The 56,589-nt window shown below is 70.7% G+C and carries 48 protein-coding genes (2 of these 48 only partly in view); 18 read left to right on the top strand and 30 right to left on the bottom strand.

What is annotated here, in order from left to right:
- From ACQYVW_RS12180 to pyk, 3 genes are all read right to left on the bottom strand, one after another.
- Positions 1–874, bottom strand: the 5' portion of a protein-coding gene (locus ACQYVW_RS12180; protein ID WP_434947154.1) for an efflux RND transporter periplasmic adaptor subunit. It extends 233 nt beyond the left edge of the window; the window shows 874 of its 1,107 coding nt (coding positions 1–874); the start codon lies at positions 872–874; its stop codon lies off the left edge, out of view.
- A gap of 139 nt (positions 875–1,013) precedes the next feature.
- The gene (locus ACQYVW_RS12175) at positions 1,014–2,024 is read right to left on the bottom strand and encodes a class I fructose-bisphosphate aldolase (RefSeq protein ID WP_434947153.1); all 1,011 of its coding nucleotides are present in this window, start codon (positions 2,022–2,024) and stop codon (positions 1,014–1,016) included.
- A 146-nt stretch (positions 2,025–2,170) separates the two neighbouring features.
- Complete coding sequence (pyk, locus tag ACQYVW_RS12170; RefSeq protein ID WP_434933972.1) at positions 2,171–3,637, bottom strand: pyruvate kinase; 1,467 nt, start codon at positions 3,635–3,637, stop codon at positions 2,171–2,173.
- A gap of 87 nt (positions 3,638–3,724) precedes the next feature.
- Between pyk and ACQYVW_RS12165 the strand changes: the two genes are divergently transcribed.
- A complete protein-coding gene (locus ACQYVW_RS12165) occupies positions 3,725–4,312 on the top strand; it encodes a GNAT family N-acetyltransferase (protein ID WP_434947152.1) in 588 nt (195 codons plus the stop codon).
- 58 nt (positions 4,313–4,370) lie between these two features.
- Here ACQYVW_RS12165 and ACQYVW_RS12160 read toward each other — a convergent pair whose 3' ends face one another.
- From ACQYVW_RS12160 to gap, 7 genes are all read right to left on the bottom strand, one after another.
- The gene (locus tag ACQYVW_RS12160) at positions 4,371–6,656 is read right to left on the bottom strand and encodes a tetratricopeptide repeat protein (RefSeq protein WP_434947151.1); all 2,286 of its coding nucleotides are present in this window, start codon (positions 6,654–6,656) and stop codon (positions 4,371–4,373) included.
- On the bottom strand, positions 6,653–8,695 hold the full coding sequence (locus ACQYVW_RS12155; RefSeq protein ID WP_434947150.1) for a DUF3857 domain-containing protein: 2,043 nt from the start codon (positions 8,693–8,695) through the stop codon (positions 6,653–6,655). The genes ACQYVW_RS12160 and ACQYVW_RS12155 overlap by 4 nt, the downstream gene beginning before the upstream one ends.
- Before the next feature lie 183 nt (positions 8,696–8,878).
- A complete protein-coding gene (locus tag ACQYVW_RS12150) occupies positions 8,879–9,115 on the bottom strand; it encodes a DUF6289 family protein (protein WP_434947149.1) in 237 nt (78 codons plus the stop codon).
- Positions 9,116–9,242: 127 nt separating this feature from the next.
- Positions 9,243–10,415, bottom strand: a complete 1,173-nt coding sequence (locus ACQYVW_RS12145) for a phosphoglycerate kinase (protein WP_434947148.1) — start codon at positions 10,413–10,415, stop codon at positions 9,243–9,245.
- Between the two features lie 197 nt (positions 10,416–10,612).
- Positions 10,613–11,962 (bottom strand): DUF3999 domain-containing protein, encoded by a 1,350-nt coding sequence (locus tag ACQYVW_RS12140; protein ID WP_434947147.1) that lies wholly within the window; start codon positions 11,960–11,962, stop codon positions 10,613–10,615.
- Positions 11,959–14,784 carry a DUF2339 domain-containing protein gene (locus ACQYVW_RS12135; protein ID WP_434947146.1) on the bottom strand — a complete coding sequence of 942 codons (2,826 nt, stop codon included), beginning with the start codon at positions 14,782–14,784 and terminating at the stop codon, positions 11,959–11,961. Before ACQYVW_RS12135 ends, ACQYVW_RS12140 begins: the two co-directional genes overlap by 4 nt.
- Before the next feature lie 120 nt (positions 14,785–14,904).
- Positions 14,905–15,906: a type I glyceraldehyde-3-phosphate dehydrogenase gene (gap, locus tag ACQYVW_RS12130; protein WP_434947145.1), complete on the bottom strand. Its 1,002-nt coding sequence runs from the start codon at positions 15,904–15,906 to the stop codon at positions 14,905–14,907.
- Positions 15,907–16,077: 171 nt separating this feature from the next.
- On the opposite strand from gap, the gene ACQYVW_RS12125 reads away from it, so the two are divergent.
- Positions 16,078–16,716 carry an OmpW/AlkL family protein gene (locus ACQYVW_RS12125; protein ID WP_434933984.1) on the top strand — a complete coding sequence of 213 codons (639 nt, stop codon included), beginning with the start codon at positions 16,078–16,080 and terminating at the stop codon, positions 16,714–16,716.
- Positions 16,717–16,834: 118 nt separating this feature from the next.
- On the opposite strand, the gene rsfS is transcribed toward ACQYVW_RS12125, so the two are convergent.
- From rsfS to leuS, 5 genes are all read right to left on the bottom strand, one after another.
- Positions 16,835–17,245 (bottom strand): ribosome silencing factor, encoded by a 411-nt coding sequence (gene rsfS / locus ACQYVW_RS12120; protein WP_434933986.1) that lies wholly within the window; start codon positions 17,243–17,245, stop codon positions 16,835–16,837.
- 29 nt (positions 17,246–17,274) lie between these two features.
- Positions 17,275–17,934: a nicotinate-nucleotide adenylyltransferase gene (gene nadD, locus ACQYVW_RS12115; protein WP_434933987.1), complete on the bottom strand. Its 660-nt coding sequence runs from the start codon at positions 17,932–17,934 to the stop codon at positions 17,275–17,277.
- Positions 17,935–18,135: 201 nt separating this feature from the next.
- Positions 18,136–19,206, bottom strand: a complete 1,071-nt coding sequence (gene holA / locus ACQYVW_RS12110; RefSeq protein ID WP_434947144.1) for a DNA polymerase III subunit delta — start codon at positions 19,204–19,206, stop codon at positions 18,136–18,138.
- A gap of 13 nt (positions 19,207–19,219) precedes the next feature.
- Positions 19,220–19,735, bottom strand: a complete 516-nt coding sequence (locus tag ACQYVW_RS12105) for an LPS-assembly lipoprotein LptE (protein WP_434933989.1) — start codon at positions 19,733–19,735, stop codon at positions 19,220–19,222.
- A gap of 54 nt (positions 19,736–19,789) precedes the next feature.
- Positions 19,790–22,543 (bottom strand): leucine--tRNA ligase, encoded by a 2,754-nt coding sequence (leuS, locus tag ACQYVW_RS12100; RefSeq protein ID WP_434947143.1) that lies wholly within the window; start codon positions 22,541–22,543, stop codon positions 19,790–19,792.
- 185 nt (positions 22,544–22,728) lie between these two features.
- On the opposite strand from leuS, the gene ACQYVW_RS12095 reads away from it, so the two are divergent.
- Together ACQYVW_RS12095 and ACQYVW_RS12090 are read left to right on the top strand one after the other, a co-directional pair.
- Positions 22,729–24,033 (top strand): metal-dependent hydrolase family protein, encoded by a 1,305-nt coding sequence (locus ACQYVW_RS12095; protein ID WP_434933991.1) that lies wholly within the window; start codon positions 22,729–22,731, stop codon positions 24,031–24,033.
- Entirely contained in the window at positions 24,033–24,284 is a 252-nt protein-coding gene (locus ACQYVW_RS12090) for a SemiSWEET transporter (RefSeq protein WP_434947142.1), read from the top strand. The genes ACQYVW_RS12095 and ACQYVW_RS12090 overlap by 1 nt, the downstream gene beginning before the upstream one ends.
- A gap of 30 nt (positions 24,285–24,314) precedes the next feature.
- Here ACQYVW_RS12090 and ACQYVW_RS12085 read toward each other — a convergent pair whose 3' ends face one another.
- The 4 genes from ACQYVW_RS12085 to ACQYVW_RS12070 all read right to left on the bottom strand — a co-directional run bounded on the left by ACQYVW_RS12085 (position 24,315) and on the right by ACQYVW_RS12070 (position 27,112).
- A complete protein-coding gene (locus tag ACQYVW_RS12085; RefSeq protein ID WP_434947141.1) occupies positions 24,315–24,884 on the bottom strand; it encodes a DUF998 domain-containing protein in 570 nt (189 codons plus the stop codon).
- Positions 24,884–25,099, bottom strand: coding sequence for a helix-turn-helix transcriptional regulator (locus tag ACQYVW_RS12080; protein ID WP_434933994.1), 216 nt, complete (start codon positions 25,097–25,099; stop codon positions 24,884–24,886). The genes ACQYVW_RS12085 and ACQYVW_RS12080 overlap by 1 nt, the downstream gene beginning before the upstream one ends.
- 58 nt (positions 25,100–25,157) lie before the next feature.
- Positions 25,158–25,787, bottom strand: a complete 630-nt coding sequence (locus ACQYVW_RS12075) for a hypothetical protein (protein WP_434947140.1) — start codon at positions 25,785–25,787, stop codon at positions 25,158–25,160.
- A gap of 122 nt (positions 25,788–25,909) precedes the next feature.
- Positions 25,910–27,112, bottom strand: coding sequence for a winged helix-turn-helix domain-containing protein (locus tag ACQYVW_RS12070; protein ID WP_434947139.1), 1,203 nt, complete (start codon positions 27,110–27,112; stop codon positions 25,910–25,912).
- A gap of 99 nt (positions 27,113–27,211) precedes the next feature.
- On the opposite strand from ACQYVW_RS12070, the gene trxA reads away from it, so the two are divergent.
- From trxA to ACQYVW_RS12045, 5 genes are all read left to right on the top strand, one after another.
- Entirely contained in the window at positions 27,212–28,081 is an 870-nt protein-coding gene (gene trxA / locus ACQYVW_RS12065) for a thioredoxin (protein ID WP_434947138.1), read from the top strand.
- A gap of 76 nt (positions 28,082–28,157) precedes the next feature.
- Positions 28,158–28,634: a DUF4442 domain-containing protein gene (locus ACQYVW_RS12060; protein ID WP_434936996.1), complete on the top strand. Its 477-nt coding sequence runs from the start codon at positions 28,158–28,160 to the stop codon at positions 28,632–28,634.
- 102 nt (positions 28,635–28,736) lie between these two features.
- Complete coding sequence (locus tag ACQYVW_RS12055) at positions 28,737–30,773, top strand: bifunctional serine/threonine-protein kinase/formylglycine-generating enzyme family protein (RefSeq protein ID WP_434947137.1); 2,037 nt, start codon at positions 28,737–28,739, stop codon at positions 30,771–30,773.
- Between the two features lie 129 nt (positions 30,774–30,902).
- Positions 30,903–31,580, top strand: a complete 678-nt coding sequence (locus ACQYVW_RS12050) for a DUF502 domain-containing protein (RefSeq protein WP_434936815.1) — start codon at positions 30,903–30,905, stop codon at positions 31,578–31,580.
- 4 nt (positions 31,581–31,584) lie between these two features.
- Positions 31,585–32,358: a queuosine precursor transporter gene (locus ACQYVW_RS12045; RefSeq protein WP_434947136.1), complete on the top strand. Its 774-nt coding sequence runs from the start codon at positions 31,585–31,587 to the stop codon at positions 32,356–32,358.
- Here ACQYVW_RS12045 and ACQYVW_RS12040 read toward each other — a convergent pair whose 3' ends face one another.
- Positions 32,359–33,114 (bottom strand): LytR/AlgR family response regulator transcription factor, encoded by a 756-nt coding sequence (locus tag ACQYVW_RS12040; protein ID WP_434947135.1) that lies wholly within the window; start codon positions 33,112–33,114, stop codon positions 32,359–32,361.
- Positions 33,111–34,187, bottom strand: a complete 1,077-nt coding sequence (locus ACQYVW_RS12035; protein WP_434947134.1) for a sensor histidine kinase — start codon at positions 34,185–34,187, stop codon at positions 33,111–33,113. The genes ACQYVW_RS12040 and ACQYVW_RS12035 overlap by 4 nt, the downstream gene beginning before the upstream one ends.
- A 149-nt stretch (positions 34,188–34,336) precedes the next feature.
- Between ACQYVW_RS12035 and ACQYVW_RS12030 the strand changes: the two genes are divergently transcribed.
- The gene (locus ACQYVW_RS12030; protein WP_434947133.1) at positions 34,337–35,275 is read left to right on the top strand and encodes a hypothetical protein; all 939 of its coding nucleotides are present in this window, start codon (positions 34,337–34,339) and stop codon (positions 35,273–35,275) included.
- 72 nt (positions 35,276–35,347) lie between these two features.
- Here the strand turns inward: ACQYVW_RS12030 and ACQYVW_RS12025 are convergent, their stop codons facing one another.
- Complete coding sequence (locus tag ACQYVW_RS12025; RefSeq protein ID WP_434947132.1) at positions 35,348–36,727, bottom strand: DEAD/DEAH box helicase; 1,380 nt, start codon at positions 36,725–36,727, stop codon at positions 35,348–35,350.
- 436 nt (positions 36,728–37,163) lie between these two features.
- Here ACQYVW_RS12025 and ACQYVW_RS12020 point away from each other — a divergent pair, with 436 nt between their 5' ends.
- Both ACQYVW_RS12020 and ACQYVW_RS12015 read left to right on the top strand, forming a co-directional pair.
- Positions 37,164–37,532 (top strand): hypothetical protein, encoded by a 369-nt coding sequence (locus ACQYVW_RS12020; protein WP_434947131.1) that lies wholly within the window; start codon positions 37,164–37,166, stop codon positions 37,530–37,532.
- A gap of 4 nt (positions 37,533–37,536) precedes the next feature.
- Positions 37,537–39,378, top strand: coding sequence for a monovalent cation:proton antiporter-2 (CPA2) family protein (locus tag ACQYVW_RS12015; protein WP_434947130.1), 1,842 nt, complete (start codon positions 37,537–37,539; stop codon positions 39,376–39,378).
- Between the two features lie 12 nt (positions 39,379–39,390).
- Here the strand turns inward: ACQYVW_RS12015 and ACQYVW_RS12010 are convergent, their stop codons facing one another.
- The gene (locus ACQYVW_RS12010) at positions 39,391–40,764 is read right to left on the bottom strand and encodes an MBL fold metallo-hydrolase RNA specificity domain-containing protein (protein WP_434947129.1); all 1,374 of its coding nucleotides are present in this window, start codon (positions 40,762–40,764) and stop codon (positions 39,391–39,393) included.
- Positions 40,765–40,964: 200 nt separating this feature from the next.
- Here ACQYVW_RS12010 and ACQYVW_RS12005 point away from each other — a divergent pair, with 200 nt between their 5' ends.
- Positions 40,965–43,049, top strand: a complete 2,085-nt coding sequence (locus ACQYVW_RS12005; RefSeq protein ID WP_434947219.1) for a M13 family metallopeptidase — start codon at positions 40,965–40,967, stop codon at positions 43,047–43,049.
- 1,400 nt (positions 43,050–44,449) lie between these two features.
- Positions 44,450–46,465: a M13-type metalloendopeptidase gene (locus ACQYVW_RS12000; protein ID WP_434947128.1), complete on the top strand. Its 2,016-nt coding sequence runs from the start codon at positions 44,450–44,452 to the stop codon at positions 46,463–46,465.
- A gap of 82 nt (positions 46,466–46,547) precedes the next feature.
- Here the strand turns inward: ACQYVW_RS12000 and ACQYVW_RS11995 are convergent, their stop codons facing one another.
- Positions 46,548–47,201 carry a rhomboid family intramembrane serine protease gene (locus ACQYVW_RS11995; protein WP_434934212.1) on the bottom strand — a complete coding sequence of 218 codons (654 nt, stop codon included), beginning with the start codon at positions 47,199–47,201 and terminating at the stop codon, positions 46,548–46,550.
- 102 nt (positions 47,202–47,303) lie between these two features.
- The gene (locus tag ACQYVW_RS11990) at positions 47,304–47,648 is read right to left on the bottom strand and encodes an MGMT family protein (RefSeq protein WP_434947127.1); all 345 of its coding nucleotides are present in this window, start codon (positions 47,646–47,648) and stop codon (positions 47,304–47,306) included.
- A gap of 33 nt (positions 47,649–47,681) precedes the next feature.
- Here ACQYVW_RS11990 and ACQYVW_RS11985 point away from each other — a divergent pair, with 33 nt between their 5' ends.
- Complete coding sequence (locus tag ACQYVW_RS11985) at positions 47,682–48,113, top strand: hypothetical protein (protein ID WP_434947126.1); 432 nt, start codon at positions 47,682–47,684, stop codon at positions 48,111–48,113.
- Between the two features lie 94 nt (positions 48,114–48,207).
- Here ACQYVW_RS11985 and ACQYVW_RS11980 read toward each other — a convergent pair whose 3' ends face one another.
- Both ACQYVW_RS11980 and ACQYVW_RS11975 read right to left on the bottom strand, forming a co-directional pair.
- Complete coding sequence (locus ACQYVW_RS11980; protein WP_434934209.1) at positions 48,208–49,335, bottom strand: inorganic phosphate transporter; 1,128 nt, start codon at positions 49,333–49,335, stop codon at positions 48,208–48,210.
- A 13-nt stretch (positions 49,336–49,348) separates the two neighbouring features.
- The gene (locus tag ACQYVW_RS11975) at positions 49,349–49,975 is read right to left on the bottom strand and encodes a DUF47 domain-containing protein (protein WP_434934208.1); all 627 of its coding nucleotides are present in this window, start codon (positions 49,973–49,975) and stop codon (positions 49,349–49,351) included.
- A 293-nt stretch (positions 49,976–50,268) separates the two neighbouring features.
- Here ACQYVW_RS11975 and ACQYVW_RS11970 point away from each other — a divergent pair, with 293 nt between their 5' ends.
- Both ACQYVW_RS11970 and ACQYVW_RS11965 read left to right on the top strand, forming a co-directional pair.
- The gene (locus tag ACQYVW_RS11970; RefSeq protein ID WP_434934207.1) at positions 50,269–51,597 is read left to right on the top strand and encodes a hemolysin family protein; all 1,329 of its coding nucleotides are present in this window, start codon (positions 50,269–50,271) and stop codon (positions 51,595–51,597) included.
- A complete protein-coding gene (locus ACQYVW_RS11965; protein WP_434934206.1) occupies positions 51,575–52,240 on the top strand; it encodes an exopolysaccharide biosynthesis protein in 666 nt (221 codons plus the stop codon). Before ACQYVW_RS11970 ends, ACQYVW_RS11965 begins: the two co-directional genes overlap by 23 nt.
- Positions 52,241–52,315: 75 nt before the next feature.
- Here the strand turns inward: ACQYVW_RS11965 and ACQYVW_RS11960 are convergent, their stop codons facing one another.
- From ACQYVW_RS11960 to ACQYVW_RS11950, 3 genes are all read right to left on the bottom strand, one after another.
- Positions 52,316–54,445 carry a putative bifunctional diguanylate cyclase/phosphodiesterase gene (locus tag ACQYVW_RS11960; RefSeq protein WP_434947125.1) on the bottom strand — a complete coding sequence of 710 codons (2,130 nt, stop codon included), beginning with the start codon at positions 54,443–54,445 and terminating at the stop codon, positions 52,316–52,318.
- Complete coding sequence (locus tag ACQYVW_RS11955) at positions 54,442–55,305, bottom strand: phosphate/phosphite/phosphonate ABC transporter substrate-binding protein (RefSeq protein ID WP_434934219.1); 864 nt, start codon at positions 55,303–55,305, stop codon at positions 54,442–54,444. Before ACQYVW_RS11955 ends, ACQYVW_RS11960 begins: the two co-directional genes overlap by 4 nt.
- 209 nt (positions 55,306–55,514) lie before the next feature.
- Positions 55,515–56,282 carry an RNA methyltransferase gene (locus ACQYVW_RS11950; protein ID WP_434947218.1) on the bottom strand — a complete coding sequence of 256 codons (768 nt, stop codon included), beginning with the start codon at positions 56,280–56,282 and terminating at the stop codon, positions 55,515–55,517.
- A 94-nt stretch (positions 56,283–56,376) separates the two neighbouring features.
- Between ACQYVW_RS11950 and ACQYVW_RS11945 the strand changes: the two genes are divergently transcribed.
- Positions 56,377–56,589 carry the 5' end (the start) of an inositol monophosphatase family protein gene (locus tag ACQYVW_RS11945; protein ID WP_434947124.1) on the top strand. Its footprint extends 618 nt past the window's final position, so 213 of the gene's 831 nt are visible here — the first part of the coding sequence; the start codon lies at positions 56,377–56,379; its stop codon lies beyond the right edge, outside the window.

The raw sequence follows: 56,589 nt of genomic DNA, 5'->3' as shown, positions 1-56,589 counted from the left end.
GACCGACCTGCACCACCGCGATTTCGGGCAGCACCAGTGCCTCGCGCCGCGGACGCGACAGCTCCACCTGCAGCAGCATGCCCGGGCGCAGGCGTCGCTCGGCGTTGGGGAAGTCGCCGCGCACGATCACGGCACGGGTCGCCGCGTCCACGCGCGCGTCCACGCTGGCGACCTCGCCCTCGAACTTCACGCCCGGCCAGGCGACGCTGGTGCCGACCAGGGACTGGCCCACGGCCAGGTGCGCCAGGTGGACTTCGGGCACGGGGAAATCGACATGGACGCGCGAGACATCGTCCAGCGTGGCGACCACCGTGCCCGGCGTGACCAGCGCACCCGGGCTGACCTGGCGGATGCCGAGCATGCCGGCGAACGGCGCGCGGATGCGGCGGTCGCCGATATCGGCGCGCATCTGCGCCACGCGCGCCACCGCGGCGTCGCGGGTGGCGCGCTGGGTATCGAGCAGCGAGCGCGCGATGAGCTGCTGGCCGACCAGCTCGCTGCCGCGCCGGAACTGCTGTTCGGCCTCCTTGGCCTCGGCCTCGGCCGCCTGCAGCGACGCCTGCTGCTGATCGCCCGACAGGGTCACCAGCGGGGCGCCCGCCGCCACTTCATCGCCGCTGTCGAAATGCACCTGCTCGACGGTCTCGCTGACCTTGGCGGTGATCGTCACCGACTCGCGCGCCTTCACCGTGCCCAGCGCCGAGATCGTGTCGCTCCACGGCTGGATCGTCGCGACCTGGGTGGTGACCACCGCCGCCGGTGCCGCCTGGGCCGGGCCGCCGGGCGCGGCTTCTCCACCGCAGGCGGACAGCAGCAGGCAGAAGGCGCCGGCCACGAGGAAGGGGAGCGGCGCGAAACGGGAATCTGCGGGCATGGGAACTGCGGGGAAGGAAACTCCCCGATTCTATCGATGCACGGTGAAGGCCGCCCATGCCATTGGAGGGGGCGATTCCTGCCGGATCTTTGTCAACCGCGGCGCCCGCCGTGCGTTACCGGCGCCCAGCGTGAAGAACTCAGGCCGCGGCCGCCCAGCGACCCAACGCAGCCTGGCCATTGTCGCGCGCGCGATGGAACACCGCCGCCTGCGCCTTTGCCACGTTGCCCTGCAGGTCCTGCGACCAGATCTTGAGCGCGGCCGACTGCATCGCCCGGCCATAAGAGAACGACAGGGTCCATGGATGCGGGCCCATGCGGTTCATCGCATCCAGATGGGCGGTGGCGGCCTGGTCGCTCTGCCCGCCCGACAGGAACACGATGCCCGGCAGGATGGCCGGGACGGTGGACTTCAGGCACAGCAGGGTCGCCTCGGCCACCTCGTCGACCGACGCGGTCTCGCCGCTGTCGCGGCCGGGCAGCACCATCGACGGCTTGAGGATGGTGCCCTCGAGCGAGACGCTGTGCTGGTACAGGGCGTCGAACAACGAGCGCAGCACGACCTCGTGCACCTCGTAGCTCGCCTCGATGTCGTGGTTGCCGTCCATCAGCACCTCCGGTTCGACCATCGGCACCAGCCCCTGCTCCTGGCACAGCGCGGCGAAGCGCGCCAGCGCGTGGCTGTTGGACTCGATGCAGGTGCCCGATGGGGTGTCGTCGCCGATGCCGATCACCGCGCGCCATTTGGCGAAGCGCGCGCCGAGCTTGTAGTACTCCTCCAGGCGCGAGCGCAGGCCGTCCAGGCCTTCGGTCACCAGTTCGCCCGGGCAACCGGCCAGCGGCTGGGTGCCCTTGTCGACCTTGATGCCGGGCAGGATGCCGGCGTCGGCCATCAGGCGCGCGAAGGGCACGCCGCGGCGATCGGTCTGGCGGATGGTCTCGTCGTAGAGGATCGCGCCGCTGATATGTTCCCCCAGCTTCGGCGTGGTCAGCAGCAGTTCGCGATAGGCACGCCGGTTGGCCTCGTTGCTGGCGATGCCAAGGGCTTCGAACCGCCGGGAGATGGTGCTGGTCGACTCGTCGATCGCCAGGATTCCCTTGCCGGGGGCGACCATCGCCCGGGCGGTGTCGGCGAGCGTTTCGATACTCATGCGGGAAGACGGGCCGCGCGGGAAGGGGAGCGGATTATAGCGCCGCCCCCCTTCGATCCCCTGCGCCGCGCCCGGCTTGCGACGGGCCCTGCGACTGCGCGCAAGGCGGCGCGTCGGCCTGCGCCACAGGTTCGCGATGGCGCGCTTTACAGCTCGCCGAGGCCCTCCGCACGGCCGTCCTTGCCGACCTGCAGCAGGCGCATGGTGTTGGTCGCGCCGTGGGTTTCCATGTGCTCGCCGCTGGTGAACACCACGCGGTCGCCCGGATCCAGCACGCCCGCCTCCACCAGCAGGCGGATGCTGCCGCGCGCGGCCTCGCGCGGGGTCTGGCCGCGGCTGTCGTAGTCGGTCGGGTACACGTCGCGCATCAGCGCCATGCGCCTGCGTGCGCCCGCATGGCGCGAGAACGCATAGATCGGCGGCCCCGCTCGGAAACGCGACAGGTGGCGGGCGGTGCCGCCCGATTCGGTCATCGCCACGATCGCGGCCACGCCGATGTGCTCGCTGATGAACATCGTCGCCATCGCGATCGCCTGGTCGGCGTGCTGGAGTCCGCGCTGGGCCTGTTCGAAATTGGTGTCGTGCGCGAACTGGCGTTCGGCGCCCATGCAGATGCGGGCCATCGCCTCGACCGCACGCACCGGGAAGTTGCCGGCCGCGGTCTCGGCCGAGAGCATCACCGCATCGGTGCCGTCGATGACCGCGTTGGCCACGTCCAGCACTTCCGCGCGCGTGGGGATCGGCGATTCCACCATCGACTGCAGCATCTGCGTGGCGGTGATCACCACCTTGTTGCGCGCCAGCGACTCGCGGATGATCTTCTTCTGCAGGCCGGGCAGCTCGGCATCGCCGATCTCCACGCCAAGGTCGCCGCGCGCCACCATCACCACGTCGCTGGCGTCGATCACCTCGGCCAGGTTCTCGATCGCCTCGGCGCGCTCGACCTTCGACACCAGCGCGGCGTCGCTGCCGTGCGAGCGCGCGATCGCGCGCGCCTCCTCCATGTCCGCGGCGTTGCGGCAGAACGACACCGCGATGAAATCCACGCCGATCTGCGCCGCGATGCCGATCAGCTCGCGGTCGCGCTCGGTGAGCGCGCCCAGCGACAGTCCGCCGCCGAGCTTGTTCAGGCCCTTGCGATCGGACAGCACGCTGTCGTTGAGCACGGTATTGACGATGCGCTGGCCCTCGATGCGTTCGACCTTGAGCTGCACCATGCCGTCGTCGAGCATCAGCACGTCGCCGGGCGAGAGGTCGCCGGGCAGGCCGAGGTAGCTCACGCCCACCTCGTGCTGCGTGCCCGGGGGGGCATCCTCGCTGGCCAGCAGGTCGAAGCGGTCGCCCGCCTTCAGCGCCACCTTGCCCTGGGCGAAACGTTCGACACGGATCTTCGGTCCAGGCAGGTCGGCGAGGATGCCGACTTCCACGCCGACACGCGCCGCCGCTTCGCGCACCGCCTCGGCCCTGGCCACCTGCCCGGCGGGATCGCCGTGGGAGAAGTTCAGCCGCACCACGTCCACGCCCGCGCGGAAGATCGCCTCGAGCACGCCGGGCGGATCGGTCGCGGGGCCCAGCGTGGCGAGGATGCGGGTGCGGCGGCGGTGTTCGGACATGGACAGGATCCGTTGCAAAGGTAAGGATTTCGCGAGCGTCGTCGCGAGCGTCCCGTATCCTAGCCGAGCCCGATGGCGATATCGCACATGGCCACCGACATCCACACACGCCTCGCCGCGCTGCCGGGGTTTCCTGTCCTGACAGGACAACGCGTGCGGCTGCGCGGGCCGGGCGCGCAGGATGTCGACGATGTGTTCGCCCTGTTCTCGCATCCGGACGTGATGCGCTACTGGAGCAGCGCGCCCATGCGCGTGCGTATGCAGGCGGAGGGCAAGATCGGGGAGATGCTGGAGGCCTTCGATCGACGCGACGCGCTCAACTGGCTCGTCGCCGAGCGGCGCGGCGATCGCGCGATCGGCAGCTGCACCCTGTACCGCTTCGACGCCAGGCATCGCCGCGCCGAAGTCGGCTACGCGCTGCATCCGGCGTGGTGGCGGCGCGGGCTGGCCACCGACGCGGTCGCGCTCGCGCTGGACTGGGGATTTCGCAGCCTCGGCCTGCATCGCATCGAGGCCGACATCGACCCGCGCAACGAGGCTTCACGGCGATTGCTGCTGGCCCTGGGATTCCGCAGCGAGGGACTGTTGCGCCAGCGCTTCCTGGTGGACGGCATCGCCACCGATTCGGAAATCTTCGGCCTGCTGGCCGACGAGTGGCGCAGCGGTCGTCGCTGACCGCGTCAGGCCGCGACGCGGTCACCCGCACGGGGCGGCTCCCCTAGGCACACCTCCTCTATTCGAAGTCCGCCTCCGTGCGATGCCGCTCGACGTAACGCCGACTGTCCCGGTACAGCGCCAGCCGGCCCGCAAACCCATCGTCGCGCGCGGCATCGCGCGCGAGCTCGACTTGGGTGAGCGCGGACATCGCCTCGGCCTGCAGTTCGACCGCGCGCGCGTACTCTCCCACCGCCGCATGGCACGCGGCGACGGTATCGGTCCAGGACGAACGGTCGCCGTGGTCGAGCAGCGGCAGCGATGCTGCGTGGCCGGCCGCAGCATCGAACAGTTCTGGTTCGGGCGCGGTGCACAATGCCCAGGCGAAGTTGTTGCGGGCGATGGCGTTCCCGGCTTCCATGCCCGCACGCCAGATCTCGATGCCGCGGCGGCGAGTATCTATCGAATTGTCGCCGCGGTAGAAGAACCAGGCACCGAGGTCGACATGCGCCCCGGTGTACCCGCCTCCGATCGCCCGCTCGTACCAGCGCTGGCCTTCGTCGCGATCCGCGGTGCCGAGCTCGCCGAGCATGTAGGCCTGCCCAAGCCGCGCCGCCGACTCGCCATGGCCGCGCTCCGCATCGGCGCGCAGCAGTTTCGCGGCGCGGGCCGGGTCCCGCTCCATGCCCTGTCCCTTGAAGGCGAGTTCGGCCAGACGGCGCCGGGCCTCCGCGCTGTCGACCTCGTCGGACAGCGACTTGTAGATATCGATCGCCTGCTGCACGGTCCCGTTCGTTCCGGGATGTCCGCCTTCGTATATCCAGGCCAGCGCCAGCAGTGATTCGACGTCGCCGGCCTGCGCTGAGCCGATCAGCCAGCTTTCTGCCTGGGTCCACTCTTCATTGCGGGCGCTGTGCAAGGCGCGCATCCGCGCGCCGAACCCGCTGCCGCCGTGCGCGCCGGACTCGAACAGGCCCAGCGCCTGGAGCCGCTGCCCGGCTGATGGCGTGGCGGCGAGCAGGTGCGCGCCCAACAGGGACTGCGCGTCGGCGTCGCCGGCGTCGCTGGCGTGCTTCAGCCAGCCGTTGGCGGCGATGGCCTCTCCCCGCGCTTGGTAGTAGCGGCTGAGCAAGGCATAGCCCTTGCCGGTGCCATTGTTGAGGGGGTCTGCGAGCGCCTTCAGCTCGGCCGGCTCCAGCGTGACCTTCTCATCGGCCAGCAGCTTACGCGCGCCGACCTGGGCGGGCAGCACCGGATTGCCACGGGCCATGGCAGCCTGCACGCGCTGCTCAAGGAATCCGGGCAGCGGCGCCTGGGGAGCGAGCTGGGCCCACAGCCCCGCCAGAACGGCCGTCGCGCCGTCGCCACGCCAGCGCCGGTCGGCGGCATCGAGCAGGGCCCCCGCAGCGCCATCGTCCTGGTCGACGCCGGTGCCGGTGGCATAAGCCACTGCGAGCAGGGCCATGTGGACCGCATGATCGCTTTCCGCATGCGGCAGCAACGCATCCACCAGGCCGTCCGCGCAACCCGGGACCTGATGTAGGGCACAGGTCACCAGCCAGGCGCCGGCCGACTGGACGCCGCCCACCTCCGCGCCTGGACGTAGCAGATCCACCGCTTCGGGCTTGGCGCCGGCACGACCGAAGGCCCGCACGGCCTGCATGTCGCGCGCCGCGATGTCGCCGCCCTCCGCGAGGACCTCGAGGAAGCTCTGCGCGACCTGGCTGCGCTGGATCGGGAATCCCGAATAAGGATCGCCGCGCACCAAGCTGTTGGCGCTGTCGACGTAGTCGAACCACAAGTGTCGTTCCACCTGCGCCTCGCTGTCCCAGGCCGCCACGACCAAGGGAAAGTGGCGTCGGGGCTCGGCCAGCATGAAGTACTCGTAGCGGTACTCCAGACCCGTGGACGCGAGCACCGCATACACGTCCGCCGGCGCCATCACACGCGCGGGCTCTGGCCACATGCCTTCGCGCCTGCCTGCGATCGCTCGCGTCGAGAGCGCCACCACCGCTTCCATCGACGCCTCGGCCAGGGCATCGTCGCCGGTCGCTTCCGCGCACAGCATGCGCGCGCGATGCAGTGCCACGCTGACCGGCGCTCGGAGGAGCGCGTCGTCCAGCGCGGCGCGGCCCCGCACACAGGCCTTCGCATCCACGTCGAGCAGGTTGTAGCCTACCTCGGCGAGCGCATCGTAGGCGTCGTAAGGGTTGGCGTAGGCCGGATCGGTCAGGAAGCGGTCCCATGCCCCGCGCGGGTCTGCGGCGACCTCGTGCGGCTGCAGCGGCGCCTCGTCCGCATGCGCGCCCGACGCGCATGCCAGGGCACACAACAGCAACTGGCGCATCCGGTGCTTTGCCGTCATTGTCCGCTCCCCCCGTTCATCGCGTTGCGCAGCAGTTGCTGCAGCCGCTGTTTGCGTTCGGCTGCGTCCAGCGTGGCCGGCGCCCGGAAACGCAGCGTGGACGACATTCCGTCCTGCAGCTCGCGGATCCGGGCCAGGTGCAGCGATGCATCGCCGCCCTCCACGGTGGGCCTGCCGATCTCGAGTTCGTGCACCAGCCGCACCGTGCCACCGTCCAGCCCGAGCTGCCGCGAGTAATCGAAGGCAGGCGCGGAAATCCGCTCGCCTTCCTTGCCGAAGGCGGGCGTCCAGCGTTCCGGGACCCCGACCTCGACCTGGTGCCGGTAGCGCCCTGGCCTGGCGTAGTCGAGCGGCGACACGCGCGCGATCGACGAGGGCAGCCGGGTCACCTCGTGCAAGGTGTCGGCATACAGGTCGAGCGCCTTGACCGAGGCGGGCTCGTCGTCGAACGGCGCCTTGAGCAAGTAGTGCTCGGTCACTCGCAGCCGGTTGGCGTCGCGATCGTCCTCGAACCTGGGCGGTGCGGCCACCTCCAGCTCGCCCAGCCGGTTGCGGTAGTAATCCGCATAACGTCGCGACAGGTCCTCGCCCCGCTCGCTTGCGAGTGCACGGCGCCGGTGGTCCGCATTGTCCCCGCGGTACGTGGTTTCCACCTCGAGCAGCATGCCGGTCCCTTCCGCCTGCGGCAGGTAGCGTTCGACCGCGGCCACGCCGTTGCGATCGATCCGCCCCTGCGGTGCGGCGATCGGCTCCATCGCCGCGGTCCCGCTGGCCAGCGCAAGCGCCACCCCGTAGTCGCTGTGATCGTAGTCGCCGGCCTGGCCGCCCTGCTGGATCATGGTCGGATCGAGCCAAAGCACGCGCCCGCCGTCTTCCACCCGCGCGATCACATGGTCGAACACCGCCGCAGACGGCACGAACGCGGCGGCGGCCTTGCCACGACGCGTGCTCACCAGGGCCGGCGTCGCGCGGATGTCCATGCGCGAGAGCAGGCTGACGAGCAGGTAGACCTTGTCCTTGCAGTCGCCATAGCGGCGCCGCCAGGTCTCTTCCGGCGGCGTCGGGCGATGGGTGTTTTCGCCCATCTCGACGCCGAAGTACCGCACTTCGTCCTGCACCAGCCGCAGCGCGGCGGTAATGCGCGCGCGCCGGTCGGGCAGCCGGCGCCACTCCGCGATCTGCCGTTCCAGATCCTGCGGAAGCCGTTCGACCACGGGATACAGCGGCAGACCCCAGGCCACCACGTCCTGCCAGCTTCGCTGCCGGCTGACCTGCGCCAGCGGGAACGGCTGGAACCAGGCCGGATACTGCCCCTCGTCAACGATCGCAGGCACGCGTTCGGCGTCGAGCACCACCTCAACGGAATCCGGATGTCGGCGCACGAAGGGTTCGGGAGCACCGTTCTCGATGTACCACTGCGGCTCCACGCCAGGATCCATCAGCACGCGCAGGCGGGAACGCAACGTCGGGTGTTTCCAGCCGAATCGCAGCCAGTCCGATCCCTGCCCGGCCAGGACCGGGTTGCTTCCGGTGATGGTGTAGGCCAGGCGCACCACGTCGCCGGCGCGCACATCGTCCAGCACGATCAGTGCCGTCACCGTGCCGTCGGACATGTCGTTCTCGAATCCGTCCTCGCGGCGGGCCAGCGAGATGCGCTCGGCCACGAGTCGATCCTGCCAGACGCCAGCGCGGCGCAGTTCGACGCTGTGGAGCATAAGCTGCTGGTATCCGGGGTTGAAGCTGATCTGGAACCGCCCCGCGTCGCCCACCATCGACGCACCCCGCGCTTCATAGGCGTAGTCCACGAAGAGTACGTCGCCGCTGCGGCGGCGGTCGGCCTGGACGTCGTACAGCCAGTAGCGCCACTGGTCTTCTTCGGCGCCAGGTGCATCGGCGGGCCACTGCGCCGGCAGCGTCCCGCGTTCGACGAATTCCGGGACGCCCCCCGTCGAGAACCGGTACTCGCCCCGCACGTGTTCGGACGCACACACCTGCGCGATCCCTGCGAGCAGGGCCAGCGCCATTGCGATCACTCGCATCCCCATCATCCCCTGATGTCCCTACGGGCAACTTACACCAGCCGGGGGCCATGTGCAGTGCCGGCCGCACACCGGCAGCGGATGACGCGGCCGCGGCCGGCCCGGGCACCGGCAACACGGGGGAGCCCACGCGAAACGGCCCGGGATGTCCCGGGCCGTCGTAGGATCCGATTCCGCCGATCGCTACATGACGCAGCCGTTGACCGCGCGTGACCGCCGCGTCACCACGCCCCAGCCGGGGTCCCCGCAGCCATACATCCGCACGCCGACCACCGCGCCCACCTCGTCGTAGTAGATGACCGAACCGGGGTAGCAGCAGTTGGCCTCTTCATCGGCTCCGGCGGTCGCCGTCGCCCCCAGCGAAACCACCACGCACGCCGCCAGCAGTGCGTGCTTCACGCGTCGCATCGACACATCCATCTCGACTCTCCCTGATGAGCGGATCGCCGCGATGGCGACCCGTGCCCTCCTGCTCCGTGTGCGAAGCTTCGGACCGGCCACATCAGGAAAAGATGAAGCGATCGTTAGCGAATCCTTCGGATCGCGTTCAGCCGCGCGAGTCCAGCGCCGCGACCGCTGGCAGGGTCTTGCCCTCCAGGAACTCGAGGAAGGCGCCACCGCCGGTGGAGATGTAGGACACCTCGTCGGCGATGCCGTACTTGTCCACCGCCGCCAGTGTGTCGCCACCGCCGGCGATCGAGAATGCACTGGAGCTTGCGACCGCGCGCGCCAGGGCTTCGGTGCCCTTGCCGAAGGCATCGAACTCGAACACGCCCACCGGGCCGTTCCACACCACCGTCCCGGCGCTGGCGATCATGCCCGCATAGCGCGCCGCGGTGTCCGGGCCGATATCCAGGATGAGGTCGTCCGGCCCCACCTCCGCCACCGCTTTGACCGTGGCCTCGGCGTCGGGATGGAACTGCGCGGCGACCACCACATCGGTCGGGACCGGGATGTCCGCACCGCGTGCCTTGGCCTTGGCCAGGATCTCGCGCGCAGTGTCGAGCAGGTCCGGCTCGTGCAGCGACTTGCCGACCGGCAGGCCCTGCGCGGCGATGAACGTGTTGGCGATGCCGCCGCCGACGATCAGCTGGTCGACCTTGCCCACGAGGTTGGACAGCAGTTCGAGCTTGGTCGAGACCTTGCTGCCCGCGACGATCGCCAGCAGCGGCCGCGCCGGCTGCTCCAGCGTCTTGGCCAGGGCATCGAGCTCGGCCATCAGCAGCGGCCCGCCCGCCGCCTGCGCGGCGAAGCGGATCACGCCATGGGTGGACGCCTGGGCGCGATGCGCGGTGCCGAACGCGTCCATCACGAACACGTCGCACAGCGCGGCGTAATTGCGCGACAGCGCCTCGTCGTCCTTGCCCTCGCCGATGTTCATGCGGCAGTTCTCCAGCAGCACCAGCTGGCCGGGCTCGACCTCGACGCCATCCACCCAGTCGCGCACCAGCGGCACGGTCCTGCCCAACAGCTCGCCCAGGCGCCTGGCTACCGGCGCCAGCGAGTTCTCCTCGCTCCACTCGCCTTCCTTCGGACGGCCCAGGTGCGAGGTCACCATCACCGCCGCGCCCTGCTCCAGCGCCAGCTTCAAGGTGGGAATCGAGGCGGTGATGCGCTGCTCGGAGGTGATCTGGCCGTTGTCGATCGGGACGTTGAGGTCCTGCCGGATCAGCACGCGCTTGCCGGCAAGATCGAGGTCGGTCATTCGCAGGATGGTCATGGGTACTCGCCTGGTTCGATAGGGTTCGGGTTGCCGCTGGCGCGACTCGCGTGGCTGCGAACGGCCCGCCGGGCCATCCTGGCCGGGCGCTCGCGGCGACGGGCTGCCGACGGGGAGTCCGTCCAATGTTGCTCGCTCCGCATTGTCGGCGGCGTGGTCACGGCAGGCAAACGTTGCAGTTGCCACCCACCACGCGATCAGCCGTGCGGCTTGCGCAGCAGGCTGGCCGCGAAGCCGGCAACCAGCAGGGCACCTCCGATCAGCAGCGCCCACAGCAGCCAGGCGCGCCAGTCCCGCGCCGCGGCTGCCGGGACCAGGGCGGCTTCACCGGCAAGCGGCTGCATGTCGCCGAGCGTCGCGGCGCCGGGCCGCCAGTCCGGACCCTGCACGCCGCGGATCGCCTCCAGCGACTGCGCCACCGGCGCATCCCCGCGCTGCGCGCGCGCACTGCCCGCGACCAGGCGATACGGCGGCGCCCCCTGGGCGATGAAGACCAGGGGTTCGGGCCGCCAGCCCAGCCGCAGCCGCGGTGCCGGACCGGCGCCTTCGGCACCGACCAGCTTCCATTCGCGGTCGCGCTCGATGCCGGTCAGCGGCTCTGGCGCCGAGCGGCTGGCGCCTTCGCCACTGCCGATCGTGTAAGCCACCCAGGGGCCGGCACGCAGCACCCAGGGCGCCTCGGCGTGCTCGCGGCTGTAGAGGCGCCACTGTGCGGTACCGCCGCCGTCGTACTGCAGGTCGGCGGCCTCGACCGGATAGCGGCCGTCGAGGCTGAAGATCAGCGCCCGCACGCCGCGTTCGTCCACCGGCGTGCCGGCAAGCTCGCGCCACTGCAGCGGCGCACGCCGGTCGGGCGCGGACAGTTCGGCCTGGATCGCCTGCAGTTGCGGGCTGCCCTGCCCCTGCCCAGGCAGCAGCCGCAGGTAGCGGGCGCTGGCCGCCACGGGAACGCGACGCTGCTGCAGCCGCTCGCCGTCGCGCGCGAGGTCGATCAGCTGCGCGGGCGACTGCAGCGGCCGCCAGTCGCGCAGGTCGTCGCTGGCCTCGATGCGGTAGGCGCGGTCGATGCCGCCGTCGCTTTCCTGCCACTGCAGGTGGAGGGCCTCGATGCCCGCCTCGAGTCCGCTCGCATCCACCAGCCAGGCCGCGGGGCCATCGCCCGCTTGCGCGCGGCTGCTGCCCGCCTGCACGCGCAGCAGGCTGCCATCAGCGGCACGCTCGACCGCCATGGACCAGCCGCCGCGCCCGTCGTCCGCGCGCGGCAGCACGAACCAGCGCACCGGCACGCGCGGCGCCTCGGCACGACCGCCATCACCGGTCCGCATCAGTTGCGCCGGCACCGCCGCACCCTGCGCATTGAGCACGTCGAGGTCGCGCATCACCGGCGAGCGCGCCTGGCGATACACCGCATCGTCCAGCACCACTGCATGCGCGCCCGCATCCCGGTCGGCCAGGGTGAGCGGCCACTGCATGGCGTAGTCGTCCGCCGGCGCGGCGGACGCGGTACCGGCGAGCAGCGCCAGCGCCAGCATCGTGTCGAGCTTCATGCCGCCTGCTCCTGCGTTGCCGCCCCGTCGCGCGGCGGCGCCGGCGCGAAGTAGCCCACCAGGGTGCAGAGCAGGCCATAGGCAATGAACGAACCGATGCCGAGCAGGTCGCCCAGATGCTGCCGGTCCACCAGCACGAGCTTCGCCAGCACCACGCCCATCAGGACCGCGCCCGCCAGCCACAGCATGCGCTGGCCGCGGCGCGAACCGGCGACCCAGCCGACCACGCCCAGCAGGCTCCACACCATGGTGAGACTGGTCTGACCCAGGCTGCTCTCGACCAGGCCCGCGTTCCAGCCGATGCCGCCCCAGTGATGTACGGCGCGCAGCGTGACCGCGGTAACCAGACTGAAGCCGGCAACCGACAGCAGCGTGACCCGCGTCAGCGCCAGCGCGCGCGGTGCGGCGTCCGACCACAGCCAGCGCGCGATGACCAGCAGCGTCGCCAGCTGCACCAGTTCCAGCGGATTGAGCAGCGGAATCCACGGCAGCGGCGAAGCCGCACCCGCGGCCAGCTGGGTGCTCCACCACCATGCGGCCAACAGCGCGAACACCACCAGCTGCAGCGGCTCGCGCAGCGCATCGAAGCGCTCGCCGCGCGGCCACCGCAGCCACGGCCAGCGCCCCATCGACAACGCCAGCAGCGCCAGCCACGGCAGCGCCAGCGCGGCCAGCGGCCAGCCCTGGGACAGTCCACGCATGTCCGCGCTCGATGCCAGGCACAGCGCCAGCACCGTCGGCCACACCAGCCACCAGGCGAACTGGGCCCAGTCGCCAGTGCGGTCGTCATCGACGCGCAGGCACTGCAGGCTGCGCAGCCCCAGCAGGGCGAACAGCAGCCAGGCCCAGGCCCCGTGGTCGTCGAAGGGATGCCCGTGCGCGAAGTTCAGCAGCAGCGCGAACGGAATCGCCGACGCCAGCGCCAGCAGCGTGGTCGCGGACAGCGCGCGGGCCGGCCGCAGCCGCTGCACTTCCGCCGCCAGCCAGCCGGTCAGGGCGCTCGCGCCCAGCATCGCGGCAATGCGCGCATCCGGATCGACGAAGGCTTCGATCTCGTGGAACAGGTTGCCTGCCCACCACACCAGCCCCCAGGCGTAGTACGCCAGTGCGATGCGCGACTGGCCGTGGTCGCGATAGGCCCAGGCGCTGGCGAAACCCGCCAGCGCGATCAGCAGTGCGCCCATGAACGCCGGATTGGCCAGCGCCTGCGCGTCGGACGACGCCAGCGTGGACATGCCCAGCGCATACGCCAGCGCCGCCGCCAGCTGCAGGCTCACGCCCGCCAGCTGCGGCAGCAGGCGCTGCTGCTTGAGCCCCAGCCAGGCCAGGGCTGCGCCTTCGAGCGCGAACACGCAGGCGGTGGCGCGCGCCGAGAGCGCCAGCGGCACCGACAGCGTCGCGAAACCGATCGCCAGCAGGGCATGCGCCTGCGCGAGTACCGCGTAACCCTCTCGCCGGCGCAGCGCCCAGGCGAGCGCCGCGTACACGACCGCCAGCCCCAGCGCACAGAACGCCAGCGGCAGCCGCGCGCCGTCCAGCAGCGCGGCCTGCAGCGAGAACGCGATCAGCGGCGTGCCGAACAGCAGGCAGCCGTCGATCAGGTCGCGCCGCTGCGGCGGACGCCGCCGCGCGTACAGGATCGGCAGCAGCAGGTAGAACCCGAAGAACAGCACCAGGAACGGCTGCGTGCTGGCCTGGTGCGCGGGCGAATACGCCAGCACGCCCCAGACGATGCCGATGCCCCAGGTGAACACGAAGCCGAGCAGGTTGAGCACCCGCCACGACCTCGCCCAGGCGATGGCGAAGATCGCGGCATTGAGCACCGCGTAGTAGGAGAACAGCGCGACATGGCTGCCGCCGACCGTGGACAGCCAGATGGGCGCCAGGAAGCCCGCCAGGATGCCGAGCACGGCCAGCGTGCGCGAATCCTGCAACACCGCCAGCACGCCCAGTCCGGCCACCAGCACCACGCTCAGCCCGAACGCGGCGCCCGCGGGGATCAGCCCGTAGAGCTTGAACGCGGCGAACACCACCAGCAGCAGCACGCCGATCGCGCCGCCCTGCAGCGCCAGTGCAAACGCCGGCTTGCCCATGCGCTGTCGCCAGCCGAACACCAGGCCCGCCACCGCCGCCGCCGCCACGCCGGCCAGGCGCAGCTCGATGGGCAGCTGCAGCCAGCCCTGCTCGCTGGCGTACCTGAGCAGCGCGGCCACGCCTGCCAGCAGCACCAGCATGCCGACCCTGACCGGGACGTTGCCGACCGTGAACCAGCGTTTGACCGCGCGCAGCGCGACCTCGGCAAAGCCGGGGTGCGCAGGCGGACGCGGTGGGCCGGGGCGAGACGGCGACGCCGGCCCCTGCTGCGGACGGCCGGGCAGCGGCGGCGGAATTGGCGCGGAACCGGTGCCCGAGAGGTCCGCTGCGGTACCCGCCGACGCCGGCGGGTTGGATGCGGGACCCGCCTGGGCCGGATCGCGCGAGAGATCCGCATCGTGCGTGCCGCGCGCAACGCCCGGGTCGTGGGCCGCTGCGGCCGTGTCCTCAGCCAGGTCGTCACGAACCTGCCCATCGACCGCCGGGCGCGCGTGGGCCGATGGTGCCGGGCCGACCTGCGGACTTTCGACCCGCGGGTCGACCGGTGCCTGCGCGCGTGCGACCCGTGGCGCGAGAACATCCTTGGCCGCCGCGGATTTCAGCGTATCGATCTCGACTTCCAGCTCGCCCACGCGCCGCTTGAGGCCGTTGATCGATACCAGCGCCACCACCAGCAGCACCGGCACCGCGAGCACGACCAGCGCCAGCAGACCCAGCAGACCTTCCATTCCGCCACCCCGTCGGGCGCCGCTCTCGGCGCAGTGCCGGCCACCTTAACGGGCCGGATCGCGAAAACAAGAAGCCCCGCATGGGCGGGGCTCCGGGTATCGCCTGCGGCTACCGCCGGCTCACTTGCCGGCGACCACGCGCACCATTTCCAGGCACTTGTTCGAGTAACCCCACTCGTTGTCGTACCAGGCCACCAGCTTGACGAACGTGGGGTCCAGCGCGATGCCTGCGTCGGCATCGAACACCGAGGTGCAGGTCTCGCCGACGAAGTCGGTGGCCACCACCTTGTCCTCGGTGTAGCCGAGGATGCCCTTGAGCGCGCCTTCGCTCTGCGCCTTCATCTCGGCCTTGATCTCCTCGTAGCTGGCCGGGTTCTCCAGCTCGGCGGTCAGGTCGACCACTGACACGTCCGAGGTCGGCACGCGGAAGCTCATGCCGGTGAGCTTCTTGTTGAGCGCCGGGATCACGACACCCACGGCCTTCGCAGCGCCGGTGGACGAGGGGATGATGTTCTCGAGGATGCCGCGGCCACCGCGCCAGTCCTTGTTGGAGGGACCGTCGACGGTCTTCTGGGTGGCCGTGGCCGCGTGCACCGTGGTCATCAGCCCGCGCTTGATGCCCCACTTGTCGTTGAGCACCTTGGCGATGGGCGCCAGGCAGTTGGTGGTGCACGAGGCGTTGGAGACGATCGCCTCGCCCTTGTAGCTCTCGTGGTTCACGCCGAACACGAACATCGGCGTGTCGTCCTTCGACGGCGCCGACAGCACCACCTTCTTCGCGCCCGCGTCGAGGTGCTTCTGCGCGGTGACCTTGTCGAGGAACAGGCCGGTGGATTCGATCACCACCTCGGCGCCCACCTCGTCCCACTTCAGGTTGGCCGGATCGCGCTCCTGGGTCAGGCGGATGCGGTTGCCGTTGACGACCAGGGTATTGCCATCCACCGAAACCTCGCCCTTGAAGCGCCCGTGCACGGAGTCGTAGCGCAGCATGTAGGCCAGGTAATCGGGCTCGAGCAGGTCGTTGATGCCGACGATCTGGATGTCGCCGAAGTTCTGGACCGCCGAACGCAGCACGTTGCGGCCGATGCGGCCGAACCCGTTGATGCCTACCTTGATCGCCATGGTGCGCGGACTCCCGGACAGGGTTGGAGGAAGCCCCTGATTCTATCAGGCCGGCCGCAGGATTCCGGCGGCTGCGAACGCGCGCGACTGGTTGCCGCTGCAATGATCCGGATCAAGGAGCCGCGAGCATGGCCTCGACACACTGGCGCCACCCCACATGGAGCCAAACACATGAAGCGCACCTCGACCCTGCTGCTCGCGGCCCTGGCCGCCGCCATCGCCATGCCCGCCGCCGCCCAGTCCAAGGGCGACTGGACCCTGGGCGTCGGCGTCCACAACGTCGATCCGAAGTCGGACAACGGCAGCCTCGACGCCACCGCCCTGGGCCTGGGGCCGCTGCCGCCCACCGAGGTCGGCAACAGCGTGCGTCCGACCATCACCGCCGAATACTTCATCGCCGACAACCTCGGCATCGAGGTGCTGGCCGCGCTGCCCTTCCACCACGACATCGAGATCCGCGGCGTGGGCAAGGTCGGCAGCACCAAGCATCTGCCGCCGGTGGTTTCGCTGCAGTACCACTTCGCCAACGCCAGCAAGGCCACCCCGTTCGTGGGCCTGGGCGTGAACTACACCACCTTCTTCAGCGAAGAGACCACCGGCGCCCTCGCCGGCACCGAGCTCAAGCTGGGCAATTCCTGGGGCCTGGCCGCGCACCTGGGCGTGGACTTCGCGATCGGCGAGCGCAGCGCGATCCGCGTCGACGCCCGCTGGGCCGACATCGACAGCGACGTCAAGGTGAACGGCATCAAGGTCGGCACCGCCAACATCGACCCGCGCGTCTATGGCGTGGCCTGGGTCGTGAAGTTCTGAGACTCCAGGGATGGCGCCGCGACGGCGCCAATGCAAACGCCCGGCAGGACGGGGGCCTGCCGGGCGTTCGCGGTTCCCGGCCCGCGCGGGGCGGGCGGCGCGGTGTGCGGCGGCGCGGCTACTGCTGCGCTTCGCCTTCGTCCGCGGCGGGCGGCTGGTCGCCCACGGTCCACAGCCGCTCCAGCGCGTAGAACTCGCGCACCCGCGGCAACATCACGTGGACCACGACGTCTCCCAGGTCGACCAGCACCCACTCGGCCTCGCGCTCGCCTTCCACGCCCAGCGGCTGGCAGTCGAGCTGCTTGGCCTGGCGCACCACCTCGTCGGCGATCGACTTGACATGGCGGGTCGAGGTCCCCGAGGCGATCACCATGTAATCGCAGACGCTGGTCCTGCCGCGCACATCGATCTCAGTGACGTCCTTGGCCTTGAGCGCGTCCACCGCGGCATGGATGGTGCGAAGCAGCACCTCGGCGGCCGGCGGCGGGTTCGGAAGACGGGTCTTGATGACGTGGGCGGAACTGGTCAAGGGCGAAGGCTCTGAAGGTTGCGGCAGGATTATAGCGGGGACGGCGTCCCGGCCCCGTGCACGCCATACAGCCGGTGGCGGACGATGTAGTCGGCAACACCCGCAGGCACCAGCTCACGCCAGCCGCCGTCCGCGGCGATGCCGGCGCGCACCTGGGTGGCCGACGCGCCGTGCAGCGGCTGGCGCAGGCGCAGCAGGCACCCGGCCGCGCGGACGCGCAGCATTCCGGCATCCTGCGTCCACCGCTTTTCGGTGGCCTCGGCCAGGGCCGCCGGCAGCGCGAGGTCCAGGCCGCTGCCCGGGCGGTCGGCCACCACGAAATGCGCCAGGTCGAACAGCTCGCGCCACGCATGCCAGGACGGCAGCCCCAGCAGGCTGTCGGCGCCGATCAGCAATGCCACCGGCGCCGCTGGACCGAGCTCGGCGCGCAGGGCGCGCAGGGTGTCGACGCTGTAGCTGGGGCCATCGCGGCGCAGCTCCCTCAGATCGATGTGGAAGTCCGGTTCGTCGGCGATCGCCAGCGCCAGCATCGCCGCACGCCGGGACGCATCGGCGCCCGGCGGTGCACGGTGGGGCGGATCGGACGCGGGCATGAAATGCACGGGGACGCGCAGCGCATCGCGTGCGGCGCGCGCGATCGCCAGATGGCCGTGGTGGACCGGATCGAAGGTGCCGCCGTAGAGCAGCATCAGCGGCGGATGCGCAGGTCCGGAAGGCCCGCTGTCGGGCCGCCGGGTCTGGCTGCTGGCGGCCGGCATCGCGGGTTCCACGTCTTGGGGACGGCGCTCCATCGCGGCCACCCTAGCCCCGCCGCGGGCAAGAGCGGGTCAAGGGCATCCCGCCCGTCCCAGGCACCGGCCAGAGGCCATGTCCAGGACGACCACGCCCGCTCAACCCGCCAGCGCAGCCGCTTTGGGCTCGGCGACCGCCACCAGCAGCCGTTCCAGCGCGAGCCAGGCGTCCGCCGGCTCCTCGCCGCTGCGCACGCGGCCCTTGGCGATGCGGTCGACCGCGCCGGCCATCACCACGAAGCGCTCCCAGCGCGACGCGGGATGCCGCGACAGCGCGCGCTTGTACACGGCCTGTTTGGAATCCCAGACCCGCTGCGCCTTGAACTCGGCGGCGAGATTGCCACCTCGCGCCTGCACCCGCGCCAGTGCCGCGACCCGGTTGAGCTCCATCACCACCATGCCCATCAGCGCAGGCACCGCCTCGCCTTCGGCGCGCAACCCGGCCAGCATGCGCGCGGCCTGGGCGGCCTGGCCGCCCAGCGCCGCATCGACCAGGCGGAACACGTCGAAACGCGCGGCGTCCGCCACCAGCGACTCCATCCGCGCCGCATCGAGCGTGCCCTCGCCGGCCAGCAGGGCGAGCTTGTCGACCTCCTGCGCGGCGGCCAGCAGGTTGCCCTGCACCCGTTCGGCCAGGCGCTGCACCGCCGCGCGTTCGGCGCGTACGCCGCGCTGGCGCATGCGCGACTCCAGCCAGCTCTCGAGTTCGTGCGGTCGCACCGGCTGGGCCAGGACCACGTGGCCGACACCGGCGATCGCCTCGCTCCACTTGCCGCCGTGCTGGCGGCTCCATTCGCGCGCGGTCACCAGCAGCACGATCTCGGGAACGTGGGCACCGCCCTTCGCCAGCCGCTGGGCCTCGGCGCAATAACCCGCGATGACCTCGGCCCCCTCCTTGCCGGGACGGCCGGTAGGCAGGCGCAGTTCGATCAGGCGCTGCGCGGAGAACAGGCTGGGCGCCCGGAAACTCGCGTCCAGCGCGTTCCAGTCGAAGTCGCGGCCATCGGCGTCGAACACCTCGCGCTCGGCATAGCCGCAGTCGCGGGCGCGGGCGCGGATCGCGTCGGCCGCCTCCAGTACCAGCAGGGTCTCGGCCCCGGCCACCAGATAGGCCGCGCGTGGCGGTTCGGCGCCCAGTTGCGCGGTCAGGCGCTCGGGCTTCAGCTCCATGCCGCCGCGCGGCTCACTGCGCGCCCTGGCGGCGCTCGCGCGTCGCCCCGTCGATGCGCCGCAGGATGGCTGCGGTCATCTCACGCTGCAGCTCCCGGCCCAGCAGCTCGGCCTCGGTGGCCGTACCGGTCTGGTCGGTAGGCACGGAGATGTAGTCTCGCGACAGTTCCACCGCCTGCTGCGGCACGATCTCATCGCCGTTGGCATCGATCATGGCGAACACCACGGCATAGCGCAGGGTGAATTCCTGGGCGCGCCCGAACTCGTCCAGGCTCAGCGGCAGCGACGCCCAGCGTTCGGAACGGATCGCCAGCACGGCCAGCCGCCCGGGGGTGCCGGCTTCGGCCACATCCACGCCCGCATGGCCGAGCGAGCGCTCCAGCGACAGCGCCAGGGCGCTGTAGGGGTCGGTCGCGGTCACCCGCACCTGCCCCAGGTCGTCCGGCAACTGCAGCGCCTCGCGCAGGTGGAAACCGCAGCCCGTAAGGCCGAGGGCGAGCAGCGCGGCGAGCAGGCAGGTCCGGATCATCGGCGAAGTCTGGCCGAGGGCCGCGGCGCGGGCAAGCAGGCCGGCGCCGCGCATTCAGCCCGCCACCACGTTGACGATCTTGCCCGGAACCACGATCACCTTGCGCACGTTCAGGCCCTTGAGGAAGGCCTGCACGTTGGGATCGGCCAGTGCCGCGGCCTCGATCGCCTCGCGCGACGCATCCACCGCCGCCTCGATCGTCCCGCGCAGCTTGCCGTTGACCTGCACGGCCAGCGTCACCGCGTCGCGCTGCAGCGCGGCCGGATCGGGCTGCGGGAACGGCGCGTCCTCGAGCAGGCTCTCGGCGTGGCCCAGCACCTGCCACAGCGCATGGCTGGCATGCGGGGTGATCGGGTTGAGCAGCAACACCATGGCCTCCAGGCACTCCTGGCGCAGGGCACGGCCGTTGCCGGAGGCGTCCTCGAACTTCGCCAGGGCGTTGAGCAGCTCCATCACCGCGGCGATGGCGGTATTGAAGGCGTGGCGACGGCCGTAGTCGTCGCCGACCTTCTGGATGGTCTCGTGCAGCTGGCGGCGCAGGGTCTTCTGCGCCGGCGTGGCGGTCGCGGCGTCGAATGCGCCGGCGGGTCCGCCCTCGGCGTGGCGCTGCACCTGGGTCCACAGCCGCCGCAGGAAGCGGGCCATGCCCTCGACGCCGGCCTCGTTCCACTCCAGCGACAGCTCCGGCGGCGAGGCGAACATCGAGAACAGGCGCACGGTGTCGGCACCGTAGCGGTCGATCATGGCCTGCGGATCGACGCCGTTGTTCTTCGACTTCGACATCTTCTCCACGCCGCCAATCTGCACCGGGTTGCCATCCGATTTCAGCGTGGCGCCGGTGACGCGGCCCTTGTCGTCGCGCACGACGTCCACGTCGGCCGGGTTGAACCATTCCTTGGCGCCGTTGACGTGCTCGCGGTAGTAGGTGTCGGCGATCACCATGCCCTGGGTGAGCAGGCGCGTGGCCGGCTCGTCGCTGTCCATCAGCCCTTCGTCGCGCAGCAGCTTGTGATAGAAGCGGAAGTACAGCAGGTGCAGGATCGCGTGCTCGATGCCGCCGATGTACTGGTCCACCGGTGCCCAGTACTTCGCGCGCGCGTCGACCATGTCGGCCGCGCCGGGCGAGGTGTAGCGCGCGTAGTACCAGCTCGATTCCATGAAGGTATCGAAGGTGTCGGTCTCGCGCTCGGCGGGCTTGCCGCAGGCGGGGCAGTTGGTCCGGCGCCATTCGGGGTCGGACTTGATCGGCGAATGAACCACGCCCGGGTTGGCGAAGGCGTCGGCCACATCCTCGGGCAGCAGCACCGGCAACTGGTCCTCGGGCACCGGCACCGCGCCGCAGCCGTCGCAATAGATCACCGGGATCGGGCAGCCCCAGTAGCGCTGGCGGCTCACGCCCCAGTCGCGCAGGCGGAAGTTGACCTTGCGCCGGCCACTGCCCTCGGCCTCGAAGCGCTGCGCGAGCGCGGCGAAGGCGCCGTCGTAGTCCAGGCCGTTGTACTCCCCGGAATTGATCAGAAAGCCGCGATCGGTGTAGGCGCCGCGCTGCTCGATGCCGTCGAGGTAGTCGCGCACCACCGCCACCGCCGCGGCGGTGTCGTAGGCATCGACCGAGCCGCCCGAGAGCGCGGCCTGGAACGGATCGGCGTCATGCGCCACGTCGCCGATGACCTCGGCCAGCGCATCGCGCACGCCCGGCGGCACGATCACCGGCCGCACCGGCAGGCCGTAGGCCTTGGCGAACTCCCAGTCGCGCTGGTCGTGCGCCGGCACCGCCATCACCGCGCCGGTGCCGTAGCCCATCAACACGAAGTTGGCCACGTAGATCGGCACGTCCTCGCCGGTGACCGGGTGGATCGCCCACTGGCCGGTGGCCATGCCGCGCTTGTCCTGGGCCTCCAGGTCGGCTTCGGACACGCCGCCCTGCTTCAGTTCGGCCAGGAACGCGGCCAGTTCGGGATTGGACTGCGCGGCCTTGAGCGCCAGCGGATGCTCGCCGGCGATCGAGATGAAGGTCACGCCCATCAGCGTGTCCGGACGCGTGGTGTAGACGGTGAGCGGCTCGGCTTCTCCGTCGACGCGGAACTGGATCTCCAGGCCCTCGCTGCGCCCGATCCAGTTGCGTTGCATGGTCTTGACCGACTCCGGCCAGCCCTCGAGCGTGTCCAGGCCGTCCAGCAGTTCCTGGGCGTAGTCGGTGATGCGCAGGAACCACTGCGGGATCTCACGCTTCTCCACCAGCGCGCCGGAGCGCCAGCCGCGGCCGTCGATCACCTGCTCGTTGGCCAGCACGGTCTGGTCGACCGGGTCCCAGTTCACCACCGAGTTGCGGCGGTAGGCCAGGCCCTTCTTCATCAGCCGCACGAACATGCGCTGCTCGTGCACGTAGTAGTCCGGCGAGCAGGTGGCGAACTCGCGCGACCAGTCGATGGCATAGCCCAGCGACTTGAGCTGGGCGCGCATGTGGTCGATGTTGGCGTAGGTCCACTTCGCCGGCGCGGTGGCGTTCTTGATCGCGGCGTTCTCGGCGGGCAGGCCGAACGCGTCCCAGCCCATCGGCTGCAGCACGTTCTTGCCGGTCATGCGCTGGTAGCGGCTGATCACGTCGCCGATCGTGTAGTTGCGCACGTGGCCCATGTGCAGCGCGCCCGACGGGTACGGCAGCATCGACAGGCAGAAGAACTTGGGCTTGCCCGCCTGCTCGGTCACCTCGAAAGCGCGCGTGTCCTCCCAGAATCGCTGCGCGGCGGCCTCGACCGGGGCAGGCTGGTAGGCGGCGGAATCGGGGCTGGCGGGCTCGACGGACACGGCATCTGCACGGAAAAACGGGGACGGGAAGCCTACCGCAGCGGCGCAGTCCCGTCATTCGCCGCGCTTTCACCGGCCGTCCGGAACGCGGTGCAGGCGTCCGGCGGCGTGATCGGGGCGCGCGGCGGCGGCGACCTCGGCCGCGCTGTGGTTCAATCGCGCGACCCTTGCCGACGACCCCGGACATGCCTCGAACGACCCGCCTGCTCGCCTGCCTCGCACTCGCCGCCGGCCTGGTGCCGCAGGCATTCGCCGCCGACCCGGTGGCCCTGCATTGCGAGCGTCTGTTCGATGCGCGCAGCGGCAAGGTACTGGGCGAACACACGATCGTGGTCGAGGACGGCCGGATCCGTTCGCTGCTGCCCGGCCGGGCGAAGCTGCCCGAGGGCACCGGGGCGATCGACCTGTCCGGCCGCACCTGCCTGCCCGGCTGGACCGACCTGCACGTGCATCTGGGCAGCCAGTCGGGCCCGCAGAGCTATTCCGAAGGCTTCCGCCTGGACCCGGTCGATTACGCCTTCCGCGCGGTCGGCTACGCCGGCAAGACCCTGCGCGCCGGCTTCACCAGCGTGCGCGACCTCGGCGGCGAGGTCAGCCCGCACCTGCGCGATGCGGTCAACCAGGGCCTGGTCGAGGGTCCGCGGATCTTCGCCGCGGGCAAGTCGATCGCCACCACCGGCGGTCACGCCGACCCCAGCAACGGCTGGAACTCGATGCTCTCGCACCTGCTCGGGCCGCCCGGCCCCACCGAGGGCGTGATCAACTCGGTCGACGACGCGCGCCAGGCCGTGCGCCAGCGCTACAAGGACGGCAGCGACGTGATCAAGATCACCGCGACCGGCGGCGTGCTCAGCTACGCGAAGTCCGGCGACGCGCCGCAGTTCACCGTCGACGAGATCCAGGCGGTGGTCGAGACCGCGAAGGACTACGGCTACACCGTGGCCGCGCACGCCCACGGCGACGAAGGCATGAAGCGCGCGGTGCTGGCGGGCGTGACCAGCATCGAGCACGGCACCCACATGAGCGACGAGGTGATGCGGCTGATGAAGCAGCATGGCACCTGGTACGTGCCCACCATCTACGCCGGGCGCTTCGTCGCCGACCGGGCGAAGGAACCCGGCTATTTCCCCGAGATCGTGCGGCCCAAGGCCGCCAGCATCGGCGCGAAGATCCAGGACACCGCCGCCCGCGCCTGGCGCGCCGGCGTGCCGATCGCGTTCGGCACCGACCAGGGCGTGGGTCCGCACGGCGACAACGCGCGCGAGTTCATCTACATGGTCGAGGCCGGCATTCCGGCCGCCTATGCCCTGCAGTCGGCGACCCTGCACGCCGCCACCGTGCTGGGCGTGGACGACCAGGGCGTGATCGAGGCCGGCAAGCGCGCCGACATCATCGCCCTGCCCGGCGACCCGGTGGCCGACATCGAAACGGTACTGGGCGTGGACTTCGTGATGAAGGACGGCCGCATCCATCGCCAGCCGGGGGCTTGATGGACCTGGAATGGATCGGCTACATCGCCGCCACGCTCACTACGCTGGCGTTCGTGCCGCAGGCGGTGAAGACCATCCGCAGCCGCGACACCAGCGGCATCTCGCTGGGGATGTATGTGGTGTTCATCATTGGCATCGTGTGCTGGTTCGGCTACGGCCTGGTCTTGGGGTCGTGGCCGATGATCCTGGCGAACGCGGTCACCTTCGTGCTGGCGGCGGTGATCCTGGCGCTGAAGTTGCGCCACGGATAAGCGCCGCCGGCGGTCGCGGCCGCACCTGCGTCAGCGGCGCAGCGGAGCCGCCGCCCACAGCATCCAGGCGAACCAGGCGGCGAACGCCAGCCGCTGGCTGATGCCGGCCCCCAGCAGGACCGGCGCCAGCACGCCCAGCCCCAGCACCAGCAGCCAGGCCGCGATCGTCGCCAGCCGCAGTGCGCGCACGCGAGCGGCCACCAGCGCGGCGCCGGCCAGAAAGGCGATCCACCACAGCGTCCAGACGGCCGCGTGCAGGCGGCTGGCGCCGGCATCGGGCGTATCCAGGTCGAGCGGCAACAGGCCTTGCCCGGCATAGGCCAGCGCCGCCAGCAGCAGCATCGTGCTGCCGAGCCGCGTCACGACGCCGCTCCCGGGCGGCAGGCGCGCGCGCAGACGCCAGGCCACCAGCGCGAGCAGCGCGCCGGGCAGCACGAACAGCGACAGGTTGTAGGCCAAGGCCCGGGGCACGCCATGTGCCCCCGGCAGGGCCAGCGGATACGCCAAATGCGAATAGCCGGCCAAGGCGGCTCCGAAACCGATGGCGGCGCAGAGCGCGAGCAGCGCGGCCACCGCGGCCAGCGCCCGATCGATCGACATCAGCCCTCCTCCCAGCGGAATACGTCTTCGACGCCCACACCGAAGGCGCGCGCGATGCGGAACGCTAGTTCCAGCGACGGCGCATAGCGCCCGGCCTCCAGCGCGAGGATGGTCTGCCGCGTGACACGGCAGGCGTCGGCCAGCGCCTGCTGGGTCATCTCGCCGTGCTCGAAGCGCAGGCGCCGGATCTCGTTGGCGATGGGCGTGCGGCTCACGGCCGGCCGCACCAGTACAGCCAGGCCGTACGCCTGTCCGCGCCCGCTCCGGACATCATCAGCGCCTCCGGTCGACCAGGTACATGACAACTGTCGCCGCATACTCCACCAGCCAGCCCAGCATCAGGCCGAACAGCAAGAGGTTGGCGATACCGAAGTGGCTTGCCCAGGCGAGCCGGTCCGGCGGCGAAAAGCCCAGCGAGACCGCCAGGGCGATCGCGGCCACCACCAACGCGTTCCTGCCGTGGACGACAGCGCGCAGGGCGATCTCGCGGTCGCGCTCGTCCTCTTCGACAGCGCCCTTCCAGCGTGCCGCCACCACCTGCGACAGCACAGCCCAGGCGATCAGCAGCATCACCAGGCTGCGGACCACGCCCTGCGCGGAATGGCGGTCGGCCGTCGGGCCGAGGAACAGCTCGGCGCGCGTGGCGAGGAAGAGCATCGCCACCAGCATGAAGCCGGTCCCGATCCAGGCCTTCCATTCCGCCGGCGCGATCGCGCGCTCGGCTTGGCCACGCGGCAACCGGGACAACGCCAGGAGGCTGGTCCAGGCCGCGGTGACCAGCAGCACCATGCCGGCGTGGCCGCTGTCCACGCCCAGCACACGCGCCGGGCCGGCCAGCAGCAGCCACAGCGCCGGCAGCGCGATCGTGGCCAGTCCCATCACCTGCCAGGGCCGTGTCTGCACGATGTCATCTCCAACGGACTTTATGTAAAGAATACTTTACTTGTATCGGTGGAATGTCAAGTATTTTTTACATGGCGGCCGACCGCCGGACCGGGGACCGGGCGGTCGGACGATCCCCGGCCTCAGGCCCCAGCCGCGACCTCCGCGCGCAGCGCGCGCGCCAGCCCGCCCTTGCGCTCGACCCGGAGCCGCGACAGGCCCAGCCATCCCGCCAGCTGCCACAGTTCCGCCGCCAGTTCGGCGGCGGCCGCCTCCGGCGCCTGCGGCTCGGCATGCGCGCTGCGCACCACCAGCGTGCCGGCGCGGCGGTCGGCCTTGAGATCGACACGCGCCACCAGCCGGTCGCCCAGCAGGAAGGGCAGCACGTAGTAGCCGTGGCTGCGCAGCTGTTCGGGCACGTAGATCTCGATGCGGTAACGGAAGTCGAACAGGCGCTCGGTGCGCTCGCGCTCCCACACCACCGGATCGAAGGGGCTGAGCAGCGCCCGCGCGGCGATGCGTCGCGGGATCCGCGCATCGCGATGCAGGTAGGCGGGGCGGTCCCAACCCTCGACGCGCACCGGCAGCAGTTCGCCCGCCTCGACCAGGGCCGCCAGCGCCGGCCGGCTCTGGCTGTGGTGCATACGGTAGTAGTCGCGCAGGCAGCCCTCGGTGGCGATGCCGTGCGAGATCGCCGCGCGCCGCACCAGCTCGACGAAGGCTTCCGCGTCCGTCGGCACCGGTTGCGACAGCACCGCCGCGGGCAGCACGCGTTCGGGCAGGTCGTAGAGCCGTTCGAAGGCGCCGTTGCGCCCGGCCACGGCGAGCTCGCCGGTGGCGAACAGGTATTCGAGCGCCTTCTTGGTCGATGACCAGTTCCAGCCCCAGTGGGTCTTCGCGCGCGGCAGCCCGTCGTCGAGATCGCGCGCGGTGGAGGGCCCGCGCTCGCGCACCTCGTCCAGCAGCGACGCGACCAGCTTCGGATCGTGGCGCATCGCGCTCCACTCGTGGCCGCGTTCGCGGTATGCGCGCATGCGGTGCTGCATGACAGGCCACAGTTCGACCGGCATGAACGCGGCCACGTGCGCCCAGTACTCCACGATCCTGCGCGGCGTCTGCTCAGCGGCGCGGCGCAGCAGCGCGGTGTCGTAGGGCCCCATGCGGCTGTACAGCGGCATGTAGTGCGCCCGCTGCAGGACGTTGACCGAATCGATCTGCAGCACGCCGGTGCGCGCGAGCGTGCGCGCGAACGTGCGCAGCGTCGGCGTGGCATGGCGGCGGTCGGCGAATCCCTGCGCGGCGAGCGCGATGCGGCGCGCCTGCGCGCGGTCGATGGACAGGCTCACGATCGCTCCGGGTACGGGGACGTGGACGCATTGTGCCCCGGTTGTTTTCCGCGGCTCTGCCACAATGTGGGGGATTCGCCGCCCAGGAGCCGTCCGTCCATGTCCGTCCACAATGCCACGCCCCACGTCTTCGACGCCACCACCGCCGGCTTCGAGGAGGACGTCCTGCGCAGGTCGCTGGAGGTGCCGGTGCTGGTCGATTTCTGGGCCGAATGGTGCGGGCCCTGCAAGACGCTCGGCCCGATCCTGGAGAAGCTGGCCGGCGAGTTCCACGGCGCCTTCCTGCTGGCCAAGGTCGACACCGAGAAGGAGCCGCAGATCGCCGGCGCCTTCCAGATCCGTTCGATCCCCACCGTGTTCCTGGTCAAGGACGGGCAGATCGTCGACGGCTTCCAGGGCGCGCTGGCCGAGGGCCAGGTGCGCCAGTTCCTGCAGCACCACGGCATCGAGCCGGCCGAGGCGTCCGACGACGCACCGGCAGAGGCGGCACCGCTGGATCCGCACGCCGAGGTCGCGCGCCTGCGCGAAGCGGTCGCGGCCGAACCGGACAAGGACGAACTCAAGCTCGACCTGGCCCTGGTGCTGCTGCAGACCGGCGCCGCGGGCGAGGCCGAGCGCCTGCTCGACGCGCTGCCCGCCAATCTCGCCACCGACGACCGTGCGGTGAAGGCGCGCGCCCGCCTGGGCTTCGCCGCCCTGCTGGCCGACGCGCCGCCTGCCGCGGCGCTGGAAGCGGCGATCGCCGCCGACGCCGGCGACCTGCGTGCGCGCCACCTGCTGGGCGTGCACCGGATCGTCGGCGACGACCCAGAGGCCGGACTCGCGCAGTTCCTGGAGATGCTGCAGCGCGACCGGAACTACGACGATGGCCTGCCGCGACGGGCCCTGATCGACGCCTTCCGCATCATCGACGACGCCGAACTGGTGGGTCGCTACCGGCGCCGCATGGCTTCGCTGCTGCTGGTGTAGCCGCACGGCCGGGCGCCCGCGCTGCCATACTGACGCGTATGGTAGAGTCGACGCCCCCCACCCGATCCACCGCATCATGACGCGCCTGCTGGCCAAAGTCCGTTGGCTGTTCAACCTGTGGCCGCCGTTCCTGCTGGCCGGCATCCATGTCACCCACATGTCGCGCGACTGGCGCTATGCGCGGGTCGAACTGCGCATGCGCCCCTGGAACCGCAACTACGTCGGTACGCATTTCGGCGGCAGCCTGTTCGCGATGACCGACCCGTTCTGGATGTTCATGACCCTGCAGTCGCTGGGGCGCGACTACATCGTCTGGGACAAGGCGGCCGAGATCGAGTTCGTCAAACCCGGGCGTGGCGTGGTCGTCGCCGAGTTCCACCTGCCCGAATCGGCGCTGGAGACGATGCGCCGCGAAACCGCATCGGGCCAGAAGTACCTGCCCTGGTTCGACCTCGACGTGCGCGACGCACAGGGCGACGTGGTCGCGCGCGTGCGCAAACAGCTCTACGTGCGTCGCAAGCGCGACCGGACCGCGCCCGCCGCCGCGGCCTGACGCGGCGCGCGGCATCGCGCCGGCGAAAGCGCCGGGTTGCGCACGGATTCACTGCCTGCGCCGCGCGCGTTGTATATCCTCCCCCGGGGATCAGGGGCATACATGAGCACAGGGGCAAGCGCCAGCACGCACGGACCGCTTCCGGAGATCGACGGCTACCGGCTGGTACGCGTGATCGGCGAAGGCGGCATGTCGACCGTCTATCTCGGCACCCAGGTGTCACTGGGGCGCGAGGTCGCGATCAAGCTGATGCGGCCCGAAGCGCTGGCCGATGAGGTCAGCCGGCGCCGCTTCGAGAACGAGGCGCGCACCATCGCGCGGCTGGAGCATCCGCACATCGTCGGCATCCACGAGGTCGGGCGCAACGGCGACGGCCTGCCCTGGTATTCGATGCCCTACCTGCCGCGCGGCCATGTGGGCCAGCGCGACCTTCGCGGCGATCCGCAGCGGGTCCGCGAGATCCTGCGCGCGCTGCTGTCGGCCCTGGCCTATGCGCACGCCCGTGGCGTCGTGCATCGCGACGTCAAGGCCGAGAACGTGCTGTTCGACGAGGCCGACCGCCCGCTGCTGGCCGACTTCGGCATCGCGCTGCGGCGCGGACACGGCACCCGGGTCACGATGACCGGCCTGGCGGTCGGCAGCACGGCCTACATGGCGCCCGAGCAGGCGCGCGGCGAACAGGTCGATCATCGCGCCGACCTGTACAGCGTCGGCGTGCTGGCCTGGGAAATGCTGGCCGGCGCCCTGCCCTACCAGGCCGACGACGCGCTGGCGATGGCGATCCAGCACGCGCAGAAGCCGGTGCCGAAACTGCCGCCGGAGCTGCGCCACTGGCAGCGTTTCATGGAGCGCGCGCTGGCCAAGGCGCCGGGCCGGCGCTTCCACGATGCGGCACAGATGCTGGCCGCGCTCGACCAGGTTGCGCTGTCGCCGCATGCGCCTGGCGCCTGGCTGGGCGCGGCAGTGGCCCGCGGCCGTAGCTCGCTGCGGCGCCTGCCGGTACTGGCGTGGGTGGCCCTGGCCCTGCTGGGCGCCGCGGCCGCGGGATTGGCGCTGCACCGCGCCGGCCCCGCCGCACCGGCGGACGCCATTGCAGCCGGTGCGGTGCAGGCGCCCGCGCCACAGGCGGCGACCGACGTCCCAGCACCCGCGCCGGCGGACGCCACCGTGATGCATCGCGCCGCGCCCCTGTCGCAGGCCGACCGCGGGATCGAGCGCATGCAGGTGCAGATCCAGGCCGGCCGCCTGGCGATCCCGGCCGCCGACAGCGCCACGGCGAACTTCCTGGTCGCCTGGCAGGCCGACCCCGCCCATCCGCAACTCGGCGAAGCGTCGACCGCGCTGATGGACGCGCTCGGCACCGCGACCGGTGAAGCCATCGCCAGCGACCGCGACAGCGACACCGAACTCCTGCTGCAGGCGGCCGCGCGCGTGCGGGACGATACCGCCGCATTGCCCGCCGATGCGCTGCGCCGCTGGCAGGAGCGCGTCGGCAAGGCGCTGGCCGCACGCAGCGACGCCGCGGCGCGCAAGCTCGATCGCGCCCGCGCCTTGCGCGTGGTCGAGCTGGGCCGGCAGGCCGACCTGCCCGCGGCCACGGTGCAGCGCCTGCAGGCACGCGCCAGCGCCGTGCCCGACCTCGGCGGACGCGGCGCCGGCGATCTCGAAGGCATGGTGGTGCTGGAAGGCGGCGAACGGCCCGTAGCCGCGTTCACCCGGCCCGTCAGCCGCGCCGAGTACGCGCGCTTTGCCGAGGTCAACGGCCGCGAACCTGCGCTGTGCCGCGAACGCATCTCGCTGCTGCGGGTACTGGATCCACGCAACTGGCAGACGCCCGGATTCGAACAGGGCGATCGCGATCCGGTGGTCTGCGTCTCGTGGCGCGATGCTGAGGCCTACGCGCAGTGGCGCGGCCGCCGCGACGGCCATCGCTACCGGCTGGCAACCGCCGCCGAGGGCGCGCGCCTGGCCGCCGCGCAGGGCGAGCGGCCGGTATCGGAATGGCGCGCCGACTGCGGCGACACCTGCGCGCGACGGGCCGCCACCGGTCCCAGCTGGCGCACCGACAGCAGCTCGCGCACGCTGACCCCGGACCGCGGCTACGACGACGTCGGGTTCCGCCTGGTGCGCGAGCTCTAGGGCGGCGCGCTGGCGTCGCGCATCGGCCGCAGCTTCGGGCTGGCGGCGCGCGGGGGCGGCGGGGCGGACCGTACACAGTGTCGCGCCGGGCGCAGCGTCGTGCGGGAGTGCGCCCGGTAGAATCCACGCATGCCATCCCACCCCACTCCCGCGCAGCGTCTGCAGCGCCTGTTTCTCACCGGCCTGCTGACCCTCCTGCCGATCTGGCTGACCTGGGTGGTGGTCAAGTTCGTGTTCGTGCTGCTGTCGGACATCAGCCGGCCCTGGGTCGGCCCCCTCGCCGCCCAGGTGGCGGCCTGGTTCCCGGACACGCTGGGCTGGATCAATGCCGGCTCGGTGCTCGCCACCATGGCCATGGCCGCGACCCTGCTGCTGATCCTCGCGGTGGGCTGGCTGGCGCGGCGCGTGGTCGGCCAGCGCCTGCTGTCCTGGCTGGAGGCGCTGGTGCAGCGCATCCCGCTGGCCAACATCATCTATTCCAGCGCGCGCAAGCTGCTCGACATCCTGCAGACGAAACCTGATGGCACCCAGCGCGTGGTGCTGATCGACTTCCCGCACAGCCAGATGAAATCGGTGGGCTTCGTCACCCGCGTGATCCGCGAACAGGGCACCGGGCGCGAACTGGCGGCGGTGTACGTGCCGACCACGCCCAATCCGACCTCCGGTTACCTGGAGATCGTGCCGGTGGAGAAGATCACCCCCACCGACTGGACCGTCGACCAGGCGATGAGCTTCATCATCAGCGGCGGCGCGGTCGCGCCCGACACCATTCCCTTCGATCCGCCGGCGCGGCCGGCCGCCCCCTGAGCGCATGGGCGCGCGCCTGCTCGACGATCGCGCCACCCGCCTGTTCATCGCGCTCGCCGCGTTCTTCTGCGCCAATGCGGTGCTCGCCGAGTTCATCGGGGTCAAGATCTTCGCGCTCGAGGACACGCTCGGCATCGCACCGCTGGAATGGAACCTGTTCGGCCAGAGCGGCTCGCTGAGCTTCACCGCCGGCACGCTGCTGTGGCCGGTGGTCTTCATCTTCACCGACGTGATCAACGAGTTCTTCGGCCGCCGCGGCGTGCGCATGATCTCGTGGATCGCGGTGGGCCTGATCCTCTACGGCTTCGCCTTCGCCTTCATCGCGATCTCGCTGGCGCCGGCGGCGTGGTGGGTAGAGGCGGCGCAAGGCCAGGGCGTGTCGGACTACCAGGCCGCGTTTGCCGCGGTCTTCGGCCAGGGGATGTGGACCATCGCCGGCTCGGTCACCGCGTTCCTGGTCGGCCAGCTGATCGACGTGCAGGTGTTCCATCGCATCCGCCGCGCCACCGGCGAGCGCTTCATCTGGATGCGCGCCACCGGTTCGACTGCCATCTCGCAGCTGATCGACAGTTTCGTGGTGATCTGGATCGCCTTCGTGCTCGGCCCGCAGCAGTGGCCGACGTCGCTGTTCCTGGCCGTCAGCAGCGTGAACTATCTCTACAAGATGGCCGCGGCCATCGCGCTGATCCCGCTGCTGTACCTGGTTCGCCGCGGCGTTCGCGCCTATCTCGGCGCCGAGCGCGAACGCGAACTGCGCGCGGCGGCCGCCAGCGACTGATCAGCCATCCAGCCCCAGGGCCGCGCGCAGGGCGTGGCGATAGCTGCGGCCCGAGGCCAGGCAGGTGCCGTCGCGCAGGCGCAGCCAGTACTGCCCCGCGCCGCAAGCCTCGACCTGGTCGATCAGATCGACGCGCACCGCACGCGAGCGATGGATGCGCACGAAGCGCGCCGGGTCCAGCCGGTCCACGAGCGAGGCCAGGGTTTCGCGCAGCAGCAGGCTGCGACCCGGCAGCACCAGTTCGACATAGTTGCCCTGCGCCACCAGCATGCTGATCTGGTCCACCGGCACCACGCGCAGGCGTTCGCCATCCGGGACCGCGAGGCGCTCGGCATAGTGCATCGGCGCGAGCGGCGAGGCATCGGCCCGCGCGGCGCGCGTCATCGCCTCGCGCCGTGCCCGCACGCGCGCCACCGCATCGCGCAGCCGGGCCGGCGACAGCGGCTTGACCAGGTAGTCCACCGCCTCCACCGCGAACGCGTCGAGCGCGCGCTCGCCATAGGCGCTGACGAAAACCACCAGCGGCCGGCGCGCTTCGGGCAGCGCGTCGAGCAGGGCGAAGCCATCCACCTCCGGCATCCGGATATCGAGGAACAGCACATCCGCCGGCGTCGCCGCCAGCCCTTGCTGCGCGCGCCGACCATCGGCGTAACAGCCCACCACCGCGATCCGGTCGAGCCCGCCGAGCATCCGCAGCAGCCGCTGCCGCGCCAGCGGCTCGTCGTCCACGATCGCGGCGCGCAGCAGCCCGCTCATGCCGCCGTGCCCGCGATGACGCCGCCGCGGCTGGGCAGGCGGACGCTGGCGGTGGTCCCGCCCGCGTCGTTGCCGTCCAGGCGCAGCCAGGCGCGCTCGCCATAGAGCTGGCGCAGGCGCGCGCGCAGGTTGGTCAGGCCCTTGCCGTGATGCGTCGACGACGCACGATGACTGCCGTCGTCGGCCACCGACAGGTACAGATAGTCGCCCTCCCTGTGTGCGCCGATACGCAGGGTGCCCGGCGAGATCCGCAGCGACAGCGCGTGCACGATCGCGTTCTCCGCCAGCGGCTGCAGCAGCAGCGGCGGTACCGGGGCTTCGCCGGTCTCCTCCGCCACCCGCCACTCCACCTTCAGGCGCTCGCCCAGGCGCAGGGCCTCGATGTCGAGGTAGTGGCGCAGCAGGGCCAGCTCCTCGCGCAGCGGCACCAGCGGCGAGGCCTGCCGCTCCAGGCTGGCGCGCAGCAATTCGCCCAGGCCCACCAGCATGCGGTCGGCGGCGTCGGGATCGAGGTGCACCATTTCCGCGATTGAATTCAGCGCGTTGAACATGAAGTGCGGATTGAGCTGCGAGGCGAGCAGCTCCAGCCGCGCCTCCACCAGCGCCGCCTCCAGCTGCTCGGCGCGGCGCTCGCGCTGGCGGGCGCGCGCGGCATAGAGCAGCGCGTGCGCGGCACCGACCATCAGCCACAGCAGCAGCATGTTGTTGGCCAGACTGGTGAACAGCACGTCGCCCAGTGACGGCGCCTCGCGATACCAGCCCACCCAGGGATTGAAGGCCAGCACCGCCAGCGCGCGCAGCGCCACCAGCAGCAGCACCAGGCCGGCCATCACCGGCAGGTGGCGCGCCAGGCGGCCGCGTTCGAGCGGCCAGCGCCGCACGCCCCACAGCAGCAGCAAGGTCAGCGGGATCCACAGCCAGGCCGAGGCGAAGCCGAGCCGGGCAGCCTTCGCCAGCGGCATTACCTGGCCGTCGGCGGCCTCCATGCTCAGCCACTGGCTGGTCGAGACGAGGCCGTACAGCGTCCACCAGGCGGACACCACCAGCAGGCTTGGCCAGGGTCGAAAGCGCATATGCCACGCATGCTGGAACCTCGTCCGCGCCTTCGCAACCGCGACAGTCACGCTCGTCCCGCGATCCGGACGGTTCGTCACAAGCCGATTGCAGGGCCCGCGCGCGAGGCGCCCAACTGGCCCGGTCCCATCGGCCAAGGAGCCTGACCATGTCGCATCGCATCCCCCTGCTGGGCGCCGCCCTGCTGCTCTCCCTCGCCGCCGGCTGCGTCCATGCCCGCGGCGCGCCTTCGGCGCCATCGCAGCATTGCCCCGCCACCGAAGTCTTCGCCCCCGGCGTGGTGTCGGTGCCGGACAGCTGGCAGTGGCGTCTGGGCTTCGACCCCACCCGCACCCGGGCCTACTGGTCGCACAGCGAGGGCTGGTGGCCGGGCACGCGCGAGCGCGCCGAGATCCGGACCTCGCGCCGCCTGCCGGGCGGACGCTGGTCGACGCCGGTGGTGGTGCCCTTCTCGGGCCAGCATGCCGACATGGATCCCTTCGTCACGCCGCTGGGCACCACGATGTTCTTCTCGTCGATGCGGCCGGTCGCCGGACAGGCGCGGGCCGACATGGACCTGTGGATGGTGCGCCGCACGCCCTGGGGCTGGGGCACGCCCCAGCACCTGGGGCCCACGGTCAACGCCGACGGATACGACGAGCTCTATCCCAGCGCGGACCTGCTGGGCAACCTGTACTTCGCCCGGGTCAAGGCGCCCATCCCCACCGAGGACGTGCAGATCTGGCGCAGCAAGCGGCGCTGGGACGGCAGCTACGGCGCGCCGGAACCGCTCGGCCCCGGGGTCAATACGCCCGGACGCTGGGAGTTCAACCCGGAGATCTCGCCCGACGGCCGGACCCTGCTGTTCGTGCGCCTGGATCGCCCGGACGATGGCCTCGACGACCAGGGTTACGGCTGGGGCGATCTGTACGTGAGCCGGATGACGGGCGGCGCGTTCGGCGACGCCGTGAACCTCGGCCCCTGCGTCAACACCACCGCCGACGAGTTCCATCCCACCGTGCTGTGGGAGCGCGGCGAGCTGTTCTTCGCCCGCGATGCCGGCGCGCCCAGCGATTTCCACCGCACCCGGCTGCGCCTGCCGCGCTGAGCGGGCGCCAACGAAAACGGCCGGCCCCGCGAGGGGCCGGCCGTGTCGTCTGACCGCGTTGCGAAGACCGGCTTAAGCGCGCGAATCGAAGCGCTGGCCACCGCGCGACGGGCGCGAAGCGGGCTTGCCGGTATGCGCGTGCGCATGCGCGCCGCGATCGGCCGGCTTGCCGTGACCACGGGCGCCGGGCTTGCGCGGGGCGCGCTGGCCGCCGGGTTTCTGCTCGCCCGGACGCTGCGGCGCGCGGCCGCCCGCCGGCTGCCGACGCTGCTGGCCGCCACCGTTCTTCGGGATCGGCGCATCGAGGCGGATCGGGCGGCTCGGCTCGAAGCCGTCCACCGCTTCCATCACGATGTCGGCCTTGAGCATGCGCTGGATCTGGCGCAGCAGGCCGCCTTCCTCGGGAGCCACCAGCGACAGCGCTTCGCCCGAGGCGCCGTTGCGGCCGGTGCGGCCGATGCGGTGCACGTAGTCCTCGGCCACCATCGGCAGGTCGTGGTTGATCACCAGCGGCAGGTTCGGGATGTCGAGGCCGCGCGCGGCCACGTCGGTCGCCACGAGGATGCGCGCCTTGCCCGACTTGAACTGGTCCAGCGCCTTCTGACGCTGCGCCTGGCTCTTGTTGCCGTGGATCGCCACCGACTTCAGGCCGGCGGTTTCCAGCTGTTCGGCGAGGCGATTGCAGCCGTGCTTGGTCTTGCCGAAGATCAGCACCTGGTCGGTATGGCGACGGGCGAGGATCTCGACCAGCAGGTCGCGCTTGCGCGGGCCATCGACCGGATGGACGCGGTGGGTGATGGTTTCGGCGATGGTGTTCTGCGCCGCCACCTGCACCTCGGTCGGATTGTTCAGCAGCTCCATCGCCAGCGCGCGGATACGCGGCTCGAAGGTGGCCGAGAACAGCATGGTCTGGCGCTGCTTGGGCACGCGCGAGAGCACGCGCTTGATCGACGGCAGGAAGCCCATGTCGAGCATGCGGTCGGCCTCGTCGAGCACCAGCAGCTCGACCGCGTCGAGCTTGGCGTGGCCGGCGTCGAGATGGTCGATCAGGCGGCCCGGGCAGGCGACGAGGATGTCGACGCCGCGGCGCAGGTTCTCGATCTGCGGCTGCATGCCGACGCCACCGAAGATCATGGTGACGTTGAGGCGCAGGTGGCGGCCGTAGGCCTTGAGGCTGTCGGCCACCTGCACGGCCAGCTCGCGGGTGGGCACCAGCACCAGGGCGCGCGGCTTGCGCGGGCCCTTGGCCGGGGTCATCTTCGCCATGCGGTGCAGCAGCGGCAGGCCGAACGCGGCGGTCTTGCCGGTGCCGGTCTGCGCCGCGCCGAGGATGTCCTGGCCGTCCAGCGCCGGCGGGATCGCCTGGGCCTGGATCGGGGTCGGGGTGGTGTAGCCGGTGTCGGACAGCGCGCGCAGCAGCGCGGGCGAAAGCCCGAGGTCTTCGAACAACATAAGGATTCACTCCGTGTCAGCCGCGGCCGTGCGCACCGGCCGCCCGGGGGCGGCACGGTCGAAGCAGCTTCGACTGGCTTGCCCGGAACCATCCAGATCCGCGTTCGGGGCAATGTTTTGACGGTGACCGGAGGTTCCGGACCGTGTCTGCGCGACGAAAGACGTGCGGAATAGGACGCCACGGGACGGGGCCCGGGCCGGCCTGCCAGGATCGTGGCCGCTCGAGAGCGGCGGGCAGCCGTGTTGCAAACGCGGCCATTGTAGCGTCACGGCAGGGTGCGGCGCCAGCCGCCGGTGCCTGGCGCATGGCATGCGGTCAGCGGGCGGTCCGTTCGCCACCGCCGGGGCGGCACAAGGCATGCGCGCGACGCGCGGACTGGAACCGGCGCGGCTGCCTGTGACACCCTTCGCAGGTCCCCGCCACGCGACGCGACGCATGTCCTTCCGCAACTCGCCATCGAGTCCCGGCATCAGCCTCGCCCGCCTGCTGCTCGCGAGCACGCTCATCGTCACTGGCGGCTGGCGCCTGTGGCGCGCCTACGAAGGCGTGGCCATCGGCGGTCCGACCCTGGCCTTCAGCGTCGCGGCCCTGGTGCTGGGCGTGCTGATCGCCGCCGCCTGGCGCCTGCCGGTGACGGCGATGCTCGCCGCCGTGCTGGTGGTGGCCGAGGCCGCGCTCGCGCATCCCTTCTGGTCGATGCGGGGGGCGGCCGTCGGCACCCACCTGCTGCAGTTCATGAAGGACGCGGGCCTGGCGGGCGGTTTCCTGCTGGTGGCGCTCACCACCTCCAGCCGCAGGCGCTAGGGCCATGGCCGCCGACGCGGGTGGGAACGCCCTGCTCGGCGCCGTCGCCCTGCTCGGCGCGGCGGTGGTGTTCGTGCCCCTGTTCCGCAGGCTGGGGCTGGGTTCGGTGCTCGGCTACCTGGCCGCCGGCCTGGTGATCGGCCCCTTCGGCTTCGGCTGGTTCGCCCACCCGCAGGCGATCCTGCATTTCGCCGAGCTGGGCGTGGTGATGTTCCTGTTCGTGGTCGGGCTGGAAATGCGGCCCTCGCACCTGTGGAGCCTGCGCCACCAGATCTTCGGCCTGGGCGCGCTGCAGATCGCCCTGTGCACGCTGGCGCTCACTGGCGTCGGCCTGGCGCTGGGTTGGCGGCCGACGGTGGCGTTCATCGCCTCCGCCGGATTCGTGCTGACCTCGACCGCGATCGTGATGCAGCAGCTGGGCGAGCGCGGCGACATCGCCCTGCCCCGCGGCCAGCGCATGGTCTCGATCCTGCTGTTCGAGGATCTGCTGATCGTGCCGCTGCTGGCGCTGGTGGCGTTCATGTCGCCCGCGCCGCTGGATCCGGATGCCCCGTCGCGGCTGGCCAGCGTCGGCATCGCGGTGGCTTCGCTGGCCGCGCTGATCGTGGCCGGCCTGTACCTGCTCAACCCGCTGTTCCGGATCCTGGCCGCGGCCAAGGCGCGCGAGATGATGACCGCGGCGGCATTGCTGGTGGTGCTCGGCGCGGCGGTGATGATGGAGATGGGCGGGCTGTCGATGGCGATGGGCGCATTCCTGGCCGGCGTGCTGCTGTCCGAATCGACCTTCCGCCACCAGCTGGAGGCGGATATCGAACCGTTCCGCGGGATCCTGCTGGGGCTGTTCTTCGTCGCGGTGGGGATGTCGTTGGACCTGGCGGTGGTGCGGGAGAACTGGCGCCTGATCCTGTTCGCCGTGCCGGCGATGATGCTGGCCAAGGGCGCGTGCATCTATCTGGTGGCGCGGCTGCTGCGCAGCAGCCATGGCGATGCGCTGGACCGCGCCACGCTGATGGCCCAGGGCGGCGAGTTCGCCTTCGTGCTGTACGCCGCCGCCGAGACCGCGCGCATCATCGACGCGCCGGTCAACGACACGCTGACCGCGATCGTCGTGCTGTCGATGGTGCTGACGCCCCTGGCCGTGCTGGGCATGCGCAGGCTGATGCCGCGGGCCGAACGCCCCTCGCTCGATGGCGTGGAGGAAGTCGACGGCCAGACCGGCAGCGTGCTGATCATCGGCTTCGGACGCTTCGGCCAGGTGATGAGCCAGTCGCTGCTGGCGCGCGACGTGGACGTGACCATCATCGACACCGATATCGAGATGATCACCAGCGCGGCCGAGTTCGGCTTCAAGGTCTATTACGGCGACGGCCGGCGGCTCGACGTGCTGCACGCTTCCGGCGCCGACCATGCGCGCGCGATCGCGGTGTGCGTCGACGACCGCGCCGCGGCGGACCTGATCGTCGAACTGGCGCGGCAGCACTTCCCCCAGGCCAGGCTGCTGGTGCGCTCGTTCGACCGGGAGCACTCGCTGAAACTGGTCAATGCCGGCGTCGACTACCAGATCCGCGAGACCTTCGAATCGGCGGTGGCATTCGGCGAAGCCGCGCTGCGCGCGGTGGGCATCGACGCCGACGAGGCGACGCGCATCGCCGAGCAGGTGCGGCGGCTGGATGCCGAGCGCTTCGAGCTGGAAACCGCCAGCAACGATGTCCGTGCCGGTATCCCGAAGCTGCTCAACAACACCGGCAACGCGCCCAGGCCCACGCCGTTCACGCCGCCCCGGCGCGAAGGGCAGCGCCTGGACAGCGAGACGGGGACGGACGCGACCGACGACGCCGCCCGCTGAACCTGCGGGCGGTCAGACCTCCACCACCATCCCCGGCCGCGCCAGGCGGACATCGCCCGCGCCGCGCTCGCCCAGTTCGCCCGCCAGCGCCTCGCGTGCGCGGTCCTCGCCGTGCACCAGCACCAGCGGCGGATTGCCCTCGAATCCTTCGTACCAGTCGATCAGTCCGCGCTGGTCGGTATGCGCCGACAGGCCGCCGACGGTATGGATGCGCGCGTTGACGCGATGGTCGTGCCCATGGATGCGCACCCACTTCGCGCCATCCACCAGGCGCCGTCCCAGCGTGCCCTCGGACTGGTAGCCCACGAACACCACGTGCGTGCTGCGGCGGTCGATGCCGTGGCGGAAGTGGTGCAGGATGCGGCCACCGTTGGCCATGCCGCTGCCGGCGATCACGATCGCGCCGTTCTCGATGCGGTTGATCGCCATCGACTGCTCGGTCGACTCGGTGATGTGCAGGTTGGGCAGCCGGAACGGGTTGGGCCGGCCCTTCCAGACCGCACGCGCATCGGCGTCGAACAGCGCCTGGTGCCGGTCGTAGATCGCCACCACCTTGGCCGCCATCGGGCTGTCGAGGAAGATGCGCCAGCGCGAGAGCTTCCACTCGTCCCAGTACCGCGCGAACCAGTACAGCAGCTCCTGCGAGCGGCCCACCGCGAAGGCCGGGATCAGCACCTTGCCGCGCGCGTTCCAGGCCTGCTCGAGCAGGTCGCCAAACTCGTGGATGGTGTCGAGCCGGTCGCGGTGGTTGCGGTCGCCGTAGGTGGATTCCATCAGCACCAGGTCGGCCTCGGCGACCCGCTCGGGATCGCGCAGGATCGGCGTGCCCGGCGGGCCGAGGTCGCCGGAGAACACCAGCTTGCGGCCGTCGGCCCAGATCTCGACGATCGAGGAGCCGAGGATGTGGCCCGCATCGCGGAAGGCGATCTCCACGCCGGGCAGGATCGGCGTGCGCGCGCCATAGCCCAGCGGCCGCACGCGTTCCAGCACCGCGTGCACATCCTCGCGGGTGAACAGCGGCATCGCCTCCGGCTCGCCCTGGCGGCGCTTGCGGTTCTCGCGTTCGGCATCGTTCTCGGCGAGCGACGCGGCGTCCAGCAGCATCACCGGCAGCAGCTCGGCGCCGGCCTGCTGGATGTAGACCGGGCCGCGGAAGCCCTGCCAGACCAGGCGCGGCACCCGGCCGATGTGGTCGATATGCGCGTGGCTGAGCACCAGCGCGTCGATCGAGGACGGGTCGAACGGGAACGGGTCGAAATTGCGCGCCTCGGCGTCGCGACCGCCCTGGATCATGCCGCAGTCGAGCAGGATGCGCTGCCCGGCCGCCTCGACCAGATGCATCGATCCGGTGACCTCGCCCGCCGCGCCGTGGAAATGCACCCGCATGCCGCGCCTCCGCCGCCAAACCGCTGATTCTGCACGCTTTGGCCCAGCCATGGGGCGATCCGTCCGGCCGGCCGCATGACCTCCGACACCCTCAGCCCCATCGGCGGGGGCGTACAGTGCCGCCACACCGGCGCCGGCGGGTCCGTCGTCGCCGTCCACAGATCCGGAGATCCGCCTTGAGCACCACCGCCCCTCGCCTGCTGTTGCTGTCCACCGCCGTCGCCCTGGTCCTGTCCGCCTGCGGCGGGAAGGACGCGGCGCCCGACGCCGCCACCGCCACCGCGCCCGCGGCGGATGCCACGCCCGCCTTCACGCTGGATGAAAGCAAGCTGCCCGACGTCAACCGCTTCCAGTTCGCCGACCTCGACGACACCCGCAACGCCTGCGTCGACTTCGCCGGCTATGCCAACGCCAAGTTCCTGGCCGCGCACCCGGTGCCCGGCGACCGCACCAGCTGGGGCGCGTTCGAGATGCTCGACGAGCGCTCCACCGCCATCCAGCAGCAGCTGGCCGAGCACGCGGCGGGCCTGGAGAACGCCACCGGCGTCGAGAAGCTGGTCGGCGACTTCTGGGCCACCGGCATGGACGAAGCTAAGATCAACGCGCAGGGCATCGAGCCGCTGAAGGACGAACTGGCGGCGATCGACGCGCTGTCCGATTCGGCCGGCATCGTCGCCTGGCTGCAGCAGACCGCGGCCAAGGGCCAGGGCTTCCTGCTCGGCGTCGGCGCCATGCCCGACTTCCAGGATTCCTCGATCAACATCGCGGCCACCGGCCAGGGCGGACTGGGCCTGCCCGATACCACCTACTACAGCGACGACAAGCACGCGCAGATCCGCGAAGCGTATGTGGCCCACATCGCCAAGGTGCTGGAACTCTCCGGCGTGCCGGCGGCCGACGCGCAGCAGCAGGCCAAGGACGTGATGGCGTTCGAGACGCGCCTGGCGAAGGTGTCGAAGTCGCGCGCCGAGTTCTCGCGCGACGTGTCGCTGTACTACAACCCGATGCAGGTCGCCGACGCCGACAAGCTCACGCCCAATTTCTCCTGGACGAAGTTCTTCGAGGCCCAGGGCATCGAGCAGCCGAAGCTGTTCTCGGTCTCGGTCCCGGACTACTTCAAGGAAGTCGACGCGATGCTGGCCGACGTGCCGGTCGAGCAGTGGAAGAGCTACCTGCGCTTCCACGTCGTCGACGGCGCGTCGCCCTACCTGTCCGACGCCTTCGCGCAGCAGCACTACGAGTTCCACAACAAGACGCTCAGCGGCCAGAAGGAAATGAAGCCGCGCTGGAAGCGCGTGCTCGACACCATCAACGACCAGGTCGACGAGGCCATGGGGCAGATGTACGTCGATGTCGCCTTCCCGGCCGAATCCAAGGCCAAGATGGAAGCGCTGGTGGCCAACCTGGGCGAAGCGCTGAAGGCGCGCATCCAGAACCTGGAGTGGATGAGCGACGAGACCAAGGCCAAGGCGCTGGAGAAGCAGGCCGCGTTCACCACCAAGATCGGCTACACCGACAAGTGGCGCGACTGGAGCGGGCTGGAAACCGGCCGCGACAGCTACCTGGACAACGTGCTGGCCGCGCAGGAATTCAACTACAAGTGGCAGATCGGCAAGATCGGCAAGCCGGTCGACAAGACCGAGTGGGCGATGCCGCCGCAGATGGTCAACGCCTACTACAACCCGCTGCAGAACGAGATCGTGTTCCCCGCCGCGATCCTGCAGCCGCCGTTCTTCGACCCCGAGGCCACCGACGAGATCAACTACGGCGGCATCGGCGCGGTGATCGGCCACGAGATGAGCCACGGCTACGACGACCAGGGCAGCCGCTTCGGCCCCACCGGCAAGTTCGAGAACTGGTGGACCGAAGCCGACGCGGCCGCGTTCAAGGAGCGCACCGGCAAGCTGATCGCGCAGTTCGACGGCTACAAGCTGCCCGACGGCCGCGCGCTCAACGGCACGCATACGCTGGGCGAGAACATCGGCGACCTCGGCGGCCTGGCCATGGCCTACGACGCAATGAAGAAGGCCACAGAAGGCACGCCCGACCCGATGACCGACGGCCTGACCCGCGACCAGCGCTTCTTCCTCAACTGGGCCACCGTGTGGCGCCGCAACTTCACCCCGGAAGAGGTGAGCAAGCGCCTGGTCACCGACGAGCACGCCCTGGCCGAGTTCCGCGCCATCGGCGCGCCGTCGAACCTGCCGGCGTTCGCCGCGGCCTTCAACTGCAAGGCCGGCGATCCGATGGTGCGCGACGGCGACCACCAGGTGGTGATCTGGTAACCGCAACGCGTTGAGCGTCCGCGAAAAGCCCGGCGAATGCCGGGCTTTTCTTTTTCAGTGCAAGCACACAGCAGCACTACTCCGGAAGGGCCGCAGTGCCTCCGGGGAGGTGGCGCACCACGGCTCCGCCGGCCTTGAAACGGGAATTGCGAGTGGCGCGACACTGCCCTGACAAGACTCAGGCAATCCCCGCTGGCGCAGACGCCTATGTGCGAGCCGCGTCATACAGACCCCCGCAGAACTCAGGCAATCAAGTAGCGAGGAGCTCCGCGCTGTCGGGGCGGGGTCGCGACAAGCGCGTCACGGATGGCGCGCGCCCGAGTCGGGGCAGGATGCCCCGACCGAGGGGAAAGCGACCCTGCCCCGACGGCGCGGGGCGTCCATCCGAAGCTGCAGACCAAGGACCCGCTGGCGCAGACGCCTATGTATGCGAGCCGCGTCATACAGACCCGCAGAACTGGGGCAATTGAATAGCGAGGAGCTCCGCGCCGTCGGGGCAGGGTCGCGGCAAGCGCCCCGTGGATGGCGCGCGCCCGAGTCGGGGCAGGATGCCCCGACCGAGGGAGAAGCGGCCCTGCTCCGACAGCGCGGGGCGCCCATCCCAAGCCACAGACCAAAGGACCCACCGGCGCAGACGCCCATGCGCGAGCCGCGCACACAGACCCAGGCAGAACTCGGCCAATCAAGTAGCGAGAAGCTCCGCGCTGTCGGGGCAGGGTCGCGACAAGCGCGCCATGGATGGCGCGCGCCCGAGTCGGGGCAGGATGCCCCGACCGGGGAAAAGCGGCCCTGCCCCGACGGCGCGGGGCGTCCAACCGAAGCCGCAGACCAAAGGACCCACCGGCGCAGACGCCCATGTGCGGGCCGCGCACACAGACCCAGGCAGAACTCAGGCAATCAAGTAGCGAGGAGCTCCGCGCTGTCGGGGCAGGGTCGCGACAAGCGCGCCATGGATGGCGCGCGCCCGAGTCGGGGCAGGACGCCCCGACCGAGGGAAAAGCGACCCTGCCCCGACAGCGCGGGGCGTCCATCCGAAGCCGCAGACGGAAGGACCCACTGGCGCTGGCCTCGGATGTGCGAGCCGCGCCATACAGACCCTGCGGCAGAACTCAGGCAATCAAGTAGCGAGGAGCCCCGTGATGTCGGGGCGGGGCCGCGAAAGGGCGCCATGATGACGCGCCCCCGAGTCGGGGGCAGGCCGCCCCGACCGAGGGAAAATCGACCCTGCCCCGACAGCGCGGCGCGTCCATCCGAAGCCGCAACCGAAGGGCCCGCGAACCTCCGCAGCACCTGCACGATCAGCCCACGCAAGCCTGGTCACAGCTATCCAGGCCGGGTGAAGGCCGCCACAGCGCCCTTGCTAGAATCCCCGGCCTTCCCCCGTGACCCGGTGCCGCTCCATGCCGATCCAGAAGCCGCTCGTCGCCGCCCTTGCCACCAGCCTGGTGCTGATGCTGGCCGCCACCGACGCCGATGCCCAGCGCAAGCGCCGCGCCGCCAAGCCGGCCACACCCGCGATCACCGCCTGCAGCGACTTCTACAGCTTCGTCAACAAGGACTGGCTGACCGCCAACACGGTGATGGCCGGCACCGGCCGGGTGTCGGCGCTCGGCAGCCTGCAGCAGCAGGCGCTGCTGCAGCAGCGCGCCCTGCTGGACGAGGCCGTGCTCAACCCGCAGAACGACGTGCAGAAGCTGCTGGGCGACTTCTGGGCCAGCGGCATCGACGAGGCCGCGGTGGAGCGCGACGGCGCCCAGCCGATCGCCTCGCTGATCTCGCGCATCAACGCCATCAAGCGCAGCAAGGACGTTGCCCCCTCGATCGCCGCCCTGCACCAGGTGGGCATCCCGGTCGCGTTCAATTTCACCGCCGATCTCGACCTCGGCAACCTCGACCGGCACATCGGCTATTTCTCGCAGGGTGGCCTGGCCCTGCCCGACCCGGCCTTCTACACCCGCGAGGACGCCGACACGCGCGCCCTGCTGGGCCGCTATACCGAGTACGTGGAGAAGATCCTCGCGCTCACCGGCACGCCCGCCGCCCAGCTCAAGGACGAGATGGCGATGGTGCTGGACCTGGAGACCCGCATCGCGCGACTGTCCCGTCCCATCACCTCGCTGCGCGACCCGCGCCAGAACTACGCGCTGGTCCCCACCGAAGGTTTCGCCAAGCAGTTCCGCAACCTCCAGCTGGCCGACTTCCTCGAAGCCCAGGGCGTCACCACCGACACGGTCTCGATGGCGCACCAGGACTACTTCACCCAGCTCGACACGCTGGTGCGCACGCTCAAGCCGGCGCAGTGGAAGGTCTATCTGCGCTACCAGATCGGCAACGCCATGGCGCCCTACCTGTCGAAGGACTTCCGCGAGGCGGATTTCTCCTTCAACGGCCGCGTGCTGCGTGGACTGAACGCACCGCGCGCGCGCGATGCGCAGGTGCTGGACGCGATCAACCGCGCCGCCGGGCCGATGCTGGCCCGCGAATACGTCGCGCGCTACCTGCCCGAGGCCAACCGCTCGCGCGCCGAAACCGTCGCAGGCGGAGTGCGCGACGCCCTGCTGCGTGCGGTCGAGCGCAACAGCTGGATGTCCGAGGCCGCGCGCACCGAAGCCGAGGCCAAACTGCAGGCGCTGGAGATCGAAATCGGCGCGCCGCGCGACGATCTCGACTTCACCGTGCAGCCGATGGGCCGCGCCAGCTTCGGCAGCAACATGCTCATCGCCTCCACCTGGCATCATCGCGAGGAGATGCGCCGCATCGGCCGCGCCAACGCGCAGCGTCGCTGGGACGTGCTGCCGCAGCAGCCCGCGCTCGCCTACGACCTCGCCCACAACCGCCTGATCGTGTCGGCCGCGGCGCTGCAGGCGCCGATCCTGGACATGAGCCAGGACACGGCCGGGCAGTACGGCAGCTTCGGGGCCCTGGTCGGCCACGAACTCAGCCGCGCGGTCGATCTCAAGGGCCAGCTGGTGGACGCCGCGGGCAACATGCGCGCCTGGTGGACGCCCGAAGACCAGGCCGCATTCTCCGCCCACGCCGACCGGCTGGCCACGCAGTACGGTGCCTATCCCTACCCGGCGACCACGGGACTGCGGGTCGATGCCGCGCTGACCCGCGAGCAGAACGTGGCCGACCTGGCCGCTGTGGAACTCGCGTTCGACGCGCTTGCCGCCACCCAGCCGGCGCCTGACAAGGCTGCGAAGGAATCGTTCTTCCGTGCCTGGGCCGCGCTGTGGCGCGAGCAGCTTTCGCCGGAAACCGCCACCGGCAACGCCGCGACCCTGCCGCACGCGCCGGGCCAGTGGCGCGCCAACGGGCCGCTGGTCAACCACCCCGCCTTCGTCGAGACGTTCGGCTGCAAGGCCGGCACCGCGATGGTGCGCAAGACCGAGGAGCAGGTGTCGATCTGGCGCTGAACGCCGACCGGCGCGAGCGCGGCCATGGCCCCCCATGGTCGCGCAGCGCACGGCGGTGTGGGCCGGCTAGACCACGCGCCGGCTAGACCACGCGCCGGATGCGGCGGCCGCCGAAGGGCGGCTGCCCGCGCCAGTGCCGGATCAGCAGCCAGCCGAACAGCATGCCGCCCAGGTGCGCGAAGTGGGCCACGCCCGAACGCGTGCCGGTGACGCCCAGCACCAGTTCGATCAGGCCGTAGACGATCACCAGCGTGCGCGCCTTCATCGGTACCGGCGGGATCAGCAGCATCACCCGCTGGTTCGGGAACAGCATCCCGTAGGCCAGCAGCAGGCCGAACACCCCGCCCGATGCGCCCACCGTGGGGAAGTAGCCGCCGCCGTTGCGCACGCCCCAGGACACCACCAGCAACTGGCACAGGCCGGCACCGATCACGCACACCAGGAAGTAGGTCAGGAACCGGCGCTGGCCCCAGGCGTATTCGAGCTGCGCGCCGAACATCAGCAGCGCCAGCATGTTGAACAGCAGGTGGGCGATGTTGTTCGGGCTGTGCATGAAGCCGTGCGTGAGCAGCTGCCACGGCATGAACGACTGCGGCGCGTACGCGGCCAGCTCCGGCGCCAGCCACGGCCACAGCATCAGCGGATCCAGCGCCGGGCCCAGCAGCAACTGCAGCGCGAACACCGCGCAATTGGCGATCAGCAAGGCCTTGGTGACGGGGGGAAGGTTGGTGAACATCGGCGCTCCTGCACTGGCGCCCATGATAACGGTGGAAGCCCGGGGGGCCGGTCGACGCGGCGGGACGGACTTTCCCGTGAATGCCGGGCAATGCGGATGCGCTCAGCGGGGTGCGGGCCCCCACAGCGCCGCGTCGAGATCGCCGGGCTCGCCCTGCGGCATGCGCACGCGCCCGTTGCGCACCGCCACCCCTTCCGCGCGCAGCCGCCGCACCTGCTCCCGGAAACCCGCCGAACCGGGCGGGAAGGCGATCCTGCCGTCGCTGCGCAGGATGCGGTGCCAGGGCAGGTCCGCATCCTCGTTGCCGGAGAGCAGCCGCGCGACCATGCGCGCGCGTCCGGGCAGGCCCGCCCTGCGCGCGATCTGCCCGTAGCCGGCCACCGCGCCGCGGGGCACGTCACGGATCGCGGCCAGGATGCGCGATGCGGGGAGCGGATCGGCAGACACGACGTCCATCGGCGACTAGGATATCCGCTCCCCTTGTGCGAGCCCCGTCGCGCCATGCAGAACTTCGAACAGATCCGCGGCCACCTCCTCGGCGGCGACTTCCGCGTCACCATGCAGGAGCCGTACGTGCTGTGCGTGGAACTGTCGCTCGACGGCGGGCGCCGCCACCAGGCGATCTTCCTGTCCGAGCTGCAGGACGACGACGGCCGCAACTACCTGCGCACCAGTACCGTGATCGCGCCGATCACCGGCATCGACGCACGCCGCGCGCTGGCCTTCAACTGGAGCACACGGGTGGGCTACCTGGCCATCGGCGAACTCGATGGCGTGCCCTATCTGCAGCTCTGCGAAAACCGCCCCTACGAGGGGCTCACCGCCGCGGAGATCGGCCGTGTGCTGCTCGAGATCGGCGGGATGGGCGACCGCTTGGAGCGCGCACTGTCGGCCGAGGGCGATTTGCTGTGAGGCGGGGATTCGAGATTGGGGATTAGGGATTGGAGAGCGGTCCCGCGCGCCTGCCCTTCCGGATCCCGAATCCCGACTCCCGTATCCCGGCCCCTCAAGCCCAGCCCATGTTCTGCATCAGGCGGAACAGCAGGTAGGCGATACCGCCCGACATCGGGATGGTCAGGATCCAGGCCCAGATCATCTTGTGGACCACGGTCCACTTGATCGCGTTCAGGCGCTTGGCCGTGCCCACGCCCATGATGGCCGACGAGATGTTGTGCGTGGTCGACACCGGGATGCCCAGCGACGAGGCCGCGAGGATCACCGAGGCCGCGCTGGTTTCCGCGGCGAAACCGTGGATCGGGTGCAGCTTGACTAGCTTGTGGCCGAGGGTCTTGATGATGCGCCAGCCGCCGGCCGCGGTGCCGGCCGCCATCACCACGGCGCAGGTGATCTTGATCCAGGTGTCGATATCGCCGTTGGCCAGCGCCTCGTCGGACGGGTGCAGGAATTCCAGCCATCCCGGCAGCACATCCAGCGTGCCCGCGGCCTGGGCGCTGACCAGGGTCAGCGCGACGATCCCCATCGTCTTCTGCGCGTCGTTCATGCCGTGGGCGAAGCCCATGCCGGCCGCGCTGACGATCTGCGCCTTGCCGAAGAAGCCGTTGACCCAGCGCGGGCGGGCGATGCGCGCCAGCCAGCCGCCGCTGCGCGCCATCATCGAGATGACGAAGAACAGCACGCCCATCATCAGGAAGCCCGCGGCGAAGCCCAGCACCGGCGATGACACCATTGGCACGATCACCTTCCACAGCACGCCCGCGCTGCGGTAGACCGGGTCGGCCGGTTCGGACCAGATCACCACGTCGATGTTGTTGGCCGCAGCCGCCAGCGCCGCGCCGATCAGGCCGCCGATCAGGGCGTGCGAGGACGAGGACGGCAGGCCGAACCACCAGGTGATCAGGTTCCAGGTGATGCCGCCCAGCAGCGCGCACAGGATCAACTGCGAGCCGACCTCGATCACGCCCGCGTCGATCAGCCCGGAGGAGATGGTCTTGGCCACCGCGGTGCCGGCCAACGCGCCGATCAGGTTCATCGAGGCGGCCAGGCCCACCGCCTGCATCGGCGAAAGCACCTTGGTGGCCACCACGGTGGCGATCGAATTGGCGGTGTCGTGGAAGCCGTTGATGTATTCGAACACCAGCGCCGTGAGCACCACGATCAGGACCAGGGTCAGCATCGTCGTGGCCCGGTCAGGAATTCTTGAGCACGATTTCGTAGGCGACCACGCCGGCCTCGCGGCAGCGGTCGATGGCCTTTTCCAGGATCTCGAAGAATTCCTTGAGCAGGAACATCTGCAGCGGATCGAGCTTGCCCGAGTAGATGTCCCGGTAGAGCTCGAGCATCAGCCGGTCGGCCTCGTTCTCGAGCGAGCGCAGGCGGTCGTTGAGCTGCTTCATCGGCTCGAGCTTCATGTGCCGGAGCTGCTTGACCATGTCCACGACCACGCCCGAGGCCTGCTCGAGCATCGCCGCACGCGGCGCGAAGTCGATGTGCTCCAGGTGTTGGGTGGCCAGCGAATAGCGGTCGGCGAACTTCTCGATCTGCTTGGGGATCTTGTACAGGGCCGAGCCCAGCGCTTCGATGTCCTCGCGCTCGATCGGGGTGATGAAGCTGTCCACCAGGGCTTGGCTGATCTTGTCCGATGCCTCGCGCTCGCGCAGGCGGGCCAGCTTGAAGGCGTCCAGGGCCGGCTGCCGGTCGGCTTCCCTGAGCATGGCGTGCAAGGCCCGGGCGGCGTCGTTGGCCGCCGTCGCGGCGTCCTCGAGCAGCGAGTAGAACTGGTTGCCCTGTCCGAACATGGTTTGCAAGGAGAACATCGGGGAGATCCCGCCGCCGGGGAGTGGACGGCCTTCGGAGCGGAATTATGACCGCTGGATGACACCTGCCGCCATTGCGGCCGACCCCGGGCCGCGAAATGGCTTCCCGGACAGGGTGTTATGATCCGCTGCCGCGCACCCGTGCCGCGCCGCCGCCCCGATGGACGACGAACCTCCTCCACTGCCCCACCGGCCCCGCCCGGGCCGCCGCCTCTGCCCGGTTTCCGCCTTGACCGCCCCGCTGGCAGCCCGCGTCCCGGCACCCCTTCCGCACCCGACCCGGCAGGCAGCCGATGCTTGAGCTCGCCATCGTCCTGGTCCTGATCGGCTGCAACGCCTTCTTCGCGCTGTCGGAGATGTCGGTGGTCACGTCCCGCAAGGGGCGCCTCCGGCAGCTGGCCGCCGGCCACCGCGGCGCGCGCAAGGCGCTGGAACTGGCCGAGCATCCCGAGCGGTTCCTGTCCACCGTGCAGGTGGGCATCACCCTGATTGGCATCCTCACCGGCATGTTCGGCGGCGATGCCATCGGCGCCCGCATCGGCGGCTGGCTGTTCAGGACGTTCCCGGCCATGGGCGCGAAGATGCCGTTCTTCGACGGCACCTACGCGGCGGTGACGGGTACCGTGCTCGCGGTCGGCCTGATCACCTACCTGAGCATCGTCCTGGGCGAACTGGTGCCCAAGCGGCTGGCCCTGCTGGCGCCGGAGCGGCTGGCCGCCGCGGTCGCCCTGCCGATGCACTGGCTGTCGCGCATTGCCAGCCCGGCAGTGCGCCTGCTGGGCGCCTCGGTAGCCGCGATCCTGCGCCTGCTGCGGCTGAACGACACCGAGGCCGGCCAGGTCACGGAAGAGGAGATCCGGCTGCTGGTGAGCGAGAGCCACGAGCAGGGCGTGATCGACGCCGACGAGCGCAACATGATGAACCGGGTACTGCGCCTGGGCGACCGGACCGCGGCCAGCCTGATGACGCCGCGCACGCGCATTGCCTGGCTGGACGTGGCGGAGGGCTTCGAGGAAAACCTGGCGCTGATGCGCGCTACCCCGTTCTCGCGGTATCCAGTGTATCGCGGCAACGACGCCGACGTGGTCGGCATCCTCGAGATCAAGTCGCTGATCGACCGCCTGGAAGAGCCCGAATTCGATCTGTTCAAGTATCTGCGCGAGCCGCTGTTCGTCTCCGAATCGACCCCTGCGCTGAAGCTGCTGGAGATCCTGCGCGAGGAGCAGTACTCGCTGGCGCTGGTGGTCGACGAATACGGCGACGTGGCCGGCCTGGTCACGGTCAACGACGTGCTGGAAGCGGTGATCGGGCGAACCCAGACCGGCGAGGGCCCGGACGCGGTGTCGCAGGTCACCACCCGCGACGACGGTTCGCTGCTGGTCGACGGCGGTGCCTCGGTGGAAACGGTGCGCGAGCTGATCGGGATCGGCGCGCTGCCGGGCGAGGACGAGCACGACTATCACACCGCGGCCGGCATGGTGATCGCCCGTTTCGGGCGCATTCCCAACGTCGGCGAGCATTTCGAATGGGGCGGCTGGCGCATCGAGGTGGTCGACCTGGATGGCCCCCGGATCGACAAGCTGCTGCTGCAGCGTGTGGATGCGGGCGATCGTGAGCACTGAGGACCCCGCCACTTCCACCGGCCGCGCGGCGGCCGGCCCCCTCGGCACGCGGGAGCTGTTCGATGCGCTGGCCAGCGGCGACGGCGAGGATCACCTGCGGCTGGAGGACCTGCTGGCCGGATTGAGCCGGCAGGTGTTCGGCATGCTGCTGTTCGTGTCGACCCTGCCCGCGTTCATCCCCATCCCGGGCGTCGGTGGCGCGATCAGCGGCCCGGCGACGGTGCTGGTGGGCGTGCACCTGCTGGTCGGGATGCGCCGCCTGTGGCTGCCGCGCTTCGTCGCCCGCCGCGGCCCGCGCCGCGCCACGCTGCAGGCGTTCCAGCGCACGATCGATCCATGGCTGACGCGCCTGGAGCGCGTGGTCAAGCCGCGCCTGACCGCGATCATCGAGCACCGCGCCGCGGCGATGTTCACCGGCCTGCTGTTGGTGCTGCTCGGCATCCTGCTGGCGCTGCCGATCCCGTTCACCAATTACCTGTTCGGCAGCCTGCTGCTGGTCTACGCCTTCGCCCTGCTCGAGCGCGACGGCGGGCTGATGCTGGCGTGCTGGGTGGCGGGCATCGTCGCGATCGTGGTGTTCGGCGTCCTCAGCGGCGCACTGGCGACGGCGGCGACGCAGTGGCTGGGGGGCCTGTTCGCGTAACGCGCGGGCAACCGTCTCCGCGACGCGCCTCGCGTCTTGCCGGCCGATGCGGGCTCAGGGCCGGCCCGGCGAACCTCAGCCCAGCAGCCGCACGAACTCGGCGTTGGCCACCGGATGGCCCAGCCAGAACCCCTGGGCCATGTCGCAGCCGCGCTCGCGCAGGATGGCGTACTGCCCTTCCTTCTCCACGCCCTCGGCCACGACCTGGATCCCCAGCGAATGGGCCATCGCGATGATCGCCGTGGTGAGCGCGAGGTCGTCCGGATCGCGCAGCACGTCGGCGATGAAGCTGCGGTCGATCTTGACCCCGTCCACCGGCACCCGGCGCAGGTGACTGAGGCCGGAGAAACCCGTGCCGAAGTCGTCCAGCCACACCTTGACCCCGGTGTTGCGCAGCCGCGCCAGCACGCTGCTCACGCGCGCCTCGTCGGCGATCACCGCGGTCTCGGTCAGTTCGATGTGCAGGTGATGCGGGGCCAGGCCGCTCTCGCGTAGCACCGACTCGGTGAGCGCGGCCAGGTCGCCGGCCCGCAGCTGGCGCGGCGACACGTTGACCGAAACGAACAAGCCCTGCGCGCCGGGCACGTTGCGCTGCCAGCCGCGCGCGTCCATGCAGGCCGCGCGCAACACCTGCGGGCCGATCGCCTCGATCAGGCCGCTCTGCTCGGCCACGTCGACGAACAGCGCCGGCGACACCTGGCCATGATCGGGGTGCCGCCAGCGCAGCAGCGCCTCGGCACCGACCAGCTTGCCGTCCGACAGCCTGTACAGCGGCTGGTAGGCCAGGCTCAGCTCGCCGCGCTCCCAGGCCCCCCGCAGGTCCTGCTCCATCCGCACGCGCCGCTCCACCGCCTGATCCATCACCCGGCTGTAGAAGCGGTGGCAGCTCTTGCCCGCCACCTTGGCCTGGTACATGGCGATGTCGCCGTTCTTGAGCAGGGCCGGCACGTCGACGGCATCGTCCGGAAACAGTGCAATGCCGATCGAGATGCCCAGGAACACCGGCCGCCCGCGCACCGCGATGGGCCGACCCAGTTCCTCCACCAGCACGTCCGCCAGACGCCCGGCGCGCTCGCGGATGTCGCTGCCGGCATCGCCCTGCAGCAGGATCACGAACTCGTCGCCGCCGAAGCGGGCCAGCACCGCGCCCTCGCCGCCATGCAGCGCGATCACCTCGCCTATGCGGCCGGCGAACTGCATCAGCACCTCGTCGCCGGCATCGTGGCCGATGGTGTCGTTGACGCGCTTGAAATCGTCGATGTCGGTGAACAGCAGCGCCAGCTGCCGCGCGGCGCCATTGCTCTCGGCCACGCGCTGGTCGAGCATCTCGCGGAACGCCAGCCGGTTCGACAGGCCGGTCAACGCGTCGGTGTACGCCATGCGGCGGATGTCGCGGTCGTGGCGAAGAATGCTGTCGCGCATGTGCGAGAACGCGCGTACCAGGTCGCCGATCTCGTCGGCGCGGCGGGTGGCCGGCACGGCCGTATCGAAGTTCCCGGCCTCGATGCCGCGCGCGGCATCGGCCAGTTGCCGGATCGGCGACACCAGCCTGCGCTGCACCACCAGCCCGATACCCGCCAGCAATGCCACCAGGCCGGTCAGCAGCAGGCCCACCCAGAGCAGCTGGCCGCGGCTGACCTCGCGCAGGCGGCCGGACATGATGCCGCCGATCTGGCGTTCGTCGGCCTTGACCGCCTCCAGCGAGTAGCCCACGCGCACGCCGCCCAGGCGCTGGTCGCCGATGCGGATGGGCGCGGCGATGTCGAGCAGCTGCCCGGTGGCCTGCACGTGGGCGCCGGTGATCGACAGCACCTCGTAGGCCAGCGGATCGGACATCGTCTGGCCGTAGGTGGAGATGTCCGGGCTGCCGTCGTGGATCACCTGGCCGTCGTTGTCGTAGACGATGACGTAACTCACGTCCGGCTGGCGCAGCGTCTGCCGCAGCGACGACCCGATCGCATCCAGATCGAAGTAGTACAGCGGGTTGACCAGCGAATCGGCCAGCTGCAGCACCTGGGCCTCGCCCTGCGACAGCAGGCGCCGGGACGAGAAGTCGTCGATCGCCTGCAGGCCCAGGGTGCGCACCTCGCTGTGCAGCTCGTTCTGGCGCTGCAGCACCAGCGCCACCAGCGCCAGGGTCACCAGCAGCACCCCGGCGGCCAGCAGCGCGAAGCGCGCCTGCAGCCCGAAACGGGTGCGCGTCATTCGACCTCCCTGGAAACGCGCGCCACGCCCTGGCGCAACTGCATCAGGGCGGCGGTGGTCTCCTCGTCGATCGGGACGAAGCGAGTGGTCTTGAAGAAGCGCAGCAGCGCCTCGCGCGCGTCCGGGTCGGCGGCGGCGCCGGCCAGGACCTCGCGCAGCCGCTCGCGCACGCGCGGATCGAGGTCGCCCCGCACCATCTCCAGCGCGCGCGGGAACTGCCCGCTCTCGCGCACGATGCGGAAGTCGCGGCGGTAGGAGGGGGGCACCCGCTTGGGATTGACCCAGTCCAGATTGCTCATCGCGCCGGCATCGACCAGGCGCTTGTGCACCCAGGCAGAGACGTTGAGCTCGGAGCGGCCGAACACATAGCCCACCGAATCCGGTCCTGGCCGGTCCATCGGCGAGAGCAACACTTCGAGGCGCAGGCCGATGTCGAGCAACTCGTCGGCGGGCACGTAGTAGGCGCTGGTCGAGGACCGGTTCTGGAACGCGATGCTGCGTCCGCGCAGGTCGGCCAGCTCGCGCACAGGGCTGTCCTTGCGGACGAAATAGACGGTGTGGTAACGGGCCACGCCGTCGCGCTCGGTCATCAGCAGCGGGAGTGCGCCGGCGCGGTCGGCGAGCGCCATGGCGGTGCCGGCAGTTTCGGTGACCCAGTCCACCCGGCCGCGGCGCATGTAGCTCTGCATCTGCTGGGCATCGCGCGCCATGAGGACGCGGCCTTCGCGGATGCCGACATCCGCCATGCGCGGGACCACGTAGTCCAGCAGCGGCCTGAGCTGGTCGTAATGCGCCTTGGGATCGTCGCTGATGCGGCCCAGCACCAGCACCCCGTCGTCGGCCAGTGCCGGCTGGAGCATGACGAGCCAGAGCACCAGCGACAGCAGGAGATGGAGGGAACCGGATGGAGACACTGACAAGGGACGGTTCCGCTGCGGCTCGGGTGCTCGTACGGCGGCGAGCCTAGCCGAAAACCACGCCCGCCGGTAGCGCGGGCCGGCAGGCGCGCGCATGCCGGCCGGGCCATTCCGTGTCCTGACGGGTCACGGTCTGCGACATGCCCATGGGCTCAGCCGCCACTGGCGCCGCGTTCTCCCGCCAGCCGCGCCATGCGCTGGGCGTCTGCCAGTACCCCGCGCAGCAGGCGTACATCCCGATCGTCGAGCTGGCTGCGCAGGAAGATGCGGCGCAGCTTGCGCATCGCCGATTCGGGCGCGCGCCCCTTGTGGAAGTCGATGGCGTCGAGCGTGTCGGCCAGCTGCGCGAAGAACCCTTCCAGCTCCGCATGGCTCGCCGGCACGTCGCCATCGGCCGCGGGCAGCGCCGGCGCCGCGGCGCGCCGGCCGAGCATGGCCAGGCGCAACTCGTAGCAGAGCACCTGCACCGCGGCCGCCAGGTTGAGCGAGCTGTACACCGGATCGGCGGGAATATGCACCGCCGCATGGCATAGCTGCAGCTCGGCGTTGTCCAGGCCCGTGCGCTCGCGTCCGAACACCAGGGCGGCCGAGGTACCGTTGCCGACGGTCGCCAGCGCGCGCGAGGCCGCCTCGCCGGGCAACAGTTCGTCGAGCGCGATGCGCCTGCTGCGCGCGGTACATCCCAGCACCAGGCGGCAATCGGCCACGGCTTCGGCCAGGGTCGATACCCGCGTCGCGGCCTCGAGCACGTCGTCGGCGCCGGCGGCCATCGCCACGGCGTCGGCATGGGGGTAACGCTCCGGGGCGACCAGCACCAGCTGGCGCAGCCCCATCGTCTTCATCGCGCGTGCGGCCGCGCCGATGTTGCCGGGATGCTGGGTGCCGACCAGGACGATGCGGAGCCGGTCGGCCGCGTGCAGGAGTTCGCTCATGGCGCGGATGGTAAACTGCGCGACCGGCCCTGGCGCCGGCCTGCTCTTTCCCCCTGCCCGCCTGTCCCACGGAGTTCCCCCGATGCTTGCCCCCGCCGTCAATGTCATGGTCAAGGCCGCGCGCGCCGGGGGCAACGTGCTGCTGCGCCACATGCACCGCCTGGACGCGCTGAACGTGGTGGAAAAGGACCGGCTGGACTACGCCTCCGAGGTGGACGGCCTGGCCGAGGAAGCCATCGTCAAGGAACTGCGCCGGGCCAATCCGGACTACGCCATCCTCGGCGAGGAAGGCGGC

The organism is Luteimonas campi, assembly GCF_051162505.1.
Lineage (GTDB): Bacteria > Pseudomonadota > Gammaproteobacteria > Xanthomonadales > Xanthomonadaceae > Luteimonas.
The sequence above is the reverse complement of the archived record's forward strand: the minus strand, read 5'-3'. Positions and strand labels throughout refer to the sequence as shown.

Coding starts and splice junctions, on each gene's coding strand:
- ACQYVW_RS12160 (WP_434947151.1), bottom strand. CDS start 6,656: ATGACGGCAAAGCACCGGATGCGCCAGTTGCTGTTGTGTGCCCTGGCA.
- ACQYVW_RS12105 (WP_434933989.1), bottom strand. CDS start 19,735: ATGATCCGGACCTGCCTGCTCGCCGCGCTGCTCGCCCTCGGCCTTACG.
- gap (WP_434947145.1), bottom strand. CDS start 15,906: ATGGCGATCAAGGTAGGCATCAACGGGTTCGGCCGCATCGGCCGCAAC.
- ACQYVW_RS11995 (WP_434934212.1), bottom strand. CDS start 47,201: ATGTTCACCAACCTTCCCCCCGTCACCAAGGCCTTGCTGATCGCCAAT.
- ACQYVW_RS12145 (WP_434947148.1), bottom strand. CDS start 10,415: ATGACCATCCTGCGAATGACCGACCTCGATCTTGCCGGCAAGCGCGTG.
- ACQYVW_RS12090 (WP_434947142.1), top strand. CDS start 24,033: ATGGACCTGGAATGGATCGGCTACATCGCCGCCACGCTCACTACGCTG.
- ACQYVW_RS12155 (WP_434947150.1), bottom strand. CDS start 8,695: ATGCGAGTGATCGCAATGGCGCTGGCCCTGCTCGCAGGGATCGCGCAG.
- ACQYVW_RS12045 (WP_434947136.1), top strand. CDS start 31,585: ATGGGCGCGCGCCTGCTCGACGATCGCGCCACCCGCCTGTTCATCGCG.
- ACQYVW_RS11970 (WP_434934207.1), top strand. CDS start 50,269: ATGCTTGAGCTCGCCATCGTCCTGGTCCTGATCGGCTGCAACGCCTTC.
- ACQYVW_RS11975 (WP_434934208.1), bottom strand. CDS start 49,975: ATGTTCTCCTTGCAAACCATGTTCGGACAGGGCAACCAGTTCTACTCG.
- ACQYVW_RS12125 (WP_434933984.1), top strand. CDS start 16,078: ATGAAGCGCACCTCGACCCTGCTGCTCGCGGCCCTGGCCGCCGCCATC.
- ACQYVW_RS12030 (WP_434947133.1), top strand. CDS start 34,337: ATGTCGCATCGCATCCCCCTGCTGGGCGCCGCCCTGCTGCTCTCCCTC.
- ACQYVW_RS12015 (WP_434947130.1), top strand. CDS start 37,537: ATGGCCGCCGACGCGGGTGGGAACGCCCTGCTCGGCGCCGTCGCCCTG.
- ACQYVW_RS12140 (WP_434947147.1), bottom strand. CDS start 11,962: ATGAAGCTCGACACGATGCTGGCGCTGGCGCTGCTCGCCGGTACCGCG.
- trxA (WP_434947138.1), top strand. CDS start 27,212: ATGTCCGTCCACAATGCCACGCCCCACGTCTTCGACGCCACCACCGCC.
- ACQYVW_RS12150 (WP_434947149.1), bottom strand. CDS start 9,115: ATGGATGTGTCGATGCGACGCGTGAAGCACGCACTGCTGGCGGCGTGC.
- ACQYVW_RS12025 (WP_434947132.1), bottom strand. CDS start 36,727: ATGTTGTTCGAAGACCTCGGGCTTTCGCCCGCGCTGCTGCGCGCGCTG.
- ACQYVW_RS12175 (WP_434947153.1), bottom strand. CDS start 2,024: ATGAGTATCGAAACGCTCGCCGACACCGCCCGGGCGATGGTCGCCCCC.
- ACQYVW_RS12010 (WP_434947129.1), bottom strand. CDS start 40,764: ATGCGGGTGCATTTCCACGGCGCGGCGGGCGAGGTCACCGGATCGATG.
- holA (WP_434947144.1), bottom strand. CDS start 19,206: ATGGAGCTGAAGCCCGAGCGCCTGACCGCGCAACTGGGCGCCGAACCG.
- pyk (WP_434933972.1), bottom strand. CDS start 3,637: ATGTCCGAACACCGCCGCCGCACCCGCATCCTCGCCACGCTGGGCCCC.
- nadD (WP_434933987.1), bottom strand. CDS start 17,934: ATGCTGCTCTACGGCGGCACCTTCGATCCGGTCCACCACGGCCATCTG.
- ACQYVW_RS12040 (WP_434947135.1), bottom strand. CDS start 33,114: ATGAGCGGGCTGCTGCGCGCCGCGATCGTGGACGACGAGCCGCTGGCG.
- ACQYVW_RS11965 (WP_434934206.1), top strand. CDS start 51,575: ATGCGGGCGATCGTGAGCACTGAGGACCCCGCCACTTCCACCGGCCGC.
- ACQYVW_RS12020 (WP_434947131.1), top strand. CDS start 37,164: ATGTCCTTCCGCAACTCGCCATCGAGTCCCGGCATCAGCCTCGCCCGC.
- ACQYVW_RS12060 (WP_434936996.1), top strand. CDS start 28,158: ATGACGCGCCTGCTGGCCAAAGTCCGTTGGCTGTTCAACCTGTGGCCG.
- ACQYVW_RS11980 (WP_434934209.1), bottom strand. CDS start 49,335: ATGCTGACCCTGGTCCTGATCGTGGTGCTCACGGCGCTGGTGTTCGAA.
- ACQYVW_RS12055 (WP_434947137.1), top strand. CDS start 28,737: ATGAGCACAGGGGCAAGCGCCAGCACGCACGGACCGCTTCCGGAGATC.
- ACQYVW_RS12095 (WP_434933991.1), top strand. CDS start 22,729: ATGCCTCGAACGACCCGCCTGCTCGCCTGCCTCGCACTCGCCGCCGGC.
- ACQYVW_RS11960 (WP_434947125.1), bottom strand. CDS start 54,445: ATGACGCGCACCCGTTTCGGGCTGCAGGCGCGCTTCGCGCTGCTGGCC.
- ACQYVW_RS12085 (WP_434947141.1), bottom strand. CDS start 24,884: ATGTCGATCGATCGGGCGCTGGCCGCGGTGGCCGCGCTGCTCGCGCTC.
- ACQYVW_RS12165 (WP_434947152.1), top strand. CDS start 3,725: ATGGCCACCGACATCCACACACGCCTCGCCGCGCTGCCGGGGTTTCCT.
- ACQYVW_RS12000 (WP_434947128.1), top strand. CDS start 44,450: ATGCCGATCCAGAAGCCGCTCGTCGCCGCCCTTGCCACCAGCCTGGTG.
- ACQYVW_RS12135 (WP_434947146.1), bottom strand. CDS start 14,784: ATGGAAGGTCTGCTGGGTCTGCTGGCGCTGGTCGTGCTCGCGGTGCCG.
- ACQYVW_RS11955 (WP_434934219.1), bottom strand. CDS start 55,305: ATGCTCCAGCCGGCACTGGCCGACGACGGGGTGCTGGTGCTGGGCCGC.
- ACQYVW_RS12035 (WP_434947134.1), bottom strand. CDS start 34,187: ATGCGCTTTCGACCCTGGCCAAGCCTGCTGGTGGTGTCCGCCTGGTGG.
- ACQYVW_RS12050 (WP_434936815.1), top strand. CDS start 30,903: ATGCCATCCCACCCCACTCCCGCGCAGCGTCTGCAGCGCCTGTTTCTC.